Source organism: Bacillus sp. RHFS10 (assembly GCF_016757475.1).
GTDB lineage: Bacteria > Bacillota > Bacilli > Bacillales > Bacillaceae > Bacillus > Bacillus subtilis_G.
In genome coordinates this window covers 1-57,671 of record NZ_JAESPO010000002.1, presented here as the reverse complement: position 1 = coordinate 57,671, position 57,671 = coordinate 1, and the positions used below count along the sequence as shown (strand labels likewise).

The following is a 57,671-nucleotide window of genomic DNA, read 5'->3' as shown; positions in this document are numbered from 1 at the left end:
TCCTATATAAGGTGAATTTCCCGTTTTAAAAACTTCAAAACATCATGAACAACATTGAGCGTTAGGCATATGCTGATATGGAATCTCATTGATAAAGGAGAATTGTTACATGGATGAACGCAGAACATTGGCTTGGCATGAGACATTAGAGTTGCATGAGCTGGTCGCTTTTCAGGCAATCGGACTCATTAAACTGAAGAAAATGATAAAAGAAGTAAAAGACCCTCAGCTTAAACAGCTTTATGCCGTATCCATACAAGCCATTGAGCAAAATTTAAGAGAGCTTCTCCAGTTCTTCCCTCAGGCACCGATGCCTCGTGAAGACGAAGAGGAACGTGCGGATAACCCATTCTACAGCGGCGACTTGCTTGTTCTTGCCAAAACATCTGTCCGCAACTACGCCATTGCCATCACTGAAACAGCGACACCTCAATTAAGAAACGTGCTTGTCAAACAGCTGAATGCAGCCATTAAATGGCATGCGCAAATATTCCAATACATGTATCAGCGCGGATACTATCCAGCTTACAACCTTTCTGAACTATTGAAAAATGATGTCAGAAACGCCAACAAAGCCCTTTCAATGAAATAAAACAAGCAGCAAAGGAGTTCCCTTTGCTGCTATTTCTGCTGATCCTTCAGCAAGCCGTTCGAACGATAAGATTCCAGCACATCTCTGTTGGATTCTCCCCATTCCTTCATTTGCAAAACAATCGGTTCCAGCGTTCGCCCAAATTCCGTCAGAGAATATTCAACCTTGGGCGGCACCTGATGGTAAACCTCACGATGCACGATACCATCCGCTTCCAGCTCCCGCAGCTGTAGGGTGAGCATTCTCTGGGTAATACTCGGGCAGATTCGGCGAAACTCATTAAACCGTTTCTTGCCATCTATCATGTGATAAAAAAGAATTCCTTTCCACTTTCCGCCAATGACATCTAGCGTAAATTCAACTGGACAGCCTTCTTTGTTCGGGTATTTATTCTTTTTTTCACTCATACTTGACCTCCCATAGTACCTTTTTTGATACTACATCACATTTCGCAACTTAGCTACCCAGTATTTTACACGCCCTTTCTCTTCAGCTCAAAGAAAATGCTTCTTATTCACATCAATTTTTAAGGGTTTGTATGATTACACTCGCAACAAGACGTGTTAAACTATATAAAGATTACACTATTTAAAAAGGATAAGGAGCTATCATGGAAAAGATACTTATTTTCGGACACCAAAACCCAGACACAGATACGATTTGTTCTGCGATTGCTTATGCTGATTTGAAAAACAAACTCGGCTTCAATGCTGAGCCAGTCCGTCTTGGACAGGTCAACGGCGAAACACAATACGCGCTTGACTACTTCAAACAAGAAAGCCCTCGTCTTGTAGAAACAGCTGCAAACGAAGTGAACGGCGTTATCCTTGTTGACCACAACGAACGCCAGCAAAGCATCAAGGACATTGAAAACGTTCAGGTTCTCGAAGTCATCGACCACCACCGTATCGCAAACTTCGAAACAGCTGAGCCACTTTACTATCGTGCTGAGCCTGTAGGCTGTACGGCTACAATCTTAAACAAAATGTACAAAGAAAATAACGTGAAGATCGAGAAAGAAATTGCCGGCCTTATGCTGTCTGCGATCATTTCTGACTCACTGTTATTCAAATCTCCAACTTGCACAGACCAAGACGTAGCAGCAGCAAAAGAACTTGCGGAAATTGCTGGCGTAGATGCTGAAGAATACGGCTTGAACATGCTGAAAGCTGGCGCTGATTTAAGCAAAAAAACAGTGGAAGAGCTGATTTCTCTTGATGCGAAAGAATTTACACTCGGCAGCAAAAAAGTCGAAATCGCACAAGTGAACACAGTAGACATTGAAGATGTGAAAAAACGCCAAGCTGAATTAGAAGCTGCGATTTCTAAGGTTGTGGCTGAGAAGAAGCTTGACCTATTCCTTCTTGTCATCACAGACATCTTAGAAAATGATTCACTTGCCCTTGCGATCGGTAACGAAGCAGCGAACGTGGAAAAAGCGTTCAACGTTACATTAGAAAACAACACAGCCCTCTTAAAAGGCGTTGTTTCCCGTAAAAAACAAGTCGTCCCTGTCTTAACAGACGCAATGGCTGAATAATGAAAAAGCATCCCGCGCAGGGATGCTTCTTTCTTATTCGCCCAGCTTTTCAATCTGCCCCATCACATCAGTGATTTGATTTGCGTTTTGGACAATGTCCGACTGCTCCAATGTTTCAAGCGATACCTTGCCTTCTTCCACTTGTTTTAACACATCTTCAGCGCTTTTCTGCAAGGTTTCGTTATGCTCCTGAATGGTTTGATGAATCTTCGCTGCGGCATCAGGCGGTGTTAATTCATTAAAATCAACGGCAGCCTGCTGAACCGTTTCAAGCTGTGCTTCAAGTTTTCCTTTCGCCTCCGCGTCATTTACAGCTTGCTCGGCCAATTCAGGTGCCTCCTCTGCAAATGTCTTCACTTTCTCCACATAGCCTGCGGCTTCACTTGTATAATTCAATCCGTCATTCACCTGGTCCAACATGCCACATCCGCCTGCACTCAAAAGCCCCACACCGGCAAGAACAGTCAAAATGATTTTCATCGTTAGCCTCCTCATCGCTTCTTCTTCATTTTTTCCTTTAAGATCGGGATCAATTTCTCTTTTGCTAACGGCAGCCCTTTCCTCACCATTTCACGCTTCAGCCACTTTTTCAGCTTAGACATACCGACGCTCCTCTCCATTTTTGATAAAAATGAAAAAACTCCACCGATTTGGTGAAGTTCCGAAACAAAAAGACCTTCACCAAATCAGATTTGGCAAAGGTCTCGCTAACAATGAGATTGCCAGCAAAGCCGAGGACATCTTGTCCCGTAATGACGACTTTACTGTAAAAGCTACTCCCCTTTGGAGTGTTCATTTTTATTACTTTCATTCTAAAGCACCGGGCATTTTCAGTCAAATTCCTGTTGTCCGTTTACGCAAAAGCACGCTGTGGTATTTAAAATTTGAATGGTATTTTCATCAGGAGATCATGCTATGACAGAGGAGGTTTTCATCATGAGTCAAGAGCGCGTGAAACGGCCTGGGCATACCAGATGGTATATATCTTCGTTACTCAGCGGCATTATTATTCTTAATTATTTTGACCGAGTGGCCATCTCTGTAGCGGCCCCCGCCATACAAGATTCGTTTCACCTTACAGCAACAGAACTCGGCATCGTGTTTTCCATTTACACCTATTCCTATACACTGATGCAGCTGCCTGTCGGGAGTTTGCTGGACCGGTTTGGCGTGGCATGGGTTACAAGGATCGGAATGACAATATGGAGCTTTTTAACGATCCTTCTTGCTTTTTTGCAAGGAAAATTGCTGTTATATTTGTTCCGTTTTCTCATTGGGCTGACGAGCGCCTCTGCGTTCCCTGCCGCTTCCAAGGCAACCGCTCTATGGTTTCCTCCAAGCGAGCGGGGCTTGGCCAACTCACTGTTCGACTCGGCCGCCAAGTTTTCAAACGTAATCGGCGCGCCATTGGTCGCCTTTCTTGTCACCGCGTTTGACTGGCGTGTCGCTTTTTTAACGATTGGGTGCATCAATGTGCTATTTACGATCTTTTTCTGGCATTATTATGAGCAGCCTGAACGGCACAAACGCATTTCCAAAAGTGAGCTAAACTATATTCAAAGACACAATTCAATGACAACAGAGCAAATCCCTTACAAAACGGGTCCGCTTTTAAAAAAGCTTTTCTCCAACCGTAAAGTATGGGGCTTGATGATTGGATTTACTGGGTACGGCTATACATTCAACCTGCTGCTCACCTGGCTTCCGACTTTCTTTAAACATACATACGGAATGGATATCATGTCGTCCGGTTTATTTACAGCCGTGCCCTGGCTGATCTCAACCATTTCCGGAATTGTCGTCGGCGGCTGGCTCGTCGATTACTTCATTAAGAAAGGTTATCCTAACACCAAGGTGTACCGAACGGTAATCATTGTCGGAATGAGCTTTGGCTTTTTCTTTTTAGGCTCGATTCTGACGAACAATATCACCGTCGCGATTATCTGTATTTCAATCGGACTCGCCGGTATTTCCGCAACCGCTCCAGTCGGCTGGTCCATTTCAGCAGAACTGGCACCGATCGGTTCCGTGTCCATGCTGAGCTCCATGGTGAATCTGGCAAACAACTTGTTCGGAGGCATTATCGCTGCTTCACTGACGGGATATTTGGTTGATGTGACAGGATCCTTTACGCTCAGCTTTCTGGTAGCCGGTTTTGTACTGCTGCTCGGGCTGGTTTTTTATGTGTTTGTATTAGGGGATGTAAAACGAATTAAGCTGGAATAAAGAGTGCGTGTTGAAAGCACTCTTTTTCTTTGGCCAAAAATCTCTCATGAGACAACTTCCCCTATTTGTCATGAAATGAAAATTTGGGTGCAGGAATCTCCTTTTTTTCAATACCTAAAGCCATTTCCAAATCAATGGCATGCTCTTGTTCAGTTACTGCAATATTTCTGATTTTTTGGGCAGAGTCATACATGCCGAGTGCTTCGAATTGGCGAATTCGCTGCAAATAGCGGCGAATCGCATCATATTCACCTTGGAGATCCTGCCGGAGCATTTCATCATTATCCATTGACGTATATACCGGGGCCACTTGTGTTGTCGGGATTCCCCCTAAATACTGAATTAATTCATTTAACACGACCGCATGGCCAAACTCATCCTGAGAATGCTCTTGCAATTCTTCGGCAACCGCAAAATAGGCGGCTCCCTTCAGGAGACTGGCATGCTGCGCATATTGTATCCCCGCAGCATACTCCCAAGCTAAATCCAAATTCAGGCCGTACACAATTTGCTCAATCGCCTCTTGATTACTCAAACAGAATCTCTCCTCATTTGCAATGTGCTATATCCTATTCCGTCTGGGCGATAGTGATACAAATAAATCATAGGCCGACCGTTTTATACTTACGATAAGTGACCCCCAACAATCAATACATTCTGGCGGTCAAGCATAAATCTCCGCCCGTTCCATTTCAACACGGTTTGGACATATCCCAGTGAGTCAGCATTATACCTCCCGGCGATCCGCTGGTACGCCAGCAATTCGTACGTGCCGTCTCTGTCAAAATCAACCGGGTACAAGCCAGACAAGGGATTCACCCAGCCTTCTATCGGCATTTTCAACACACCCTGCTGGGTATAAATCTCATTCAAATATTCCCTGCCCTTGTAAGTAAGATCGAGAATATACATTTCTTTCTGATGGTGGCTGGTGACGCTCACTTTATATTGATTTTGGTACTTCACACTGTACTTCCATTCAGCATTAAACACATCCGAATGAAAAATCCGTCGGAACTGCCGGTTTAGATATGCAAAAACATACGCATATATCGTGCCGCCGCTTCCCCCAGTGTCTATTACCACTGCCACATCATCCATCTTGTCGCCTGTCATATCCCCAAGAAAAAGAGACGGATTATATCCCATATTGTTTTGGAGCTGGATTCGCTGTTCCTGATGGGTTCTGCCGTCACGGATCACCAATGTGATATTTCTCCATAAAGGGCTGCCAGGCATTTGGATGCCAGTGAGAAAGACCTCATCAATAACGCCGTCTCCCGTTACATCTCCGCGGGCTGATGTAATGATGGCGCTGGAGGATGCAATGGGCTGCCGAAATACGTATGGATATTGAACAAACCCTCTGTGCCTGTCTGCATAAAACCAATAAGGATTCATTCTGATGTCATACAGATTCAATGAAGTCACCTTCCCTCATCAGCTGAATGAATCATTATATGCGCAAATAGCATGTCAAAGACATATCTGGACGCTAAACACCAATTAAATCCGTTCCATATGAATTATCGATGGCACAAAGCCACTCGCCTTGCGCATTCTTCTTAAACACACAGGTCGCCCTTCTTTCCATCGCATACTCGGAATCTATTTTATCCGAATCAAGCAGTGTCTGAGAAAGGACCAGTGCAGTGTCTCCTGCTTCCAAAATGGTCATTTCCCCTTGTGTCGGGACAATATGATGATTGAAATAGTTTGCGATCGCCATAAACGCTTTTTTGATTTCTTCTTTGCCTCGCGCGATCATGCCGGCTTCACAACTAAAATGGCATCTTCCGTGTAGTAATTCATCAGTGTATCAAAATCTTCATTTTGAATTGCCAAATCACACGCAGAGATGATGTCTTTTATTTGCTGTTCCAAAGGATGCCCTCCTAATCATCATGATTGGATATATTATACATCGTCTGGCCATCTGAAACCCTAAAAACAAAATGACAAGTACCCCTGCTTCCTATATAATCAAATAGATATATTTAACAAAGTTCCCAAGTGGAGGGGTGAACGATATTGTCTGCTGAAGTAACGTTACATGATAATATACATCATGATTTAAGTGCGGATTGCCAGCACTGTTTTGGCCTGTGCTGTGTCGCTTTGCCTTATGCGAAATCAGCGGATTTTGCTTTTGATAAAGACGGGGGTACGCCTTGCCGCAACTTACAATCAAACTATCAATGTTCTATCCATAAAGACCTCCGAGAAAAGGGGTTTCGAGGCTGTTCTGCTTATGAATGCTTTGGCGCCGGCCAGAAAGTATCCCAAATCACTTGTGAGGGAAAGGATTGGCGAAACCACCCGAAAACAGCCAACGAAATGTTTGACGTTTTCCCAATCATGCAGCAGCTGCACGAAATGCTCTGGTATTTACACGAAGCGCTTTCTATAGAGACGGCCAAACCGATTCATCGCGAGCTGCGGGCCTGTTTCGAAAAAATAGACAAGCTCACCAGACTCAGCAAGGAAAATTTGCTGACACTGCAAGTACACGAGCACCGGGCTGAGATCAATGAATGGCTGTTAAAAACGAGTGAGCTGGTGCGCGCCCAAGCACGCAATCCAAAACGCCCGAAAAAAATCAGCCGGGGAAGTGTCCTGATCGGCGCGAAACTGAAAGGGCTTGATCTGCGCGGAGCAAACCTAAGAGGAGCACTGCTCATTGCTGCCGATCTGAGAGATGCAGACCTGAGAATGTCAGACTTTATCGGTGCAGATGTAAGAGACGCTGATCTCAGCGGCGCCGACCTGACCGGGAGCATTTTTCTGACGCAGGCACAGGTGAATGCCGCAAACGGCGATGCAAACACAAAACTGCCGCCGTCACTACAAATCCCCGCCCATTGGGTCACAAACCGATAAAAAAGAGAGGCTCACATCATGAATGTGAAAAGAATAACGTCAGAACATGATTTGAATACAGCGTTTGAAATCAGAAAGACAGTATTTGTAGAGGAACAAGGCTGTCCCGTTTCAGATGAATTTGATGAGTTCGATACACTCCGCGAAGATTGCCGGCACATTCTCGTTTATCATCAGAATGAACCCGTTGGCACTGCACGTGTCCGTATTGTTGATCAGGTGGGAAAACTGGAAAGAATCTGCATTCTGAAACCCTATCGCAAATTCGGGCTGGGCAAAAAGATCGTCGATGCGTTAGAACGCATTGTGAAAGAACAAGGCATTTCCTCATTCAAACTGTACGGCCAGACACAGGCGGCAAACTTTTATGAAAAACTCGGCTATCAGACAGCATCAGAAGAATTTATGCTGGACGGCATTCCGCATGTGCTGATGACAAAAGAAGAAGATTCTGGCCAATAAATTGTTCACAAATTTGTCACTTATGAGCATGAGCGGTTCATTGGTATACTAATCACCCATTATTAAGAGAAGGAATGATTGTATGCCAACAAATAAAAAAGAAGGTCTTATCTTTGGCGTGATGATGTGTTTTGGGATGGTCTGCGTCATGTCGATTTACAATGCCATCATCAACGGAGCTATACACGATTTTTCATTTGTAACAGTTTTTGAAATGATCATCGGTTTTATTGTAGCGCTGCTGTTAGATTTACTGTTAGTGGGCCCCCTTGCCAAAAAGATTGCCTTCAGCATGCCGTTTGACAAGTCTAAGACATTATATGTCGTTCTTGCCGTGTCGACGTGTATGGTGATCGGCATGGTGCTTTGTATGTCTGTGTTCGGTTTAGTGACAGCTGCTTTATCAAATGGACTGAACGGGGACAGCCTCTTCAGCGCTTACCTAATGATTGTATTGAAAAATTTCATCTTAGCTTATCCATTGCAATTACTGATTATGGGACCATTAGTCAGAGGGATTTTTATGAAATTTGTAAAACCAAAGCTCACAGCTGCTGTTTAAATAGAAAAGGAGTAAGCCTTGACACACACTCCTTTTTCTCACGAATCGAATGTAAAACAAGCTCCGCAAACGCCTCCGCGGCAGGCAGCTGCCATTTTTTCTTTTTGATTAACATATGAGAGTAAAGCGGATCAAAGCTTTCAGCATGATGAAGGATTTTCAGCTTATCCTCCTCCACTTCTTCTTTCAGTGTGATGTAAGGCTCCAAGCTCGCTCATGACCGTTTGTTTAATCGCCCTCTCCCAGGATCACTAATGCATCTATCAATAAAATACTGAAGCATCTCAAGAAAACAAACATCAATACCGAGGAAGGCTCAATCAAAAAAACCGATGCACTTGGCCCGGTTCTATCTGTTTGTATAAGAGACCCCGATCAGAATCTCATTGAGATATCGGAGTATCTCTAAATGTCTCTTTAAACATATCAATATTGCTAGATATGTTTTTTCTCACTTCCTTTAGCCCCTATACCTTAACACATAGTTTTTATACAATTCTTCGTTATAAACAATTTCTTCGCCATGTGAAGAGCAGATGAGGGTTGGTTTGATTTCATCTATGATTGCGCCGCTGTCGATGTTTTCATTCATGTCAACACTGAATCTTCTGATAGGCGGGTGTAAATTTTTCTTACTTGTGATAAAAAGATCACCTGATAATAGAACATGATCGACTTCATGATGGTACACAACATGCCCCGGGGAATGTCCGGGTGTAAGATAGAATTGCAGCGGCAAGTGGGCAAGCGTCTGTTCCATCAGCGGCTGGACAATATGGGCTACCCCTGTGTTCTCCACCTCATTTTTGTTCGGATAAGGCGCTTCCCCATTGATATAGATTAGTTCTTTCTGATGGGCATAAATTGGAATATCAAATCTCTCTAACCATTTTGATGCACCTTGAATATGATCGCTGTGGCCATGGGTAAGCAAAATGGCTTTTGGACTGCCGATCGCTAACGCTGCCCTGATCTGAGCATCCGCAAAACGTTCTATTCCCGTATCAATGATATAAACATCATCACCATCTTTAACAAACCAAATATGAACCGGAATCCGAATAGGCACATCAAGCTCAAATTCACATTGAAAGACATGTTCTGACAATTGTCTCAAATTCATGCCAACCACTCCCTTTGGAAATTTTTTGATATATTTACTGTAATACATCTTAGTTAATTATGTAATGACGCACATTTTTGTAACTTACATTGTGAGGTGACAAATATGGAATCCGGTTAAATGGATTTGGCGCTTGCAGTACAGAAGTAAAAATGGTTTGTCCCGTGGAATTGACGCTGCATATTATCGGCGGGAAATGGAGTAGCCGTTTTAAAAATACATACTGTTTGAATAGCACCAATCCCAGCAGGCACACTTGACGAACTTAAACCTTGTTTCTTGAAAAATAATCAGTTAAACTGATTATATGTTAAGCTGATATTATTTGAGGTGAAATAATTGGAAAAATGGAATCAATCCTATGGTTTTTTGCTCGGAAAAGTTCTCCAGCGAATGGAAAATACATTTGCTGAAGGGCTTAGACCGTATGAGATTAACGCAAGACAATACGGAGTGCTTTTATTTATCAAAGGAAACCCTTACTCATCACAAAAAGATATTTCTGAAAACCTGCAAATCGATCGGACTACGATGGTGAGTCATATCGATCATCTCGAGACATTAGGATTTGTTGAGAGAACAAAAAATCCTAATGACAGAAGATCCTATAGCCTTAAGACTACTGAAAAAGGTAACGATATATTGGATTCACGTTGGGAGTTTTTAGTTAATACGGAATTAGAGGTATTAGCTCCGTTAAATCAACAAGAAAGACAATTACTTAAAGATTTCCTTATTAAAATTTGGAGATCACTTTAAAAAACAGGAGGTTTTACAATATGCAAGCTCTCGATTATTTTAATGCACGTCTCGAAGCAACGATAAGCCCTATGGATTTTTTGAAAGCTAAGCAAATGAATCCCGAGAAATACGTCTTAATCGATGTTCGAAACGGTCCAATTCATGTAAGGAATGTAACAATTAAAGATGCTCACATTATTCCTGAACAAGAACTGCAATCTCGTTTAAAAGAAATACCAAAAGAAAAAGAAATCATTGTTTATTGCTGGGATGTCTGGTGCAATACCGCTGCAAAAGTTGCAAAGTTTTTATTAGAACATGGATATAAAGTGAAAGAGCTGACTGGAGGGATTGCAGCATGGAAAGAAATGAACTTCCCTGTCACAAATACAAATCAAGACAATCACATACCTGATGATTGTGGATGCTGACTCTGTGCCTGTGCAACATAAAAGATACTGGGTGGGAGTGGCTTCCCGAGATCACGTAATGAAAGCAATTCAAGGCGGATTTGCACAACTTTGTCATGGCAAAGAGGCACCCTTAAAAAAGATGAATAAAGGTGATTGGATCATTTATTATTCTCCAAAGGTCAATATTAAGGAAGGTACGCCATATCAAAAATTTACTGCTTTAGGCAAAGTAGTAGATCGTCATATTTTTCAATTTAATATGGCAAATGATTTTCAGCCTTTTCGAAGACATATACATTTCATTCATTGCACAGAAATACCCATTCGCCCATTAATCCCATATCTTTCTTTCATAAAAGACGAGAAGCGTTGGGGCTACTCATTTCGGTTTGGGCATTTTGAGATCAGTGAAAAGGATTTTAAGCTAATTGCACAAAAAATGGTTGATGTTAAAGGAGATTAGTTGACTTTGATCTCCTTTAAGCTTTCTTTATATTCACAATATCACCTAACCATTCATTACATTGTGATATCATGACGATGAATCATTGGTTATTTCTAAAAATAGAGGTAGAGAGTTATGAATCACGAGGAAATGATCAATTACTACTATCCTTGGTGAAGGGCGGACGGTGATGCGTCACAACGGGAATAAAAAATGGTTTGCGCTTATCTTTCATCTTGATGGCCATTTATGCGTTAACCTTAAGTGCGAACCTGAGCGAGCCAATTTCCTGCGTAGTATTTTTAAAGAGGTAAAGCCCGGGTATCATATGAATAAAGACCATTGGAATACAGTGATCTTAGATGGCAACCTCTCACAAGAGGCTCTTGATGATATGGTGCAACATAGTTTCGAATTGACAAAGCCAAAGAAGCCTTAATGTTTATTCACCATGATGATCAGCAGGAACCTATAATAAGTTCCTGTTTGTAATTTATCAAAATCTTTTACCGTTTCATTAATACGGATAACTCACCTTCAAACACTTTTTCCTCTTTTTGATTATAGGTAGATAACAATACAGTAAGTATTCCCGTTTGACTTTTATTTGGTTTTTTATCAATAACCTTAACGATAGTGTTCAGCTTATCATTCGGGTATACGGGTGCTAGGAATTTTATATGATTCATTCCTGTTCCAGCAATAATATCGTCCTCATGACACCCTTCTTCAATCCAGAGCTTAAAAGTGATGGCTAACGTTTGTATTCCAGATGCAATGATTCCGTTAAACCTGCCCATTTTTGCTTTCTCTTCATTTACATGCATGTATTGCGGGTCATATTCTTCTGCAAAATTCATTACATTCTCTTTTGTTAATTCAAATGGTTTAGTTTGAAAAACCTGTCCAATAGAAAATTCATCTAACTTCATAGGGGCACCTCCTTGTATCTAATCTTCATAAAATAACCTACGTAGCATTTTAACATAATCAGTAACCTTGCCGAGAAGAATACTCTTTGGAGTTAATCGCCGAGAAGTCATTGTGCCTGTTTCACCACGCCCACAATCGTGCGAACTGCCTACTTAAAAGGGAAATGTGAAAACCAGCCGGTTCTGGTTATCCGGCTTGTCTTTTATTTCATATAAAAAGCCTGGATGAATTGCTAAGTCATCACAGGCTGTAAGTGCCTCACTTACAAAAAAATCATCGTCATTTCGGTTTTACCTCTACATAATGAATATGCCGGCCGTCTATTTTGTGCACTTTAAACACATATCCTTCGGCTTCTATTTCAGAGCCAAGTTTGGCATCAATATTTTGAGTCATAAACCAGCCGCCTATTGTATCGACATCTACACTCTCTAACGCGGTTTCCAATAGTTTATTTACATCCTCAATAAGCACTTTTGAATCTAAAATGTAATGATCATCATTTATTTTTCGAATGTCAGGCACTTCATGTTCATCAAATTCATCTCTGATGTCGCCTACTATTTCTTCAAGAATATCTTCAACAGTGACCAAGCCTGAAGTACCGCCATATTCATCCACAAGAATAGCGATATGAGTTCGCTCTCTTTGCATTTTCACTAATAAGTCATGAATAGGAACCGATTCAATCACATGGATAACAGGGTTGATATGATTTTCTAACTTGAAATGATCCTTTGTTTTCTGATCTGTATCAATATAAACTGACAAGAACGCCTTGGCATTGATAAAACCAATAATCGTATCTTTATCTCCATTTAAAATCGGATACCTTGTATAGCTCTCTGTCTTAATAGTCTTAACAACAGATTCATAAGAATCATCGATAGAAATCGCTAGTATTTCTCTTCTTGGAATCATGATTTCTTTAGCGATTCTTTCATCAAATTCAAAAATGTTATTGACATACTTTAACTCGTTCTTATTGATTTCACCGCTCTTATAGCTTTCAGACAATAAAATGCGCAGTTCCTCTTCAGAGTGGGCAAGCTCATGTTCTGACGCAGGTTTTAACCCGAAGAGTCCGACGATAAACCGGGCTGAACCATTTAAAAACCAGATAAAAGGATACAAAATGCGATAAAACCAGATAATAGGCTTTGCTGTTAAAAGAGTGATCGCTTCAGCTTTTTGAATCGCGAGTGTTTTAGGAGCAAGCTCACCAACCACTACATGCAAAAAAGTCGCCATGACAAAAGCAATGATTAAAATCAACACATGTGAGACGGGTTCACTTACATGAAAATAAGTAAATAAGGGGTGCAGAATCACTTCAAAAGTCGACTCTCCAACCCAGCCAATTCCTAATGCTGTCACAGTGATTCCCAGCTGACAAGCCGACAAATATTCGTCCAAATGAGTCACAACTTTCTTTGCTGACACAGCACCTTTTTTGCCCTCTAATATGAGTTGATCGATTTTCGATGTTCTAATTTTCACAATCGCAAATTCAGTCGCAACAAAAAATGCAGTTAACACAATTAAAATGGCAAAGATAATAAGATTAAGTGTTGTCAATCGTTTGCCTTACCAAGTAAGGCGAACACCTCCTGTATAAAGATCTCCCTTACATATTCCTTAGTATTGATAATTTAAACATATACTAACCAAACAAAATGTTTTACCAAATAATGTGAGAGTATATGATAAGAAGGTATATACCAAATGTGAATATATGGCCATCTCATACGGTGTAGCCCATGCTAAAGTTTAATTTTAATGAACGCGGGCATGGTAAAACTATGAACTTTGGTTAAGGGGGGATTTACAATAGGACACAATCACACGCACGGTTCAAATAAAAAGGTATTAGCGATCTCGTTTGCTCTTATTACAGGTTATATGATGTTTGAAGCTATCGGCGGCTTTTTAACAAATAGTTTAGCGCTTTTATCAGATGCAGGCCATATGCTAAGTGATTCAATCTCATTGTTGGTTGCTCTGATTGCTTTTACATTAGCCGAAAAGAATGCAACACATCATAAAACGTTTGGCTATAAACGATTTGAGATTTTAGCTGCCATGATCAACGGCGTTGCCCTCATTCTTATTGCCCTTTATATCATTTATGAAGCAATTGAACGTTTCTCTAACCCGCCAAAGGTAGCAACTACTGGCATGCTGATTATTAGCATCATTGGATTAGTGGTAAATCTATTGGTCGCATGGATTATGCTAAGTGGCGGAGATACAAAGAATAACCTAAACATTAAAGGAGCTTTTTTACATGTAATTAGTGATATGCTCGGCTCTGTAGGCGCCATTTTAGCTGCCATCCTGATCATCTTTTTTGGATGGGGCTGGGCAGATCCACTGGCAAGCGTCATTGTAGCGATTCTTGTTCTAAGAAGCGGCTACAAAGTGTCTAAAGACTCCATTCATATATTAATGGAAGGCACTCCACAAAATATCGACGTGACCGATATCATTCTTACAATTGAAGAGACAGAAGGAATCCAAGGCATTCATGATTTGCACATTTGGTCTATTACAAGCGGTTTAAACGCGCTTTCTTGCCACGCTGTTGTTGACGATCAATTGACCATTACAGAAAGTGAAGCTATTTTACGCAGGCTTGAACAAAAACTTGACCAAAAAGGCATTACCCACGTAACCATTCAAATGGAAACAGCAACGCATGATCATGAAAAAACGATCCTTTGCCAGGTCAAAAATAAACAAACACATGAACACCATCATCACTAATATTTCCAGTTTATAATGTAATTATTTATTAGTTATTCGGGCTGTGTTAGTTATATTGGGTGTTTTCATGGCGTCGGTGGTAATATATATTCCTAAGTACAATCCTAAAGAACAGTCAGCTGTATAAAGATAACGAATAAAGTTAGCCCATTAGAACTCGAAGAAACAGAAAATATAACTCAAGAAGATGAAATAAGGGCAAAAGAATCCCTCGTTGAGCGCCTGGATCACTTTATTAAGCATTGGAAACAGCTCGATGATACGAAACTAAATGAAGGATTAACATCATTTATAAGTAAAGTAATATGGCATTATCCTAAAGGTAGCAATAAACCACCATCATTAAATATAGAATGGATAGATTAACGTTGCAAAGATTACTCCTAAATTATATACACAAAAAAAGAGGAGAAAACATATATGTCTAATATGCTTTCTCCTTTATTTTAAGGGTTTTTATAATTTAGGTCTTGATAATTTAAACCTGTTTGCATCCCGTTTTTAAAACAATTAGAAACAATTATCAACAACATCACCTAAACTAAAGAATTCTAGTACGGCTTTTTGAGTTTCACCTGGTAGTGCCTTAGTAGATACTTTTACGGCTTTTTTTATAGCATTTGTTCTAGAAAGTCCTAGGTTTCTTTGATGTTTATAAGCTGTGATAATTGTTTTTGTCATTGAATTTAGTCCGCCCATTAATTTTGCTGCTTTTTTAACTTTTAAGATCTTTGCCCATGGGATAGCATTTACTGCTATAGCTTTAGCAGCACTAGAAATGCAACTCCATGTACTCAATACTATAAATGGCCCTATACTTTCTTGGACGGTTTTAACAGCAGTCAGGTTTTCTCCATCAGCAACAAATTCATAACCTTCAAATTCATTCCCTTTATGTACGTTTAACCATTCAACACCGGAGTTTATTCCTTGTTCAGCAACATCCTCTGGCATTTGATCAATTAATTCTAATAGAGGTTCGAGAGTTCTTTTCATGTTTTGAGACTCTACATTAACTTGCTCAGAAGAAACATCATTAGCACTTTCTTTTGCGTTAGCTATTGGTATTGTTATAGTGGTGAAAATTAGAGAGAAACAGATTACAATGACCAATTGTTTAATGCTTTTCTTCACAATAAAACTCCTTTACAATATTATTATAGAATTATTTATCAATGAAAATAATAACATATTTTAAAAAAAATAGGAGTGTGTTTATGAAAAAAAGTTTATATTTTTTGATACTATTGATCGTTGCAGGCTCATTTATTGTTAATATTTTTGTAGATAATGAATCTATTTCAACAGTAGTTAATATTATTGGACTAATTGCAATTATTATTATGGGTATTGTTTTAAGAATTCCTTTTGGTAACTCTTCTGAAAAATAATTCTTTTTAAGATCAAAAGAAAAAAGCATCCTCAATTTTACAAAGATGAATTGCAAAAAGATGCATCGTATCCACTCAGTAGCTGTTATACCAATACTTTGTGACTTGACGCCAACATCACGGCAATTCTTTTATAAACAGAAAAAAGAGGAGTAAACACAGGGTTTACTCCTCTAACTTTGTTTCTTTACCTTTGGTTTCTTTATGTTTATTGAACATGAAGGTGAGTTTTTCAGGGATATCCTTTGGGAGTTATCTAAAGGTATAAGTTTATTTATAAATTAGTTTTTATCCGAAATCACTAAGGATATTAGTTCAAACCCTTCAGATAATGATTTCTTCCCACCTTTTATGAATTTATATGCACACTTTCATGATTGGTCTGTCGGGAAGACTGAAGAATTCAAAGAACACTTGTGTTTTCAACATTATAAAATTTTAGAACTTTTCGATTCTAGTGAGAATACAGATGAAGTCCTTTCAACTCTAATTTTTCTAGGTAAAGATCTTACTTGCAGAGTGATTATAGAGAGTATTAAAGAGATTTATATCAATCAAAACGGCAAACCTAAAGTGAAATTGCACTTCCTTGAAGAAATTAAAAATAAACAATACAATCGAAGAGAATACCGAAACTTAAAATTAGAAATGTCAGAGTAGATTCACCATCATAAGTTAAGATTTCATTACTAATATTTCCTCTATAATATGTATAAACTAATTATGAATTAATATAAATCTAATCGAAAGAAGGTGATGGCTTAAGAAATGAGGAAAATATCTTAACCGGATATCATATGGATAAGGAACAGGATTTCAGTTGTTTTAGAACGGACAGATCCAGAAGCCGAAATCTATAACTTAATCGCGCAGAGCTTGCATTTAACCAAGTGAAGATAAAGAGTGTTCCTGCTAATCGAGCTGCGGAGAGTAGTGGGCACTTTCATTTTAGGATATTGTTCTTCACTTTGTCCACAAACGCAACTTAGTCCATCTGGTGTGTGAGTGGGAGAAGAATTTCTACCAATTTCTTATGTAAAAGGATGAATAGTTATGACAAATAACTTAAAACAGAGAAGAATAGTGTTAGATTTAGCAGTTACTTTAGATGGTTTTATTGAAGGGAAAAATGGAGAAGTTGATTGGTGCATTATGGACCCTGATATGGGGTTTACTGATTTCTTAAATCAAATTGATACTATTTTATATGGTAGAAAAAGCTACGATTTATGGGGACAATATATTCCAAAAAATGAAGACCCTGATACAGAAAAGGAAATTTGGAAATTGGTTCATAGTAAAAAGAAATATGTTTTTTCCAAAACACAAAATGAGATTGATAATCAAGCCATATTTATAAATGATAATATTCTTGAAGAAGTAAATAAATTGAAGAAAAATCCTGACAAAGACATCTGGCTATATGGTGGAGCGAGTCTCATTACAACTTTTATAAATTTGGGGCTTGTTGATGAATTTAGATTATCTATTCACCCTGTTGTTTTGGGAGAAGGAAAACCGTTGTTTATTGATGTAAAACAGAGGATAAATTTAAAAATGGTGAATACAAGAACATTTTCCTCTGGCGTTGTGCAAATCGTTTATCATTGGAATGGCTAAAAAAATCTTCCCCTCCAAAATATACATTGTGAGGTAACACTCGACAGTTATTTTTCTATTGAACTAAAGGGGAATCTTCCTCAGATGTTTTCATTTGAATCAATGACAAAAGATGGCCGTGCTCTTTGTAGTGGTGAAACTGTGATTCTCCAGAAACTAGGCGTTGCAACAACTTGTTCTATTACGATATCATTGGGAGTTGTAACACCTTTTTCCAGCGCTTTAACTGCAGACAAACTAGAGCTAAATAATCAAAGTTTTGAAGTTAAAGGGACTGTTTTTTCTCAAATGAAAAATGACGCAGGTACAGGCTTAGAGGAAAACTCTGATGCTCAAAACACTCAAGATAATAGTGATGCTTCTGATGCAAGTATGTCAAAAGCAGAAATGGATAAGATCATTCAAGAAGTTGCTAACGAATTTGTTGGTGATGCATTGAAAAATGATGATGAATATCTTAATCCAGTTGATAATACTTCTAATTCATATACTAAATCAAAAAACGATATACATACTTCAACAGTAGGCTTTAGTGATATATCATCACCAATTTCTAATACTATTCAGCTGAGTACTACAAGTACTAATTCAATTGTATTGAATCCAAATGCTAAAGTAAGTTCAGGTGATATAAAGGTTGAAAAGGTAGGTTATATTTCTTTAGGGCGGAAATTAATAACGGTATTCGGAAAATCATATGTAAAGAAAAAATTACCTGATGCAATCTATAAAAAGTTTCCTAGTGCATTAAAACGCAAATTTTCACGTGCCCAATGGCTTTCTTTTTGGAACGGAATCGTACTTATGGGTCCATTAGATGAAGTACATGATACAGTAACAGACTATCTTGATAAGTATGTTTGGCATGCAGTAGCTAGTTCTTGTGGATATATTGCACAAGGTGTTGTATATGCAATTCTCTAAAGAAAGTATTGATTAATTTGAACAAAGAGTCATTTAAATTCATACTAATTTTATTTGCAGTTTTTGCCGTCATTCAGGTGACAAATGAAATTAACTTTACTAACTATTGGTTTATAGACAGACTTATTCAATTTATAATTTGTATTATGGTTTTTTTAGTTTTGACTTATATATTCCCAGTTAAAAAAAACAAGTGAACTTAGGATAGAGCTCTATTGAGCTCTATTTTTCATTTTGTAAGATTTGTATTTAAAGTGAGATTATGGGCTATTCAACTCGGCATTGGTGGCCTGGGATAATCAAATCGTGTGGAACTCCATTAAAAGATAACAGAAGCCATTTTAAACGATAATACCATTTGTTCAAATAATACAGTTTACCTTTTATGTTATTCATTTTCTAAAACCTGTAATCCGTAACCATGCGGTAGCAGGTTTTTTTATTTGCTTGACTTAGAGTTAACTCTAAGTTGTAAACTAACTTTAATCAAAAGAGAGGAATGATGTTTGTTGTATTCCATTAGTAAAGCTGCTGAGAAGACTAGTATTAGCTCGTATACATTAAGATATTACGAAAAGATTGGGTTACTTCCACCACCAAAACGAAAAAACAGTGGAAGGCGTTTTTATACAGAGACTGATATTCAGTTCATGACATTCCTTAAAAGTTTAAAGGAAACAGGTATGTCTTTAGAGGATATTAATGAGTTTGTCAAAGACGGCTGCATTTTGGAAAAAATCAATTCGGATGTTAAATCAGCACAGCTCTCCCCATCTATAAATAAACGTATTGAGATTTTAACCAAGCACTTAGAGAAAATGGAAATTAAAAAAAAGGAGCTGGAAGAAGTAATTTCTACTACAAAAGGAAAACTGGATACATATTATTCAATTTTGAAAGAGGAAGTGGAAAACAAATGAAACATTTAAATATATACCTGATGTTAATTGGCTTCTCTATTTTTACAGGAGCTACTTTTAATCTTGCAAAATATACGGTTGGATATTTTTCTCCATCGTTCTCTGCGGCATGGCGTTTCGGTTTAGCTGCTGCAGTGATGCTCATCATTTTGATTTTTACTGAAGGTATAAACAAGAGTCAATTACGGAAAAACGCCGTTTCATACATTGTTCTTGGAATTATAGGAATATTTGGATTTAATGCCTTGTTTTTTATTGGTTTGAAATATACATCTCCCGTTAACGGAGCATTAATAATGGGGCTGAATCCTTTATTAACAGCAATTTTCGCTCGAATGATCTTAAAGGACAAAATGACAAAAAAACAAGTGCTCGGCATATTCTTTGCATTCATCGGTGTATTGTTAGTCATTACACAAGGTTCTATCGAAATCATTAAAACCTTATCAATTTCAGGGGGAGATTTAATAATCTTTACAGGTAACGTTTGTTGGGCACTTTATGGTGTACTTGGACGGCGGTTTGTAAAAGATGGTACTCCGCTATCTACAACCACTTATACGATGGTTATCGGTGCTGTTAGTTTAATAGTAGTTTCCCTATTTACATCCAAACCTGTTTCTTTATCGAACATCCCGATTGGAGTTTGGGGGGCAATTGCCTTTATGGCTTTCTTTACAAGCGTTTTGGGTTACCTATGGTGGAATCAGGGGATTAAGGAGATTGGGGCAGGTAAAACTTCTTTATTTTTCAACCTTGTTCCCGTTGTAACGATGATTATTTCATTTGCCGTTGGCACACCGATAAAGGTATTTCAAGTTATTGGAGCCGTGTTAGTTATATTAGGCGTTTTAACTGCTTCAGGGGTAATACGTTTTCCTAAGTACAATACTAGAGAACAGTCAGCTGTATAAAGAAGCAGGGATTATTTTTGAGAAAATGTGTTAAGTGATCCCATGCCAAATAAAAGTAAACCCAATAGATGAATCGCTGAGAAGTCTCCATATTTACTCCAACACGCACACAACCCTGTAGACTGGTTCCCATGGGGGAAGAGGCCTTCGAAAAAGCAAAACGCGAAAACAAGCCGGTTCTGGTCAGCATCGGTTATTCGACTTACCATTGGTGGCAAGTCCGTATAGCTACACACCTATAATTACGATATTCTAGAAGTATATTACATTCAGGAAACCATAAAGGGTGATGAGCTGTTGGAGTTATAATACAAAATCAAGCGTAACTAAGAAAGTCACGAAATAAAGAGGGCGAAGAAACAGAAGAAGCATTGGTAAAACATCGAAAAAGACTTCTTGATATTGCTCATAAAAATAATTGGCAGTATGAAATATTCCAAGAAGCTGAGAGTTCAATGGATGAAATGCGACCTGAATACCAAAGGATGATTAACAAACTCACAGATGGCATATTTGACGCTGTTTTGTCAGTTAACTTAGCACGGGTTACAAGGGATGATGCAGAGACACCTAAATTCATGAACCTTTTACGACAAGATGATGCTTGTAACGAAAATAAAGCCGGAAGGCAAAAACATCTATTAGCCGATTCATTATAAGGATTTTTTTCTTAGGCTAGCAAAAAACCGTTTAAAATACTCTTCTAATGCTACTTCACCCAACTTAGGCTTAAAATTCAAATCCTGTCTTGATGTAGTAAGGTCATAGTGTCTATTTATTCCACCATAATATAATTCTACCTGACTTCTAAGTAGTGATGGCTGAGTATTCTTTTCCTTTGCTTCAAATTCAAGTTTATCAGCTAAATGTAACAACTGTTCTTTAGTATATTTTTGTGGTATCTCAAGATTAGGAATAAATTTTTTTGCAATTTTAATGATATCATCTGAAGTTACAGGCTCTTCATTAGCCAAGATATATCTTGTACCTCTTACACCTTTTTCCGCTGCAGCAATCATACCTTTCACAACATCAGTTACATCTATTGGCGTCATTTCACTTATATAGTTAACTTTCATCTTTCCTAAAAGAATACTTTCGAAGGCCAGTATGGTTGGAGTTTTCTTTAAAAACTCTCCACCAATCATTGCACCAGGAAGAACGCTAACCATATCCAAATCATATTTTTCTGCCAGCTCCCAAGCTGTTCTTTCAGCTCGTGCTTTTGAATCAAAGTATGCATTTCCATGACTGTTTTCAAGCCATGTAGTTTCATCAATTTTACCCTTTAAGTTTGTCTTGTCCAATGACAATGCTGCTACGGAGCTTACATATACTATTTTTCTTACATTTGCTTCTTTAGCAGCCTCCATTATATTTTGAGTTGCCTCAACATTAGGAATAATGATCTCTTTTTCAGGATCTTGTGCCCAATGTTTAAATACAGCAGCTACTTGATATAAGGTATTCACTCCATCAAGTGCTTTATGAAGTGAGTCTTTATCCCTCAAATCGGCGTAGACGATCTCACAATCAAGGTCTACAAATGGTTCTTTGTCATTTAAATCTCGTACACCTGCTCTAACAGTTTCTCCTCTTTTTAATAATTCCCTTACCAAGTTGTTACCCAAATGACCATTTGCACCTGTTACCAAGGAAATTTTTTTCATAAATAAATCCTCCTAAATCAGTGATTACACCAGTCATCATAATGCGATAATAGCCTGTTGTAATTGACATATGTAAATTGCAATAAAAAAACACCAAATACTTTTATTTGATGTTTCCTAAAAACGTTTATTCTATTTTCATACTTCTCTTAATTCTACTAAGTGAGCTTGCTCTAATTCCAATATAAGAAGCAATATATGATTGATTTATCCTATTTTCTAAAGAAGAATACTCTCTTTTAAACTCCATGTACCTTTCCAGTGCATCTTTCATAAGTAACGCCTGTTCTCGATTTAGCGTATCAACAAGAATCTTCTGAATATAATTAGTGAATATAACCTTCATTTGATTAGTTTTCTTCATACCTAGGTATATGGAATTATACGGAATAACTACGCAAATGCTGTCTTGCAGGCTTTCTACACTAAATCTAGCTTCTTCAACTCTTAATAAACCCTCTGCACAGGCAAATTCCGTTTCAGCTGCAAAACATTTTGTCACATCATTCCCTGAAGCATCTATATAATATCCTCTCATAATTCCTTTATGAATATAATACAGTGAAGAAACTCTTTGCCCCTGACTTAAAACAATTGTACCCTTTGGTACCATCTTTATATCAGCTGTTGAATTGAATAAGTATTTTAAATCTTCTTCCAATTCCAGCTTCAAACCAGCTTCGATATAATCACTCGGCTTATTAAGCATAATTATCACCTCTCTAAACATATAAGGCATATCCTTTATCCACAATTTCACTATTATAGCATTTAACCATGTCAAGCAATATAATAGATTCACTTAAAATTCAATACAATCAACGATTAGCACTTATTGGGGTAGCAACACACATCCATCAACTTAAGAAATTGACTGTTACCCAAAACGAAAAAATAAATTTAATTTATATAAATCACTATCAAGAGATAAAAATTTCGTTTTGGGGGTACTTCAAAATATTAGCTTGATGGGGAGCTACCCTTTTAACTAAAGATATATTATCGGCACAAAAAAGAACTTTAATTGACGGGACTGACCCATAATATGAGACAAATAAAAAACACCTTCACGTTTGAAAGGGGAAATATTTAAAGTATTTAATTTTATACTTGTGATACAGTAAGAATGAAAAACAAGTTGAAAGAAGGTGATCCCATGCCAAACAAAAGTAAACCCAATAAATTAATCGCTGAGAAGTCTCCATATTTACTCCAACACGCCCACAACCCTGTGGACTGGTTCCCTTGGGGAGAAGAAGCCTTCGAAAAAGCAAAACACGAAAACAAGCCGGTACTTGTCAGCATCGGTTATTCGACTTGTCATTGGTGCCATGTGATGGCTCACGAAAGCTTCGAGGACGAGGAAATTGCGCGTCTCCTCAATGAACGGTTTGTGGCGATTAAAGTGGACCGGGAAGAGCGTCCGGATGTGGATTCTGTTTATATGAGAATCTGTCAGCTGATGACCGGGCAGGGCGGCTGGCCGTTGAATGTGTTTATCACGCCTGACCAGAAGCCGTTTTACGCGGGTACATATTTTCCAAAGACGAGCAAATTCAATCGTCCCGGTTTTGTTGATGTGCTTGAGCATCTGTCTGAGACATTTGCGAACGATCGCGAACATGTCGAGGATATTGCGGAGAACGCCGCTAAACATTTGCAGAACAAAACAGCTGCAAAATCAGGTGAAGCCCTTAGCGAGTCAGCGATTCACCGGACATTCCAGCAGCTTGCCAACGGGTTTGATACGATCTACGGGGGTTTCGGGCAGGCGCCGAAATTTCCGATGCCCCATATGCTGATGTATTTGCTTCGTTATCATCACAATACGGGGCAGGAAAATGCTTTATACAACGTGACGAAAACGCTGGACAGCATGGCGAATGGCGGCATTTACGATCATATCGGCTATGGATTTGCCCGCTACTCGACCGATGACGAATGGCTCGTTCCCCATTTTGAAAAAATGCTATATGATAATGCGTTGCTGCTGACGGCTTATACAGAAGCTTATCAAGTTACGCAAAACAGCCGGTATCAAGAGATTTGCGAACAAATCATCACCTTCATTCAGCGGGAAATGACTCATGAAGACGGAAGCTTTTTCTCCGCTTTAGACGCGGACACAGAAGGAGAAGAAGGAAAGTACTACGTGTGGTCAAAGGAAGAGATTCTGAAAACGCTCGGAGACGATCTCGGAACGCTGTATGGCCGAGTGTATGATATCACTGAAAAAGGGAATTTTGAAAGCAAAAATATTCCGAACCTCATTCACACAAAGCGGGAACAAATCAAGGTTGAATTCGGTTTAACCGAGGAAGAGCTCAGCCTCAAGCTTGAGGACGCAAGACGACAGCTCTTGAAGACACGCGAAGATAGAACATATCCGCATGTCGATGATAAGGTGCTGACCTCTTGGAACGCGCTGATGATCGCGGGCCTTGCCAAAGCGGCAAAGGTATTCCAAGAACCAAAATATCTCAGATTAGCGGAAGACGCCATCACATTTATTGAAAACCAATTAATCATTGACGGCCGTGTAATGGTTCGGTATCGAGACGGCGAAGTGAAAAACAAAGGCTTCATCGACGATTACGCTTTTCTCCTATGGGCTTATCTGGATCTCTATGAAGCCTCGTTTGATCTTTCTTATTTAGAAAAAGCGAAGAAACTGACAGACGATATGATCGGCTTATTTTGGGATGAGGAGCATGGCGGGTTCTACTTCACCGGACACGATGCAGAAGCCTTAATCGTCCGAGAAAAAGAAGTATATGACGGCGCCGTGCCTTCCGGAAACAGCGTGGCAGCCGTTCAGCTGCTGCGCCTCGGACAGGCCACAGGCGACTTATCATTGATTGAAAAAGCGGAAACGATGTTTTCTGTGTTCAAGCCGGATATCGACGCGTATCCGAGCGGCCATGCTTTCTTTATGCAAAGTGTGTTAAAGCATGTGACGCCTAAAAAAGAAATCGTTATTTTTGGCAGCGCAGACGATCCAGACAGAAAACAATTGATAACCGCGCTTCAAAAAGCCTTTAAGCCAAACGACTCCATTCTGGTGGCAGAACATCCTGATCAATGCAAAGACATAGCACCATTCGCAGCAGACTACCGCATCATAGACAGCAAAACAACCGTGTATATTTGCGAAAACTTCGCCTGCCAGCAGCCGACAACAAATATCGAAGAAGCCATCCAAACATTAATAAGCAGCAGGGATTAAGACCCTTGCTGCTTACTTTGTGATTTCTTATGGTACCATAACGCGATTCCCGCAAAAACAAGATTGACCGCTATCGTAAATAAAGCCTCCCACATCGGGTTTCCCCGCGTAACCGTAAATAACGAAGGAATTCCCCCATACACACTGTTTTTTTCTGTGATAAACATACACAAAAACATATTATTCGCGGCATGGGCGCCAAGTGATATTTCAATACTGCCTGTTTTAATCGTGTAATAGGTCCACACAAAACCAAAAGTTAAATACTCAATTCCTGCCCAGACAGCGCCATTGTTCATTTCTGGATTCGCAAAATGCAGTACGCCAAACAAGCCTCCGACAATCAATGTCAAGATAAGAGGATTTCTCGTCACTCTCCCGAAAGCTTGAAGCAAAAATCCTCTGAAAAACAGTTCCTCAGCTGACGTTTGAAACGGAACCAAAATGAGAGCCGCCGCCACCAGCCAGATAAACCGTGAAGGATCAACATCTTGCATTGAATAGCTGTCAGGATGAATCGCAAAGTCAATCAATTGTACGGCGATCATCAGCAAGAAATAAGCAATAAAGCCAAAGGAAATTCTCCGCCAATTGATCTTAGCGTTTGGCGTAATGACCGATCGAAACGGCCGTTTCAGAATAAAGCGCACAGCCAGCCATACTCCCGGAATCGCAAATAAATAAATGACATGAGCCAAATAAAGATCGACCAGTGGATCACTCAGCACAGCTTCATCCAAATCAAACGTGATATCTGGATTCACAATAACCGTAAACAGTATAGCGAAAAGGTAAGCAATATTCCCGAATACATATAAACCTACGATCACCAAAAAGGCGAAAAAATATCTCCATAATGTATTGTTTCCTTCTAATGGACGGATAAATGAATTCATTCCTTCTATGTCTCTTCCTTTCAATGAGAATATTCCTATATATTTGCATAAATTGGTCTTCAAATCTACTGTTTTGGAAATCTTTTAAGCAAAATGAAAATAAAGAGTGCAAATTTAGTTCTTTCATCTAGTGATTTGAACTCTGTCGCCAATGAATCAAGATACTTATAATAATTCCAAGAGGGGAATTTTCAGTTTTTTCTTACTAATCAAAAGGGGGTTTTTTATGAATACGATCTTCAAACAGAAGAACACACATCCTTTCTCCAACGCAGCGAATCGTTTAGACCGCCTTCCGATTTCTCGCGTTCACTTCCAAGTATTAACCGCTCTCGGCATTGTTTATTTTTTTGACCTTGCAGATTTATTTACCCTCAGCAATGTAGCACCGGCACTGATCGAGCATTGGGGCATCCCGCTTTCAACCATTGCCAATATAACGGCAGCTTCATTTTTAGGCATGTTTTTAGGCGCATCGCTGGGGGGAAGGCTGTCAGATCGAATCGGCCGCAAAAAAGCCTTACATCTATTTGTGTTTGTTTTCTCAATCGCATCGCTATGCAATGCCTTGGCATGGGATATCCCGTCTTTAATGACATTCCGTTTTCTCACCGGATTTGGTGTCGCAGCCGCCATGGTGATTACCAATAGCTATTTGGCGGAATTTTTTCCTTCCAGTGTCCGCGGGAAATATATTTCTTTCTGCGCCATGATTGGATTGGTCGGCGTTCCGATCACCAATATTGTGTCTGCCTTTGTCATTCCGCTCGGCTCATGGGGATGGAGGCTTGTATTTGTATGGGGTGCCGTCGGCCTTATTTATTTTTTCTTTATCCGCCGTCTGGAAGAGTCACCTCGCTGGCACGAAAATCGCGGTGAGTATGCGAAAGCCGATGCGATCCTCAACAGAATTGAGGCGCAGGTTGAACAAGAGAAAGGCCCGCTTCAGGAACCAGCTCAGCCTAAAGCAAACAGTGCCGTTCAGCAGCATGCCGGTTACATAGGTTTATTGAAAGGAAGAAACCTCAAAATCACCATCGTTTTATCTGCTGTATGGATTTTTGAAACGTTTGGATTTTACGGATTTGCCTCATGGGTCCCAAGCCTCTTAAAAAGCAACGGCATCTCTATGGAAAATACATTGTGGTATAACGTACTGCACTCCGTCGGCGCTCCGCTTGGCGCATTGCTTGGTTCGATGATTTCTGAAACATTTCAGAGAAAATGGATTTTAGCCGCCAGCGCGTTTCTGACAGCCATCGCCGGTCTCTTATATGGCATGACTTTTATTCCGATCATGATTATTGTGTTTGGTTTTATTGTGAATATCACGGAACGGGTTTTCACCTCGAACTTATACGCTTATACGTCAGAACCTTATCCGACTGAATACCGCTCATCTGGCAGCGGTTTAGCCTATGGCCTCGGCCGCTTTTCAAACATTTTCGGCTCATTGCTCGTCGGATTTATCGCCGTTCAGCTCGGCTATGTCAGCGTCTTTTTATTTATCGGCGGCTGCTGGCTCGCATGCTCCTTACTGTTAATCTGCTTCGGTCCTAAAACGAATGCGAAACAGATTTGAAAAAAGTCAGTGCGGACCTGCCGCACTGATCTCATTACAATTCCTTCAACATCCTTGCGGGGTTTCCGCCTACAACAGTATTAGCAGGTACATCCTTAGTCACAACAGCCCCCGATGCGATCACCGCGTTATCACCAATCGTCACTCCCGGGTTAATTACCGTCCGGCCTCCGATCCAAACATGATCTCCAATGGTCACAGGCTTACCGAACTCCTGGCCGGACTTTCTTTCAATCGGATCAAGCGGATGACCAGCCGTATAGATATGTACCCCTGGCGCAATCAAACAGTGACGTCCGATACGCACCTCACACACATCTAAAATAACACAATCAAAATTAACAAATGTATGATCTCCAATATGAATGTGATAGCCATAATCACAGCGAAATGTCGGCAAAATCGTGACTTGATCACCAAGCGAGCCGAGCAGCTCCTTCAAAAGCTCCGTCCGCACTGCATCATCTTCTGGTGTTTCGTTATATTGTCTACTCAGCTGTCTCGCACGTTTGCGTTCAAGTAGTAGTTGTTGATCTTCCGGATTATATAGTTCTCCGGCTGCCATTTTTTCTTTTTCTGTCCTCAGCATTCAAGTCACTCCATGTCAGATTGTAATCTCAATCAAATTTCCTTCATCATCTTCAATCACACTTTCATAGTAGCCGTCTCCTGTTGTCCTCGGGCCGTTTACTACGGCAAAACCATCCTTCTTCAATTGATCGGTCAGTTCATCAACCTTCTTCCGGCTTCCAACGGAAAAAGCAATGTGCGCCCAGCCTGTCATTGTTTGTGAAGGCGGATCAGTCACATTTCCTTTTTTCATGATTTCCAGCCTTGCTCCGGAATCAAATGTCATAAAATAAGACTTAAAATCCTTTTTCTCATTATGATACAAATCATTCGCTTTGCCATTAAAATACGTTTCATAAAAGGATTTCATTCGCTCTAAATCATTGACCCAGATCGCTGTATGTTCAATCCGCATTTCTTCCTCCTCCTTCATCTTCACCTTCAATGAAGTTATAAAGTATGAAATGCATTTCAGTTCAAGCTTTTTTCTCGAATTGATGCTGAATTTTGATATCAATCGGTTCATCCCGCAAGAATAGAGAGAATGCTGCGATGCCGAGCTGCTCAAGATTCAAATCTAGCGACGGAAAGCCAAGAACTCGGCTGATAGAAGAATTCCCCTCGCCAATGATTTCAACATCCCATTTATTCTTTTGGGCAAATACATGGATTCCAGCTGCCACTTCATCACTATTTGCGTAAATAGCAGTCGGTACCTGCCCGCTCGTATAAAAGTGCTGTGCAGCCCGCTCACCGTCATTCATATCGTTGCATCCTGACAGTATATGACGGTCTTCCAGCCTCCCGCAGACAGCTTTATAGGCCGCAGCTTTATCAGCCGTGCTCGGGCTCCTGCCGGCATCTCTGACGCACGTAAAAGCGATATTCTCATGTCCCCGGCTCTTTAGATAGCGAAAGCTCTCTGCATACGCAGCTTTTCTGTCATTGTAAGCACATGGGACATCAATCTCTCCGGTATCCTCACATGCAATGATCGGCCCATACTCCTGATAAGCGATAATGCTGTCCCAGTCATTGGCGCGGGATGTTATGATGAGACCATCTATTTTCTTCGTTCTTAACAGTTCTAGATATTTGATTTCAATAGCGGGGTTATAATTGGTGGGGAGAAGGGTCGTTGCATACTCATGCTGAAATGCCGCCTTGGTGATCCCGTTTACGATTTTATCAAAGCAGGGATGATCGCTATAAGGCAGAATCACACCGATAGTATGGGTTTTCCCGCGAATCAAATCGATTGCGGTTCGATTTGGTATGTAATCTAATTCCTTTATGACTTGATGAACAAGTTTCCTCTTTTCTTCAGACACATACGGATAATGATTCAATACACGTGAAACGGTCGAAACAGATACATTTGCCAATCTTGCAATCTCTTTTATGTTTGCCATCTCTTTCTCCTTTTTCATATAAAAAAGCAGTAAGTGTAAATTCCTTACTGCCATCTCATCATATATTGATCATAAGTTCAACAGGACAATGGTCGGAACCCATGACGTCCGCTGATATGCAGGCATCCCCAATCTGTCCCTTCAGCCTTTCGGAAACAACAAAATAATCGAGACGCCATCCGATATTTCTTTCCCGGGCGCCGGCGCGATACGACCACCAGGAATAAGCGCCTTCAAGATCAGGATAGACATGACGGAATGAGTCAATAAATCCAGCTTCTAAGAAACGAGTGAATGCCCCTCTTTCTTGATCAGAAAATCCAGCGTTATTCCGATTCGCTTTTGGATTTTTCAAATCGATCTCCTGATGAGCTACATTCAAATCGCCGCATAAAATGACCGGTTTTTTCTTATCCAATTCAAGAATATAAGATAATAAAGCCTCTTCCCATTGCATTCGATAATCGATCCGCTCCAAACCCCTTTTAGAATTGGGCGTGTAAACGGTCATCACAAACATGTTTTCAAATTCCAGCGTAATCACTCTGCCTTCTTGATCATGCTCTTCCTTTCCGATACCGTACATAACCCGCAGCGGCTCTTTTTTTGAAAAAACAGCCGTGCCGGAATATCCTTTTTTCACTGCGTAATTCCAATACACATGATAGCCTTCAGGCTGAAGATCGACCTGGCCGTCCTGTATCTTTGTTTCCTGAAGACATATAATATCTGCATCCTCTTCTTTCAGGTAAGAGAGGAAATCCATCTTTCTCATAACAGCCCGCAGGCCGTTTACATTCCAAGAAATCAGCTTCATGTTTCATCCCCCCTATAAAAAAGAGCAAGAACCCGAAGGTCCTTGCTCTTTACATATCAGCTTACTCACCAGTTACGTATGGAAGTAAAGCCATTTGACGAGCGCGTTTGATCGCTGCAGTCAATTTACGTTGGTATTTAGCGTTTGTTCCAGTTACACGACGTGGTAAAATTTTACCGCGCTCAGAAACAAACTTTCTAAGAAGATCTACATCTTTGTAGTCGATGTGCGTGATACCGTTAGAAGTGAAATAACACACTTTACGGCGTTTCGCACGACCGCCTCTGCGTCCTCCTGCCATTGTCATTTCCCTCCTTTCTGTTTTAGATTAAGCGATATTCTCATTAGAATGGAAGATCATCATCCGAGATGTCAATCGGTTTGCCGTCGTTGGCAAACGGGTCATCATTAAAGCTGTTTCCCTGATTGCGTCTCTGGTTGTTGTTCTGATTTCCCCCGAATGGATTATCATTTTGGCCTCCGCCAAAGTACTGGCCTCCGCCGCTGTTTCCTTCGTTGTATCCACCTGAACCAGAACCGCCGCCGCTTTTAGGCTCAAGAAACTGAACACTTTCAGCTTGAACTTCGGTCACGAAGACACGCTGTCCTTGCTGGTTTTCATAGTTTCTTGTTTGTAAACGGCCATCTACGCCTGCAAGGCTTCCTTTTTTCAGGAAGTTTGCAACGTTTTCAGCTTGTCTTCTCCAAGTGACACAATTAATGAAATCGGCTTCACGTTCTCCGGACTGGTTCGTAAACGTACGATTCACAGCAAGAGTAAACGTGGCAACAGCCGCACCGTTTGGCGTATAACGAAGCTCTGGGTCTTTTGTCAGTCTTCCGACTAATACAACTCGGTTAAGCATAAGAAAGACCACCTTTTACCATTATATATTTCAAAATTGCTTATTCTTCTTCTTTAACAACAATGTGGCGAATGATATCGTCACTGATCTTAGCTAGACGGTCAAATTCTTGAACTGCCGCAGCATCAGCTTGAACGTTTAAGATTTGGTAGAAACCGTCGCGGAAATCGTTGATTTCGTAAGCAAGACGACGTTTACCCCAATCCTTTGTTCCAGTGATCTCCGCACCGTTAGAAGTCAGAACGTTGTTGAAACGCTCGATAACTGCTTTTTTAGACTCATCGTCAATGTTTGGGCGGATAATGTACATAACTTCGTACTTTCTCATCTGTTTGCACCTCCTTTTGGACTAAGCGGCCCATAATGGGCAAGGAGCAATAATTCTATTACTCACAATTTTATATTATACCAAAGCTCTTGTCCCTTTACAACTGCATCCTATACATTAAATCGGAAATGAATAACATCCCCGTCTTGGACCACATATTCTTTCCCTTCGAGACGGACTTTTCCTGCTTCTTTGGCTCCTGCCATGCCGCCGCCCGCAAGAAGATCCTCATAAGCAACAGTTTCAGCACGAATGAAGCCTCGCTCAAAGTCACTATGAATAACGCCTGCACACTCAGGGGCTTTCATGCCTCTTTTGAATGTCCAAGCTCTGACTTCCTGTTCCCCGGCTGTGAAATATGTTGCAAGGCCAAGCAGAGAGTATGACGCCTTAATCAGCTGATCAAGACCTGATTCTTCAATGCCAAGCTCTTCAAGGAACATTTGCTTTTCTTCGCCTTCAAGCTCAGCGATTTCAGATTCAATTTTCGCACAGACAACGATAACTTCCGCGTTTTCGCCGGCAGCGTACTCACGAATCTTCGCTACATTTTCATTGCCAGACGGGTCAGCCACTTCTTCTTCACTCACGTTCGCCACATACAAGATAGGCTTCGAAGTCAATAAATGAAGCTGCTTTGCAAGCTTTTGCTGCTCTTCAGTAAACTCAACAGAACGAGCGGGTTTTTCATTCTCAAACGCTTCTTTCAGTTTAGACAGAATCTCAAACTCGAATACAGCGTCTTTATCTTTTTGCTTTGCAAGTTTGCTGACGCGTGTAATCCGCTTTTCAACCGTTTCCATGTCAGCAAGGATCAGCTCAAGGTTGATTGTTTCAATATCATCAATCGGATCAACTTTTCCGGAAACGTGTGTAATGTTGTCATCAGAAAAAGCACGGACAACGTGGCAAATCGCGTCAACCTGCCGAATATGAGAAAGAAATTTGTTACCGAGTCCTTCTCCTTTAGACGCGCCTTTTACGATCCCTGCAATATCAGTGAATTCAAAAGCAGTCGGCACAGTCTTCTTCGGTTTGACCAGCTCAGTCAGCTTTTGCAGACGATCATCCGGTACTTCTACAATTCCCACATTCGGATCAATCGTACAGAACGGGTAGTTGGCTGATTCGGCACCGGCCTGTGTAATTGCGTTAAATAATGTTGATTTCCCAACGTTCGGCAAACCGACAATTCCAGCTGTTAAAGCCATTCTTTCATCTCCTCTATATAAAACCGTCATTGTATAAACGTATTTTGAACCTAGAGCAATTATAAGGAGGTTCACTGGAAAAGACAAGCTGACAAAAAAGCATTTTCAGCCTGTTAATCCCTTTGATTATGCTTTTTTCAAACCTACTAAACAGTCAAAAAGCGTACTTCCCATTCCATTATCGGAATTTGTATCGTTTGTCAGTGTATTGACTGAGCCTCCAAAAGCCGCCCACATGCCCTCATCTATATTAACCGTCTTTGGATGAGCCTGCTTCATCACCTTCACCTTGCCCTTCAAGCGCCCGCGGTCATTAAAGATACTGACCTCGTCTCCGTCCTGAAGATTCTGCTCCACCGCTATATCTGGAGAAATATCAACTTGAATATGCTGAAGCTTTTCAATAAACGGCACATGCTGAGAGTGATTAGAGCGTTGCGGATGAATAGACAAAAGCGTGTAGGGATACTTTTCGGCTAACTCTTCATTATGGAAAACAGATTCTTCGGGTACGTTTAATTGAAGCAAACCGCTAAATCCTTTTTCCTCAGCTAACGACGAAGTAAATTCAAATTTTCCGCTCGGCGTCAAAAACTGATAATCCTCCCACGGAACCTGCTTGACCGGAAGAGGGAGGTGGCCTTTTTCTTTCAATCGCTTAAGCGTCACATTCTCTGCTTCCAATGAAGAAAGCCCCATCTCTAAAAATTCTTCAGTGCTGTAGTCAAACAGCTCGCCAAATCCAAGGCGTTTTGCAAGCTCTGACCAAATCCAGCTGTCCGACTTTGCTTCTCCCTGCGGTTCCACAAGCTTCTTCCCGTACTGAACGTAATGATGATACATGCTGGAGTAGTAGATATCCTCTTCTTCAAAAACAGTGGCAGTCGGCAGCACATAGTCACACAGCTTTGCCGTATCCGTCATGATCGAATCAATCGCCACCGTCATCGGCACGTTTTCAAATGCTTGTCTTACTTTATTGGTATTTGGCACCTGAGTCAGCGGATTTCCGCACGTCACAATGATCATCTCAATAGCTGGATCAGCAGACGTCAACACCTCTTCAGCCTGCGTCATCATGGAAAACGAACGTGATGCTGTTTTTAATTCCGGCAGGGTCAGCTTCGTTTTTGCAAAGCTCTCACCGATCTGGACGTTCCCGAAATTCGCGCCGCCGCCTTTAATTCCGACATTTCCGCTTGCCGCAACGAGTGCATCAATCCAGCGAATCGTTTCGCCGCCGTTTTTATATCGCTGCATGCCGAGCCCCATAAAGGTAGACACCGGGCCATCAGCATACAAACCAGCCAAATACTCCAGCTCCTCCATAGAAGTTTCTGTTTTGATAATAAACTCCTCTAAAGAAACAGTGTCCAAAAGCTCTTTCACATCATTAAAACCGACAGAGTGCTCAAAAATAAACGTCTCGTCCGTTCTTCCTGTCTCAATCAGAACCTTCAAAATGCCTGCCGCAAGCCAGCCGTCCATTCCCGGTTTGACAGAGATATACCGGTCTGCAAGCTTGGCAGTCGGGTTGAAGATCGGGTCAATCACCGTAATCGTGGCGCCCTTTTTCTTCACCTGCTGCAAGTGATGGTATAAGTGCATATTTGTTCTGGATACATTTCTCCCCCACACAACAACATGTTTGCTGTTGTAAATATCAAGCGGGCCGTGCCCATACGAACGGCCGAAATCCCAGCTTTGCGCCTCGATACCTGAGCCCCAACATATGCTGCCGACGATTTCAGTCACGCCGCCATATCCATTAAAAAAACGCTGATCTAGCGCTTTTAACAAACCGTTATTCGCATAATCATGGCTGTGCAAAACAGCAGTTGTCTCCGACGTTTCCTTGATCTCCCGGAGTTTATCGGCAATTTCATCAAGCGCCTGCTCCCAAGAAATCCGCACAAACTCGCCATTTTGTTTTTTCATCGGATAGCGAAGCCGATCAGGCGAATTTGTTTTTGTCTCAAGCATTCTGCCGCGGCCGCAGATTTTGCCTTCCGTAATCGGATGATTCGAATCTCCGTCCACTTTTGTTACCTTTCCCTCATCAACAGTCACCAAAAAGCCGCAGCTGTCCCAGCAATTCAGCGGACAAGCTGACTGATGCACTTTGCTCATCGCCGTCTTCTCCTTACCTTCTATATGAAAAAGCATGAGTGCAGGCCTTTTTATGAAGTAGGCTCCTCATGCTTGACTAGTACTTTTTTTAGTTTTCTTTCAAATTCTCTTCTAGGAATCATTACACTGTGAGAGCATCCCTCACACTTAATTCGAATATCCATTCCCATGCGTATAATTTTCCAGCTGTTCACTCCGCATGGATGCGGTTTTTTCATTTCTACGACATCATTCAGGCCAAAGTCTTTATCCGCCAAGACCCTTCACCTCTTTTCATAAACTGCTGTATCTATTGTACAAAAAAATTGATCATAAGAGCAATCAAGATATCCGAAAAGAAATACATCCTTTTATTTCCATTTACTCAAAATAGGATATAACAGCAGACAAACTAACAAGTACAAATTCAGCAACCCGTATATCGGATACAAGAACGCGATCAAATCAGAAAATCCGAAAGAAGTAAAAGGCACCATCAACGCTAACAGAATCAACACAATCATCCATCTCGGCATATGAACAAACGCCTTCAGCCGGCTGGACAGCCCCAGCAAACCAGCTACCGTCGTCGTATAAATCGCCAGACACAGAACCGCCGTCATACATAAAAAAAGGAGATAAGGCGCACCCTCCAAAACGGCAAACAACGGTATTTCAAACTGAGAAAGGGAGCCCGCCAGCTCCACTAACGTTTCATTATAAATAAATGAGATCACACCAAAAATAAGACCGCTTGCCACACTGGCGATTTTCGCTTCTCCGAGTCCTTTCATTTCTTTCCCGACGGAAGATAAAATCGCAACCACTGAAAGGATGTTCAAAGAGGTAAACGTAATGCTCGCAGGCCAGTTATACTGCCGGGTCAAATCAATCGTCCACGTGTGGTGGTGAGTGTTCTGAAAGGAGATCAACGCGTACAGCAGACCCGCAACTAAAACAGGTATTAAAACACCATTTACTGATAATATCCCTTTCACATCCCAGAAAAACAAACACACAGTCACGATACAAATCAGCGCAATTCCCCACCAGAAAGGAAGCTTGTACATTTGCAGGGTCACACCGCCTCCGGCAATCATCACCATAGTCGTCGAAAACAAATAAAAAACAATGAGGACATCATAAATTTTCGCCAGCCATGGTCCCATCAGATGCTCCAGAACCGGCAGAAAATGAGTGGATTGAACCTTAAAACTAATTTTCATCACAATATAAGACGAGAACATGAACATGATTGTAAACAGCACAATAGCAAGTCCGCTTTCCGCCCCAAAAAACTGCCAAATCTCCTGACCGCTCGCATATCCGGCCCCGATCAGGCTCCCTAATATGAGCAGCATCCACTTCATCCCGGCTCTCCACAACCTCATCACCTCATAGCACAGAGTTCAGCTTGTTCCCGCTATTGTTACTATATAAATAACAGACAGCAAACATGCCATATTTTCATAGACATTGGCCGCAAGGTGAAATTATCATACGAAATACACATAAAAACTGCCAATGCAGACAGTCCGAGATCCTCATTCTTCACTTTTTCTAACTATGCCGCCGATTGAAGAACGGATGAAAATCACTTCTGATACCGAAATCTTTGACTTCGCCGTCATTAAAACACAATCAGTATAGACATCTATTCTCAATTGTTTTGTAAGCAGACCCTAGCTTGATCATGATCGAGGCATTGGAGCACAACACTTGTAATCAACCTACTAACCACTCATATTACGCCCTCTATTGATAAAAAATATCCGGCTCCATACACGAAGCATAAAAGACCCTGCTGCTGGATATACTGTAAACAACCTTACATATCTAAACACACACCACAGCTATTTTGCTACCTACTATAACAAGGAAGTGAAACCTATGAATCGAAAAGGCGGGCTTTTTTCCTCTCAGGAACGAGTAAAGCATTATGTTTCACATACGGATGCAGCTGCAGCAAAACAAATCCAAACCATCCTTTCTTCATCCTTACGTAAAGCTGCCGGCAGACCGATTATCGTGGTTTGTATCGGAACAGACCGTTCAACCGGTGATTCATTAGGCCCGCTCGTAGGAATGAAACTCAAACAGATGCATCTCACTAGATTTCATGTCTATGGCACTTTATCTGATCCCGTTCATGCTGTAAATATGAAGGATAAAATCAATGACATTCAAAAAATACATAAAAACCCGTTTATTATAGCGGTCGATGCATGCTTAGGACGCGTTAAAAGTGTGGGATCGTTTCAAATCGGAGACGGACCATTAAAGCCGGGAGCTGGTGTGCAAAAAGACCTTCCTGAAGTGGGAGATCTTCATATTAACGGAATTGTGAATGTGAGTGGTTTTATGGAATACTTTGTTTTACAAAATACAAGGCTGCACTTGGTCATGAATATGGCAAGTGTTCTTGCTGAAGGATTGAGTTTAACAGATCGGACAGAGTGGAGGCAGGAACGCCTTAGCCCGCTTCAAAGGATCACTGGGCGAATATAAAACAAAAAACCATCTTCGTTTGAAAGATGGTTTCTGTAATATTTATGAATCTCGTTCAGACAAAAGCTCTAAAATCCGGTCAAGATCTTCATTAGAGAAAAATTCAATTTCGATTTTGCCTTTTTTCTTTTGTCGTTTAATATTAACCGTTGTTCCAAAATAATTTTGGAGGTAAGATTCTCGTTCTTTTATAACCGCGTCTTTCACAGGTTCTTTTTTCTTTGTTTCACGTGAAACATTCTGATTTAACTGCTGAATCAGCTGTTCAAGCTGGCGAACATTGAGGTGTTCCGCAATCACTTTTTGTACAAGCGGTTCAAGCTTATTTTTATTTTTCAGGCCAAGAAGCGTGCGTCCATGTCCCATTGAAAGCGTACCTTCGGCAATAAGCTGCTGAATGTTTTCTGGCAGGGTCAGCAATCTTAAATGATTCGCAATATGCGGTCTGCTTTTCCCAAGACGTTTGGCAAGCTGTTCTTGCGTGAGGTCTAAGTGTTTCAGCAAAGAGTCATAGGCCTGAGCCTCTTCAAGCGGCGATAAATCTTCACGCTGAAGGTTTTCCAATAAAGCAATTTCTCTCATTAATGCCTCTGATAATTCACGGACAATCGCCGGAACCGTGTCTAAACCCGCCAGCTTTGCCGCTCGAAAACGCCGTTCGCCCGCAACAATATCATAGCCTTTTAAAGATTTTCTGACGATAAGCGGCTGTAGAATGCCATGCTGCAGCACAGATTCTTTTAGTTCAGCTAATGCCTCGTCATCAAAGTGTTTTCTTGGCTGATAAGGATTAGGGCGTAAATCAGCAACTTTAATTTCTTCAACTGTCTCATCAGACAAATCGACCTGATTAAACAACGCATTAATCCCTTTTCCAAGGCCTTTAGCCATTCGCAGCCACTTCCTTTGCTAAATCTAAATATACTTCTGCGCCTCTTGACCGCGGATCGTATAAAATGATGGGTTTTCCGTGACTCGGTGCCTCACTCAGACGGACATTACGCGGAATAACCGTCTTATATACTTTATCTCTAAAATATTTTTTAACTTCTTCAATCACTTGAATGCCGAGATTTGTCCGGGCATCAAGCATTGTCAGCAATACACCTTCAATCATTAAATCGGTATTCAAATGCTTTTGCACAAGACGTACAGTATTTAATAACTGGCTGAGCCCCTCCAAAGCGTAATATTCGCACTGTACAGGAATCACAACGGAATCTGAGGCAGTAAGCGCGTTAATCGTCAGCAGCCCCAATGACGGCGGACAATCAATAATAATATAATCATAATTCTGCTTTACTGCTTCAAGCGCCCTCTTCAGTCTCACTTCTCTTGAAATCGTCGGAACCAGCTCTATTTCAGCTCCTGCAAGCTGAATCGTCGCAGGAATCACGTCCAAGTTCTCTACTGTCGTTGCTTTAATTATATCTATTACATCTGCATCATCTACTAAAATATCGTACACACACTGCTCTACATCGGCTTTTTCAATCCCTAATCCGCTTGTCGCATTTCCCTGCGGATCAATATCTACCAGCAGAACCCTTTTCCCTATGTAAGCTAAGCATGCCCCAAGGTTGACAGACGTCGTTGTTTTGCCGACTCCGCCTTTTTGGTTCGTAATTGCTATGATTTTTCCCACGATGTCACCTACTTTCACATGAACATGTACTATCTTATTTCTATTCTATCAAAAAAAGATTAAAGCGTTTCATTTTTTTCATCATTTTGTTCCGATTCAGAAGGGAAATAATTGAAAATTTAAAGAACAGCTAATACTATCTCTTATAAATTCTGCGATTTCTATGTTTTTTTGACTTAAAAAAGGGATTTCTCAAAGAAAAAAAGAAGAAGTTACCGTGCAGAATGTACAGGACGGTGAGAATATGGTTTACAAAACAAAGAGAGATGTACCCGTTACGCTGATGATTGTTTTTCTCATATTACTGATACAAGCAGATGCCATTGTTCCTTTTGTGCTGGGAAATATGAGGGTTTCAGGCTGGATCATTTTTACTCTGCTGACGCTTTTAAATGTGCTCATCATTTGGAGCTTTATTGATCTGAAATATGTATTAAGGGAGCATCATTTGATCATTAAAGCCGGACTGATTAAACATCAAATTCCTTACGAAAAAATCGACAAAGTGGTTGAGAAAAAGAAGCTGTGGTCAGGTTTTCGTCTAATCGGGTCTCGTCATACCATCACGATATATTATCTGGGCGGCTGGGGGCACGCAGTGATTTCTCCGCAAGATACTGAAGAATTTATCCACATGCTCAAAGAAAAGAATTCTAATATAACAACGTTAACTAAAAGTAATTAATTCCCTTTTACAATAAAAATAAAAGCTCTCCTGCTTTTCAGGAGAGCTTTTATTTTGGTATGCGAATCGTTAATTGAATATATTCTTCAAATTCTTCTTCTTCTGTATTCAATTTTACACCGCTGTCTTCAACCATTGATAGTGACTGTCGAATCGTGTTCATTGCAATTCTTGTATCTCTGCTGAACGCTTTGCGTCTCGGCTTCGGTTTTCTCTGGCCTTGCTCCAGCATTTTCACCACTCGGTCTTCCGTCTGCTTTACATTTAAACTTTTCTCAATAATCTCTGTGAGCAGTGTGACTTGGAGCTCAGGCTGTTTCAGCGGAATCAGTGCTCTGGCATGCCGCTCAGTGATTTTCTTCTCCATAATCGCGTCTTGGACCGGCTGAGGCAGCTTTAATAACCGCAGCTTGTTCGCAATTGTTGACTGCCCTTTTCCTAAACGCTGCGCGAGAGCTTCCTGTGTTAAATCATGAAGCTCAAGAAGCCTAGCATAGGCATGCGCTTCCTCAATAGAAGACAGTTCTTCCCGCTGCAAGTTTTCAATTAACGCTACAGAAGCGGTTTCCGTATCCGAAAAATCCTTAATAATAGCCGGAATCTTTTCCCACTCGAGCGATTGAACCGCTCTCCAGCGTCTTTCACCTGCAATGAGTTCGTATTGGCCTTCTTCTTCTGTATGCCTGACAACAATCGGCTGAATAATGCCGTGTGTATGAATGGTCATTGCTAACTCTTTGATTTTTTCATCTGAGAAAATGGTGCGTGGCTGAAAACGGTTGGGAACGATAGCATTTACCGGTATTTCCAGAATCTCTTCTTTGTTTGTCTCTTGTTCAGCAATCTCCGGTTCCTGTTCCTTCTCACCAAGCCCGAAGAAACGAGAGAATGAATGCTTCATGTACCTACACCACCTTTAAAAACTGCCATTTTTATAATTCTATTTTCTCATGGTTTTTCCTGCTGTACATCCACCAATTTTGATGAAAATATGATGGTATTGTCACATCAGGCTGTCTAAATTACCCTTAAATTGGCGATCTATTAGGAGTTCCCGGTTTTCTTGGATACTTCTTAGGTGTATTTTTTGTCTTTCGTATCACCATAATATTACGATCGCTTTCTTCAATAGGCAGCTTAAAGGAATGGATATTCTCAAGTTCTCCTCCAAGCGTCGTGATCGCTTTTTTGCCAGCATTCAGTTCTTCTTCAGCTGATGCGGCTTTTAAAGCAACAAATAAACCGTTTTTCTTCACCAGAGGCAGGCAAAGTTCGCTCAAAACAGATAGTCTTGCAACTGCTCGCGCCGTCACAATATCATAGCTTTCCCGTACGTCTTTCCGCTGTCCGAATGTTTCAGCTCTGTCATGGCAGAATGTCGTATTCTCCAATTGCAAAGCTTCAGACAACTTTTCTAAAAACGTAATCCGTTTGTTTAGTGAATCCACGATTGTAACATGGAGGTGCGGAAAGCATATTTTAATCGGAAGACTCGGAAAACCCGCTCCCGCTCCGACATCACAAATCGTGTTCATCTGATTGAAGTCGACATAAAAAGCGGCTGTAATGGAATCATAAAAATGCTTAAGATACACTTCTTTTTTCTCTGTAATTGAAGTCAGATTGATTTTTTCGTTCCATTCAACCAGCATGTCATAATACAGCTCAAATTGCTCCAGCTGACGGGGAGAAAGGGAGATCCCTTTTTCCGCCAAACCAGAAGTGAATTCTTCAATATTCATGCCGTCATCCTTTCTATTCGGCTATCTTCGCAATGCGTCCCTGCTCTAAATACACCAATAGAATTGAAATGTCCGCCGGGTTTACACCGGAAATGCGGGAAGCTTGGGCAACAGACAAAGGACGCACATTTTTTAGTTTTTGACGCGCCTCAGTTGCGATCCCTTTGATTGCGTCATAATCAATTCGATCCGGAATTTTTTTGTTTTCCATCTTCTTCAGTTTTTCCACTTGCTGAAGGGATTTTTCAATATATCCTTCATATTTCACTTGGATTTCTACTTGTTCTGCCACGTCTTGCGGAACCGGCACTTCTGGCGGCGCCAGTTTAGTGACTGTTTCATAGTTCATTTCAGGACGTTTCATCAAGTCTGTGCCGCGAACGCCATCTTTCAATTCGCTTCCGCCAAGAGAACGGATATATTCTTGATTTTCCGGAGATGGCTTGATAATCACAGAGTGAAGACGTTTTTTCTCCGCTTCGATCGCCGCTTTTTTCTTCCCAAAAGCTGCATATCGCTCATCAGAAATCAATCCAATGCGGTGTCCGATTTCTGTCAGACGCAAATCAGCATTGTCATGGCGAAGAAGCAATCTGTATTCTGCACGTGATGTCAAAAGACGGTATGGTTCATTGGTTCCTTTTGTCACAAGGTCATCAATCAGAACCCCAATGTAGGCATCAGAACGGCTTAAAATCACTTCTTCTTCTCCAAGCGCTTTTCGTCCTGCATTGATTCCCGCCATAATTCCTTGTCCCGCAGCTTCTTCATAACCGGATGTTCCGTTAATTTGGCCTGCCGTGTAAAGGTTTGTGATTTTTTTCGTTTCAAGTGTCGGCCACAGCTGTGTTGGTACGATCGCATCGTACTCGATCGCATAGCCGGCTCTCATCATTTGCACGTTTTCAAGACCCGGAATCGTTGCAAGCATTCTTTGCTGTACATCTTCTGGAAGACTTGTAGATAAACCTTGGACATAGACTTCCTGCGTATTTCTGCCTTCCGGCTCAAGGAAGATTTGGTGACGCGGTTTATCATTAAAACGGACAACTTTATCTTCAATGGACGGGCAGTATCTAGGACCCGTCCCTTTGATCATACCCGAATACATCGGTGAACGGTGCAGGTTGCCGTCAATAATCTCATGTGTCTCAGGGCTTGTATATGTCAGCCAGCAAGGAAGCTGATCTGTAATATATTCCACTGTTTCATATGAGAAAGCGCGAGGCACATCGTCACCAGGCTGAATTTCCGTTTTGCTGTAATCAATCGTATCGCTTTTGACGCGAGGCGGCGTACCTGTTTTAAAACGAACAAGGTCAAAGCCCAGTTCCTCCAAATGCTCAGAAAGCTTGATAGAAGGCTGCTGGTTATTCGGACCGCTTGAGTAAGACAGATCTCCAAGAATGATTCGTCCTCTTAAATATGTCCCTGTCGTCATGACAACTGCTTTCGCACGATAATGCGCGCCTGTTTGTGTAATGACACCGCGGCATTCGCCGTCTTCAACGATCAGCCGCTCCACAATTCCTTGCAGCATTGTTAAGTTTGGTTCTTTTTCAAGTGTATTTTTCATTTCGTGCTGATATTGGAATTTGTCTGCTTGTGCACGCAATGCGCGGACGGCAGGACCTTTTCCAGTATTCAGCATTCTCATTTGAATATGCGTTTTATCGATGTTTTTGCCCATTTCTCCGCCGAGCGCGTCAATTTCGCGGACGACAATCCCTTTTGCGGGGCCGCCGACAGACGGATTACATGGCATAAATGCAACCATATCTAGGTTGATGGTCAAGACAAGTGTTTTGGCGCCTTGGCGTGCTGATGCGAGGGCAGCCTCAACACCGGCATGCCCGGCGCCAATCACAATCACATCGTATTGGCCTGCTTCATACCCCATGATTCGGTTCCTCCTTTTATTATTTTCCTAAACAGAATTGTGAAAAGAGCTGATCAATCAAGCTTTCGTGGACAGCATCTCCGATGATTTCGCCCAACAGCTCCCAGCATCTTGTAAGGTCAATTTGCACCATGTCGATCGGGACATCCTGTTCGATGCCGCTAAGCGCATCTTCAATGGCACTTTTTGCTTGCTGTAAAATAGAGATATGGCGTGTATTGCTGACATACGTCAGATCTCCGCTTTCAATGGCACCCGTGTAGAAAAGCGATTGAATCGCTTCTTCTAAATCATTGATGCCTTCCTCTTTTAATAGGGATGTCGTAACAACAGGACGTCCTTTGGCAAGCTCACGGACACGCTCAATGTCAATCTTAGCCTCAAGGTCAGTCTTATTCATAATCACGATAACGTCCATGCCCTCAACCGCTTCAAAAAGCTTTACGTCTTCTTCAGAAAGCTCTTCACTATAATTAAGCACAAGTAAAATCAGGTCCGCTTCCTTTAGAACCTGGCGAGAACGTTCAACACCGATTCGTTCAACAATATCCTCTGTTTCACGAATACCTGCAGTATCAACCAGACGAAGCGGAACGCCCCTTACATTAACGTATTCCTCTATCACATCCCGAGTCGTTCCGGGAATATCGGTTACAATGGCTTTCGCCTCATGAACGAGGCTGTTCAGAAGAGATGATTTCCCTACATTCGGCCGTCCGATAATGACAGTAGAAAGACCTTCACGCAAGATTTTTCCCTGCTCAGAAGTCCTCAGCAGCGCCTCAATTTCTTTTTTCACGGCGGTTGCCTTTTCAACCAAAAGCTGATGTGTCATTTCCTCAACATCATCATACTCCGGATAATCGATATTCACCTCAACATGAGCCAGTGTTTCTAAAATCTCACTGCGCAAACGGCGCACCAAAGCAGAAAGACGCCCTTCCATTTGATTCATAGCGACATTCATTGCCCGATCCGTTTTTGCTCTGATTAAGTCCATAACCGCTTCAGCCTGTGAAAGATCGATTCGGCCGTTTAAAAACGCGCGTTTCGTAAATTCACCCGGCTCTGCCAGTCTCGCTCCCTCTCTCAATGCGAGCTGAAGCACTTGGTTTACAGTCACAATTCCCCCGTGACAGTTAATTTCGATGACGTCTTCACGTGTAAAAGTTCTCGGCGCTTTTAACACTGATACCATTACTTCCTCAACGACACGATCCGAAGGTCTGTCTACGATATGACCATAATGAATCGTATGTGATTCAACCGAGCTGAGTGTTTTCTCCTTCGGCCCTTTATACATTTTATCAGCGATTTGAATTGCTTCTGGTCCGCTCAACCGTACAATCGCAATCGCGCCTTCTCCCATCGGAGTGGAAATTGCCGCAATTGTATCCATGCTGTTCACCTCTCTTTACTTATACTTTCATCTATATAAAAAAATTTTATTATGCCAAAACTAAAAGATAACATAGTTTGGTTCGAAGTGGAAGATGTGTTATCCACAGAATTAGGGATTCACCCTCTATTACTTTAACTTATCCACATGTGAATAACAATTAATTTTATTTCCTGAACTTCCTTTTTATCAACAGGATACACCTAAAAAGAAAAAACTTAAACGGCAAAAGCTTGATATTACTAGGAAAAATAGCTTTTTACCATACAAAAAAAAACCGAAATCCGCTTTTTACCGGACTTCGGTTTTATGCTATTTTTTATGGGAAATAACGAGATGGCGATTTTCGCCTTCACCCATTGAATACGTTTTGATCTGGTGATTTGCATATCCAGAAAGAGTATCATGGATGACTTTTCTTTCACTGGACGGCATAGGTTCAAGATGAACTGCTTTTTTCGTTTTCAACACCTGATCTGCAAGCCTGGTGGCCAGCTGACTCAGAGTTTCTTTTCTTTTCAAGCGATAGTTTTCAGCATCCACCGTCACATGTTTAAATGGGCCTGAATAACGATTAATAACAAGCTGTGTCAAAGTTTCAAGGGCATTTAAGGTTTGTCCTCTTTTCCCAATCAACAGTGCCGCTTTTTCACCTGTTATATGGAAACTCACTGTCTTTTTGTTTTCTTGAACAGTCACATCAGACTTCCCGGCAATGGCTTCGGCAATTGTTTTTAGATAAGACTTCGCTTGCTGAATCGGGTCAATCTTTTCAACAAGCTTTACGACCGCCGGCTTTTTACCGAAAATACCAAGAAACCCTTTGTTTCCCTCATCAATAACGGTCATTTCCACCTTATCCATTGTTAATTCCAGCTCTTGCAACCCAGACTGTACTGCTTCATCGACATTTCGCCCTGCAGCAGTCACATTCCTCACTTTTTCTTTCCTCCGGCTTTTTGCGGTTCAGGATCTTTTTTAATATCAGGTCCTTTGATAAGGAAAGTTTGCGCAATCATAAACAAGTTACCGACTACCCAATAAAGAGAAAGAGCCGCCGGGAAATTGATTGCAAATACGATAATCATGATCGGCATAATCCAAAGCATCATCGCCATTTGCGGATTTTGCTGCGCATTCCCCGCCATCATCAACTTTTGCTGAACAAATGTAGCGACCCCGGCAACGATAGGAAGAATATAGTAAGGATCTTTTTCTCCTAAGTCAAACCATAGGAAACTATGCTCTGATATCGCCTGTGTTCTCATGATCGCATGATAGAATCCAATTAAAATCGGCATCTGGATTAAAATCGGGAAACATCCCGCCAACGGATTGACACCGTTCTTTTGGAATAAAGCCATTGTTTCCTGCTGAAGCTTTTGCTGCGTTTTTTGATCCTTTGAACTGTATTTTTCTTTAAGCTTTTGCATTTCCGGCTGTAAAGCCTGCATCGCTTTCGAACTTCTCAGCTGCTTAATCATCAGCGGCAAAATTAATAAACGAATCAAAATGGTAACAAGAATAATTGAAAGCCCATAGTTATCTCCCGTCACTTTCGCTACATACGTAATGAGCTCAGACAATGGATATACTACGTACTTGTCCCAAAAATGCGGACTATCTGCAGTGATCGGCTCTTGCACACTCGAGCATCCAGCCAAAAGCATGAATACGCCAACCATACTTAATAGCAACCCTATTCTCCTTTTCAAGAACATTTCCTCCTATAATCAATCTTTACGCTCTTTTATTGCAAAGCATACTTGTATGTATTTTAGCATCTTTCAGTTTTAAATGGTGTCTTTTTCTGATAACCAGAAAGGAAGCGCTTTTAAAAGTTGTAAGAAAGCAGTGGCAATGCCTACTTTGACGAAGATTTCTTATATAAAGAAGACTTCCTGAATAGATGCTGCAGACTTTTTTTTGTTTCCTCATATGTCAGCTGGCTCGCCGGTTTTCTGGCAATAATGATGTAATCCTTTTCCTTCAGTCTCTCTTTCTCTTCAAGAAAGGCCTGCCGAATCAAACGTTTGATCCGATTTCGCATCACAGCGTTGCCAATTTTTTTGCTGACGGAAAGCCCGACACGCAGCTCATCGTTTTCAGGCTGATCAAGCGTATATAAGACAAATTGGCGGTTCGCTACTGATGTCCCATGCTTAAACACTTTTTGAAAATCTTCATTTTTCTTTAAACGATTTCGCTTCTTCAAATGACTCACTCCGATACTGGCTGGCAGAAACTTTTAAAATTTATGATGAAAAATGAGATGCGTCAGAACCAGGAAGCAACCCCCGGTTCATTCCGCATCACATCTATCTTTTCCCATAACGTGAAAAAAGACCACTGACATTATTCAGTGGCCTAAGCTGATAATACTTTTCTGCCTTTACGGCGACGGCGTGCTAAAACTAGACGACCGTTTTTTGAACTCATACGGCTTCTGAAGCCATGAACTTTACTGCGTTTACGGTTATTCGGTTGGAATGTTCTTTTCATTTATGACACCTCCCTCGAGGAATAGCTGTTAAAGACAGTCTTACTTATTATATTTGCGTTACCTGTTCATTGTCAACTTCACTAGTGCTTTTGTTTCTCGCAACCATAATAGGATAACATACCTTTTCAACTTTCGAAACCTTATTTTTAAGATTCCTTAAATTAACGAAAAAAGACAACCTAACAATTTGCCCTAAAATCACGAATGTGGATATCTTTTACGCCTTTTTTAATATCCACAGAGGTTATCGACAACATTTTCACATTACCAACGTCTGTGGACAAATTTTTTTCAACAGGCTGTCCGCTTTGTGGATAAGATTGTGAGACCCATTGCAAGCTCTCGTTTATTTTGGTATTATATTTGTGTTTTAACTCTTAATTACTAATCTCACCTTCCCTTTTTATCCACAAAGTGTGGATAAGTTGTGGATTGATTTCACACAGCTTGTGTAGAACCTTGTCCACAAGTTGTGAAATTTGTCGAAAAGCTATTTATCTACTATATTATATGTTTTCAACATTTAATGTGTACGAATGGCAAGCGCCATTTGCTCTTTTTTTGTGTTCTATAACAGAGAAAGACGCTATTTTCTATGAAAAGGAGGGACGTGCCGGAAGATGGAAAATATATTAGATCTGTGGAATCAAGCCCTTGCTCAAATCGAAAAAAAGTTGAGCAAACCGAGCTTTGAAACTTGGATGAAATCAACCAAAGCCCACTCACTGCAGGGAGATACATTGACAATCACCGCTCCTAATGAATTTGCCAGAGACTGGCTCGAGTCCAGATACTTGCATCTTATTGCAGATACTATATATGAATTAACCGGGGAAGAATTGAGCATTAAGTTTGTCATTCCTCAAAATCAAGATGTTGAAGACTTTATGCCGAAACCGCAAGTCAAAAAAGCGGTCAAAGAAGAAACATCTGATTTTCCCCAAAATATGCTCAATCCAAAATATACTTTTGATACTTTTGTCATCGGATCTGGAAACCGATTTGCACACGCTGCTTCTCTCGCAGTAGCGGAAGCACCCGCGAAAGCATACAACCCTTTATTTATCTATGGGGGCGTTGGCTTAGGGAAAACACACTTAATGCATGCGATCGGCCATTATGTAATAGATCATAATCCTTCTGCCAAAGTGGTTTATCTGTCTTCTGAGAAATTTACAAACGAATTCATCAACTCTATCCGAGATAATAAAGCCGTCGATTTCCGCAATCGCTATCGAAATGTCGATGTGCTTTTGATAGATGATATTCAATTTTTAGCGGGAAAAGAACAGACCCAGGAAGAATTTTTCCATACATTTAACACATTGCACGAAGAAAGCAAACAAATCGTCATTTCAAGTGACAGACCGCCAAAAGAAATTCCGACACTTGAAGACAGATTACGTTCTCGTTTTGAATGGGGCCTGATTACGGATATCACGCCGCCTGATTTGGAGACGAGAATTGCGATTTTAAGAAAAAAAGCCAAAGCAGAAGGCCTCGATATTCCGAATGAGGTTATGCTTTACATCGCAAATCAAATCGACAGCAATATTCGGGAACTTGAAGGAGCATTAATCAGAGTTGTTGCTTACTCATCTTTAATTAATAAAGATATTAATGCTGATCTGGCCGCTGAGGCGCTGAAAGATATTATTCCTTCTTCAAAACCGAAAGTCATTACGATAAAAGAAATTCAGAGGGTAGTAGGCCAGCAATTTAATATTAAACTCGAGGATTTCAAAGCAAAAAAACGGACAAAATCAGTTGCTTTCCCGCGCCAAATTGCCATGTACTTATCAAGGGAAATGACTGATTCCTCTCTTCCTAAAATCGGGGAAGAATTTGGAGGCCGTGACCATACGACCGTTATTCATGCGCATGAAAAAATTTCAAAACTGCTGACAGATGATGAACAGCTTCAGCAGCATGTAAAAGAAATTAAAGAACAGCTTAAATAGCAGGACCGGGGATTAATCGGGGAAAGTGTGAATAACTTTTCATTAGTCATGCACAGTCTGTCCACATGTGGATAGGCTGTGTTTCCTGTCTTTTTCACAACTTATCCACAAATCCACAAGCCCTACTATTACTGCTACTATTTTTTTAAAAAAATATATATATAAATACATTATCCGTTAGGAGGATAAAAATGAAATTCACGATTCAAAAAGATCGTCTTGTTGAAAGTGTCCAAGATGTATTAAAAGCCGTTTCATCCAGAACTACAATTCCCATCTTGACTGGTATTAAAATCGTTGCATCAGATGATGGAGTATCCTTTACGGGAAGCGATTCAGATATTTCTATCGAATCCTTTATTCCAAAAGAAGAAGGAGATAAAGAAATTGTCACGATAGAACAGCCTGGAAGCATCGTCTTACAAGCCCGCTTCTTTAGTGAAATTGTCAAAAAACTGCCGATGGCAATGGTGGAAATCGAAGTGCAAAATCAGTATTTGACAATTATCCGTTCTGGCAAAGCAGAATTTAATCTAAACGGGCTTGACGCTGATGAATATCCGCACTTGCCGCAGATCGAAGAGCATCATGCGATTCAGATCCCAACTGATTTGTTGAAAAATCTGATCAGACAAACAGTGTTCGCGGTGTCCACCTCAGAAACACGCCCTATCTTGACAGGTGTAAACTGGAACGTGGAAAAAAGTGAATTATTATGCACTGCGACGGATAGCCACCGTCTGGCATTAAGAAAAGCGAAACTTGATATTCCAGAAGACAGATCTTACAACGTCGTTATCCCGGGAAAAAGCTTAACCGAACTCAGTAAGATTTTGGATGATAATCAGGAACTTGTAGATATCGTGATCACAGAAACTCAAGTTCTGTTTAAAGCGAAAAACGTCTTGTTCTTCTCGCGGCTTCTGGACGGAAATTATCCGGACACAACCAGCCTGATTCCGCAGGAAAGCAAAACAGAAATCATTGTGAACACGAAAGAATTCCTTCAGGCGATTGATCGTGCATCCCTTCTAGCCAGAGAGGGGCGCAACAACGTAGTGAAACTTTCTGCAAAACCTGCTGAATCCATTGAGATTTCTTCTAACTCACCTGAAATCGGTAAAGTTGTGGAAGCGATTCTTGCAGATCAAATTGATGGTGAGGAATTAAATATCTCATTTAGTCCAAAATATATGTTGGATGCACTAAAGGTGCTTGAAGGAGCAGAGATACGCGTAAGCTTTACAGGTGCAATGAGGCCTTTCTTAATTCGCACGCCGAATGATGAAACGATTGTACAGCTTATCCTTCCTGTCAGAACCTATTAATCCGATACAAGCTGCCGACCCGTTCGGCAGCTTTTCTATTCGGTATCTGCTCCGACAAGTTTTCCCTTTCCCTAATTCGTTTTTTTTTAGTACAATTAGATATTAGTGATATTTGAAAGAGGTCGATATAATGGCAAATCCGATTTCAATTGATACAGAGATGATTACACTTGGACAATTCTTGAAATTAGCCGATGTCATTCAGTCAGGCGGTATGGCGAAGTGGTTTTTGAGCGAGCATGAAGTGCTGGTGAACAACGAACCGGACAACCGCCGAGGCAGAAAGCTGTATGTTGGAGATGTGGTAGAGATTGAAGGATTTGGTTCTTTTCAAGTCGTCAATTAAAGCGGGTGATACTGATTGTATATCCAGAACTTAGAACTGACATCTTACCGCAACTACGACCATGCTGAACTCCAATTTGAAAACAAAGTAAATGTCATCATCGGAGAAAACGCCCAGGGGAAAACAAACCTCATGGAGGCGATCTATGTCTTGTCCATGGCGAAATCGCACCGGACATCAAATGACAAAGAACTTATACGGTGGGACAAAGACTATGCTAAAATAGAGGGAAGAGTGATGAAGCAAAACGGAGCGATCCCGATGCAGCTCGTCATCTCCAAAAAGGGTAAAAAGGGCAAGGTCAACCATATTGAACAGCAAAAGCTCAGCCAGTATGTCGGGGCCCTCAACACCATCATGTTCGCGCCGGAAGATTTAAATCTGGTAAAGGGGAGCCCTCAAGTGAGAAGGCGGTTTCTTGACATGGAAATTGGACAGGTTTCTCCTGTCTACCTGCATGATCTTTCTCTTTACCAGAAAATCCTTTCCCAGCGAAATCATTTTTTGAAGCAGCTGCAAACAAGAAAACAAACTGACAGAACGATGCTCGATGTTTTGACCGATCAGCTTGTAGAAGTTGCGTCAAAAGTCGTTGTAAAACGCCTGCAGTTTACAGCGCAGCTTGAAAAATGGGCGCAGCCTATTCATACGGGCATATCAAGAGGGCTTGAGGAGCTGACCCTGAAGTACAGTACGGCTCTTGAGGTATCAGATCCTAAAGACTTGTCGAAAATAGGAGATAGCTATCAAGAAGCGTTTTCTAAATTAAGAGAAAAAGAAATTGAGCGCGGTGTTACGCTGTCAGGTCCTCATCGTGACGATGTTCTTTTCTATGTGAACGGACGCGATGTGCAGACGTATGGTTCACAAGGACAGCAGCGAACGACGGCATTGTCCCTTAAACTTGCGGAGATTGACCTGATCCATGAGGAAATCGGAGAATATCCCATTTTACTATTGGATGATGTATTGAGTGAGCTGGATGATTATCGCCAGTCACACTTGCTTCATACGATCCAAGGCCGTGTACAAACGTTTGTCACAACGACAAGCGTTGATGGCATTGATCACGAAACCTTACGTCAAGCAGGAATGTTCCGTGTGCAAAACGGTGCGTTAGTGAAGTGAAGAAATGAGGTGGGCAATTGTATATTCATTTAGGTGATGACTTTGTGGTTTCAACACGAGATATTGTCGGCATTTTTGATTTTAAAGCCAACATGTCGCCTATTGTTGAAGAATTTCTGAAAAAACAGAAACACAAGGTGGTGCCTTCCGTAAACGGCACGCCAAAATCTATCGTAGTCACGGTTCAGAATATATATTACTCTCCCTTATCTTCCAGCACATTAAAAAAACGTGCGCAATTTATGTTTGAAATAGATTCTTAGAAGTTTTTTATCACGAATATATCGTTTAGAAAAGTGTAGGTGAATGACGTGGCTATGGAACAGCAGCAAAACAGTTATGATGAAAATCAGATACAGGTTCTGGAGGGATTGGAAGCTGTTCGTAAAAGACCGGGAATGTACATCGGTTCAACCAACAGCAAAGGCCTTCACCATCTGGTATGGGAAATTGTCGACAATAGTATTGACGAAGCCCTCGCCGGTTATTGTACGGATATCAATATCCAAATCGAAAAAGACAACAGCATCACGGTGGTAGATAACGGCCGCGGTATTCCAGTCGGTATTCATGAAAAAATGGGCCGGCCTGCGGTAGAGGTCATTATGACGGTGCTTCATGCCGGAGGGAAATTTGACGGAAGCGGCTATAAAGTATCCGGAGGATTGCACGGTGTAGGTGCGTCAGTTGTAAACGCGCTTTCAACCGAGCTTGTTGTGACGGTACACCGTGACGGAAAAATCCATCGTCAAACCTATAAACGCGGAGTTCCGGTTTCAGACCTTGAAATCATTGGCGAAACAGATCATTCAGGAACGACGACACATTTTGTCCCGGACCCTGAGATTTTCACAGAAACAACTGTGTATGATTATGATCTGCTTGCTAACCGTGTGCGCGAATTAGCCTTTTTGACAAAAGGCGTAAACATCACGATTGAAGATAAACGTGAAGGACAAGAGCGCAAAAATGAGTACCATTACGAAGGCGGAATTAAAAGTTATGTAGAGTATTTAAACCGTTCTAAAGAAGTTGTCCATGAAGAGCCGATTTACATTGAAGGCGAAAAGGACGGCATTACGGTTGAAGTGGCTTTGCAATATAATGACAGCTACACAAGCAACATTTACTCGTTTACAAATAACATTAACACGTATGAAGGCGGGACCCACGAAGCCGGCTTCAAAACGGGCCTGACTCGTGTAATCAATGATTACGCCAGAAAAAAAGGGCTCATTAAAGAAAATGATCCGAACTTAAGCGGTGACGACGTAAGAGAAGGGCTAACCGCGATTATTTCCATTAAACACCCTGATCCGCAGTTTGAAGGCCAAACGAAAACAAAACTAGGCAACTCAGAAGCGCGGACGATCACCGATACGTTATTTTCTGCGGCATTGGAAACATTTATGCTGGAAAATCCAGATGCGGCCAAAAAAATTGTCGACAAAGGTTTGATGGCAGCAAGAGCAAGAATGGCTGCGAAAAAAGCGCGTGAATTAACACGCCGCAAGAGTGCTTTGGAAATTTCAAACCTTCCCGGTAAGCTAGCGGATTGCTCATCAAAAGATCCGAGCATTTCCGAGTTATATATCGTAGAGGGTGACTCTGCCGGAGGATCAGCTAAACAAGGCCGCGATAGACATTTCCAAGCCATTTTGCCGCTTAGAGGTAAAATCTTAAACGTTGAAAAAGCAAGATTGGACAAAATCCTTTCCAACAACGAAGTTCGTTCTATGATCACAGCACTCGGAACAGGTATAGGGGAAGATTTCAACTTGGGGAAAGCCCGTTACCACAAAGTTGTCATTATGACTGATGCTGACGTTGATGGCGCGCACATCAGAACACTGCTGTTAACGTTCTTTTACAGATATATGCGCCAAATTATTGAAAATGGCTACGTGTATATTGCGCAGCCGCCGCTCTACAAGGTTCAACAGGGAAAACGTGTTGAATATGCATATAATGACAAAGAACTTGATGATCTGTTGAAAACTCTTCCTCAAACGCCTAAGCCTGGATTGCAGCGTTATAAAGGTCTCGGAGAAATGAATGCGACCCAGTTATGGGAGACAACCATGGATCCGAGCTCCAGAACACTTCTTCAGGTAACTCTTGAAGATGCAATGGATGCCGATGAGACATTTGAAATGCTAATGGGAGACAAAGTAGAACCGCGCCGAAACTTCATAGAAGCGAATGCGAGATACGTTAAAAATCTTGACATCTAATCATAAAAAGCCTTATTTCCAATAAGAAATAAGGCTTTTTTCTGAACGAGATCAGATGCAGTAATGCTTGCAATACCTATATATTCTAGCAATTTAATGTGTATAATCATAAGTTTATTGATATAATGGAGAATAGTGAAATCGTATTGAAGATCATAATGGACAATCTACTCCCACATATTTCATGTGATACTTCAGGGAGGTTTTTTAATGAGTGAACAAAACACACCACAAGTTCGTGAAATAAATATCAGTCAGGAAATGCGTACGTCCTTCTTGGATTATGCAATGAGCGTTATCGTGTCCCGTGCTCTTCCAGATGTCCGTGACGGTTTAAAACCGGTTCACAGACGGATTTTGTATGCAATGAACGATCTGGGCATGACAAGTGACAAGGCTTATAAAAAATCCGCGCGTATCGTCGGAGAAGTTATCGGGAAATACCACCCGCATGGTGATTCAGCGGTATATGAATCCATGGTCAGAATGGCGCAGGATTTCAACTATCGTTATATGCTCGTTGACGGTCACGGAAACTTCGGTTCTGTTGACGGGGACTCTGCGGCTGCCATGCGTTATACGGAAGCAAGAATGTCTAAAATCTCGATGGAAATTCTTCGAGACATCACAAAAGACACAATCGATTATCAGGACAACTATGACGGATCAGAAAGAGAACCTGTCGTTATGCCTTCAAGGTTCCCGAATCTGCTTGTAAACGGCGCTGCCGGAATTGCGGTAGGTATGGCAACAAACATTCCTCCGCACCAGTTGGGAGAAATCATTGACGGTGTGCTTGCTGTCAGTGAAAATCCTGAAATCGCAGTACAGGAGCTTATGGAGATTATTCCTGGTCCTGACTTCCCGACTGCGGGGCAAATTTTGGGCCGAAGCGGTATTCGTAAAGCATACGAATCAGGACGAGGCTCGATTACGATCCGGGCAAAAGCGGAGATCGAACAAACATCGTCAGGAAAAGAAAGAATTGTCGTAACAGAACTTCCATACCAAGTAAATAAAGCAAAACTAATCGAAAAAATCGCTGATCTTGTCAGAGATAAGAAGATAGAAGGTATTACCGATCTACGTGATGAATCTGACCGCACAGGTATGAGAATCGTCATTGAAATCAGAAGAGATGCCAACGCGCATGTCATTCTAAATAATCTATATAAGCAAACAGCTTTGCAAACTTCTTTTGGTATCAATCTGCTTGCGCTTGTTGACGGACAGCCAAAAGTTTTAAATTTAAAGCAATGCTTGGAGTATTACCTAGATCACCAAAAAGTCGTAATCAGACGCCGTACTGCTTATGAATTGCGTAAAGCGGAGGCAAGAGCACATATCTTGGAAGGATTGAGAATTGCTCTTGATCATCTTGATGCAGTTATTTCCCTTATCCGTAATTCTCAAACGGCTGAAATTGCGAGAACAGGATTAATTGAACAATTCTCGCTGACTGAAAAACAAGCCCAAGCTATTCTTGATATGAGACTGCAGCGTTTAACAGGATTGGAACGTGAAAAGATTGAAGAGGAGTACCGATCCCTTGTTAAATTAATTGCAGAGCTTAAAGAAATCTTGGCCAATGAAGAAAAAGTGCTTGAGATCATTCGTGAAGAACTCATAGAAATTAAAGAGCGTTTTAACGATGAAAGACGCACTGAGATCGTCACTGCCGGTCTTGAAACAATTGAAGATGAAGATCTCATCGAAAGAGAAAACATCGTTGTCACCCTGACACACAACGGATATATCAAACGTCTGCCTGCCTCAACCTACCGCAGTCAAAAGCGTGGCGGAAAAGGCGTTCAGGGCATGGGGACAAACGAAGATGATTTCGTTGAACATCTGATCTCTACATCAACGCATGACACGATTCTTTTCTTCTCGAACAAGGGGAAAGTGTATCGTGCAAAAGGATATGAAATCCCTGAATACGGCAGAACAGCAAAAGGAATCCCGATTATCAACCTGTTGGAAGTAGAAAAAGGTGAATGGATTAACGCGATTATTCCAGTCTCTGAATTCAACGCGGAACTTTACCTTTTCTTCACAACAAAGCACGGGGTTTCAAAACGAACTTCGCTTTCTCAGTTCGCTAATATCCGTAACAATGGCTTAATCGCTCTGAGTCTTCGTGAGGATGATGAATTGATGGGTGTACGTCTAACTGACGGCACAAAACAAATGGTCATCGGAACGAAAAATGGATTGCTGATTCGTTTCCCTGAAACGGATGTTCGGGAAATGGGGAGAACTGCGGCAGGCGTAAAAGGTATCACCCTGACTGATGATGACGTTGTTGTCGGAATGGAGATATTAGAGGAAGAATCACATGTCCTTATCGTAACTGAAAAAGGTTACGGAAAACGAACTCCGGCTGAAGAGTACAGAACCCAAAGCCGTGGCGGAAAAGGACTCAAAACAGCGAAAATCACCGAGAACAACGGCCAATTAGTAACAGTAAAAGCTACTAAAGGTGAAGAGGATCTAATGATTATTACAGCCAGCGGCGTACTCATTAGAATGGACATTGATGACATCTCAACCACCGGACGTGTCACTCAAGGTGTGCGCCTTATCAGAATGGCGGAAGAAGAGCATGTTGCTACAGTAGCATTAGTGGAGAAAAATGAAGAAGATGATCAAGAAGAAACACAAGAAGAAGTGTGAGAAAAAGCGCAGCTGAAAAAGCTGCGCTTTTTTTGTGCCATAACCCTTTACAGTCATAAGATTTATGGTATAATCATTTCTGTTGTCTTTTAAAAGACATAAACATGACTAGCAAAAACTTTTCTCGAAAAAGTATTGACCTAGTTAACTAAAAATGTTACTATTAAATAGTCGCTTCGAGAGAAGCGCGCAAAGTTCTTTGAAAACTAAACAAGACAAAACGTACCTGTTAATTCATTTTTTTATAAATCGCACAGTGATGTGCGTAGTCAGTCAAACTAGGCCTGCACGATGCAGGTCACACAGGTGTTGCCGCAGGATGCGGTGAACTTAACCTGTGATCCATTATCGGAGAGTTTGATCCTGGCTCAGGACGAACGCTGGCGGCGTGCCTAATACATGCAAGTCGAGCGGACAGATGGGAGCTTGCTCCCTGATGTTAGCGGCGGACGGGTGAGTAACACGTGGGTAACCTGC

General features: G+C 41.1%; 58 protein-coding genes, 1 rRNA gene and 8 pseudogenes. 33 read left to right on the top strand and 34 right to left on the bottom strand.

The window, feature by feature from the left end:
- The first annotated feature begins 109 nt into the window (after positions 1-109).
- Positions 110-592, top strand: a complete 483-nt coding sequence (locus JMN17_RS06980; protein ID WP_202327761.1) for a spore coat protein — start codon at positions 110-112, stop codon at positions 590-592.
- Between the two features lie 29 nt (positions 593-621).
- Here the strand turns inward: JMN17_RS06980 and hypR are convergent, their stop codons facing one another.
- Positions 622-999 carry a transcriptional regulator HypR gene (gene hypR / locus JMN17_RS06975; protein WP_202327760.1) on the bottom strand — a complete coding sequence of 126 codons (378 nt, stop codon included), beginning with the start codon at positions 997-999 and terminating at the stop codon, positions 622-624.
- 203 nt (positions 1,000-1,202) lie between these two features.
- On the opposite strand from hypR, the gene JMN17_RS06970 reads away from it, so the two are divergent.
- The gene (locus JMN17_RS06970; protein WP_202327759.1) at positions 1,203-2,132 is read left to right on the top strand and encodes a manganese-dependent inorganic pyrophosphatase; all 930 of its coding nucleotides are present in this window, start codon (positions 1,203-1,205) and stop codon (positions 2,130-2,132) included.
- A 33-nt stretch (positions 2,133-2,165) separates the two neighbouring features.
- Here the strand turns inward: JMN17_RS06970 and JMN17_RS06965 are convergent, their stop codons facing one another.
- On the bottom strand, positions 2,166-2,612 hold the full coding sequence (locus JMN17_RS06965; protein ID WP_202327758.1) for a DUF6376 family protein: 447 nt from the start codon (positions 2,610-2,612) through the stop codon (positions 2,166-2,168).
- 435 nt (positions 2,613-3,047) lie between these two features.
- Here JMN17_RS06965 and JMN17_RS06960 point away from each other — a divergent pair, with 435 nt between their 5' ends.
- The gene (locus JMN17_RS06960; protein WP_087993662.1) at positions 3,048-4,358 is read left to right on the top strand and encodes an MFS transporter; all 1,311 of its coding nucleotides are present in this window, start codon (positions 3,048-3,050) and stop codon (positions 4,356-4,358) included.
- 61 nt (positions 4,359-4,419) lie between these two features.
- Here JMN17_RS06960 and JMN17_RS06955 read toward each other — a convergent pair whose 3' ends face one another.
- The 3 genes and pseudogenes from JMN17_RS06955 to JMN17_RS06945 all read right to left on the bottom strand — a co-directional run bounded on the left by JMN17_RS06955 (position 4,420) and on the right by JMN17_RS06945 (position 6,242).
- Positions 4,420-4,893 (bottom strand): ferritin-like domain-containing protein, encoded by a 474-nt coding sequence (locus JMN17_RS06955; protein WP_087993661.1) that lies wholly within the window; start codon positions 4,891-4,893, stop codon positions 4,420-4,422.
- Positions 4,894-4,982: 89 nt separating this feature from the next.
- A complete protein-coding gene (locus JMN17_RS06950) occupies positions 4,983-5,780 on the bottom strand; it encodes a hypothetical protein (RefSeq protein ID WP_202327757.1) in 798 nt (265 codons plus the stop codon).
- A gap of 73 nt (positions 5,781-5,853) precedes the next feature.
- A pseudogene (locus JMN17_RS06945) lies at positions 5,854-6,242 on the bottom strand (YybH family protein).
- Between the two features lie 147 nt (positions 6,243-6,389).
- On the opposite strand from JMN17_RS06945, the gene JMN17_RS06940 reads away from it, so the two are divergent.
- The 3 genes from JMN17_RS06940 (at position 6,390) to JMN17_RS06930 (ending at position 8,262) form a co-directional block, all read left to right on the top strand.
- Positions 6,390-7,238 carry a pentapeptide repeat-containing protein gene (locus tag JMN17_RS06940; RefSeq protein ID WP_087993658.1) on the top strand — a complete coding sequence of 283 codons (849 nt, stop codon included), beginning with the start codon at positions 6,390-6,392 and terminating at the stop codon, positions 7,236-7,238.
- 18 nt (positions 7,239-7,256) lie between these two features.
- Positions 7,257-7,700 (top strand): GNAT family N-acetyltransferase, encoded by a 444-nt coding sequence (locus tag JMN17_RS06935; RefSeq protein ID WP_202327756.1) that lies wholly within the window; start codon positions 7,257-7,259, stop codon positions 7,698-7,700.
- Positions 7,701-7,782: 82 nt separating this feature from the next.
- A complete protein-coding gene (locus tag JMN17_RS06930) occupies positions 7,783-8,262 on the top strand; it encodes a DUF2798 domain-containing protein (protein ID WP_087993656.1) in 480 nt (159 codons plus the stop codon).
- Here JMN17_RS06930 and JMN17_RS06925 read toward each other — a convergent pair.
- Together JMN17_RS06925 and JMN17_RS06920 are read right to left on the bottom strand one after the other, a co-directional pair.
- Positions 8,246-8,498, bottom strand: a pseudogene (locus JMN17_RS06925) (hypothetical protein); the annotation flags it as partial. The gene JMN17_RS06930 and the pseudogene JMN17_RS06925 overlap by 17 nt on opposite strands.
- Positions 8,499-8,722: 224 nt before the next feature.
- Positions 8,723-9,385: an MBL fold metallo-hydrolase gene (locus JMN17_RS06920; protein ID WP_087993655.1), complete on the bottom strand. Its 663-nt coding sequence runs from the start codon at positions 9,383-9,385 to the stop codon at positions 8,723-8,725.
- Between the two features lie 339 nt (positions 9,386-9,724).
- Between JMN17_RS06920 and JMN17_RS06915 the strand changes: the two genes are divergently transcribed.
- From JMN17_RS06915 to JMN17_RS06900, 4 genes and pseudogenes are all read left to right on the top strand, one after another.
- Positions 9,725-10,144: a MarR family winged helix-turn-helix transcriptional regulator gene (locus JMN17_RS06915; RefSeq protein ID WP_202327755.1), complete on the top strand. Its 420-nt coding sequence runs from the start codon at positions 9,725-9,727 to the stop codon at positions 10,142-10,144.
- 20 nt (positions 10,145-10,164) lie between these two features.
- Positions 10,165-10,557: a rhodanese-like domain-containing protein gene (locus JMN17_RS06910; protein ID WP_202327754.1), complete on the top strand. Its 393-nt coding sequence runs from the start codon at positions 10,165-10,167 to the stop codon at positions 10,555-10,557.
- Between the two features lie 10 nt (positions 10,558-10,567).
- Positions 10,568-11,002, top strand: coding sequence for an EVE domain-containing protein (locus tag JMN17_RS06905; RefSeq protein WP_087993894.1), 435 nt, complete (start codon positions 10,568-10,570; stop codon positions 11,000-11,002).
- Between the two features lie 154 nt (positions 11,003-11,156).
- Positions 11,157-11,423: pseudogene (locus tag JMN17_RS06900) on the top strand (MmcQ/YjbR family DNA-binding protein); the annotation flags it as partial.
- 67 nt (positions 11,424-11,490) lie between these two features.
- Here JMN17_RS06900 and JMN17_RS06895 read toward each other — a convergent pair.
- Together JMN17_RS06895 and JMN17_RS06890 are read right to left on the bottom strand one after the other, a co-directional pair.
- Positions 11,491-11,916: a MaoC family dehydratase gene (locus JMN17_RS06895; protein WP_087993889.1), complete on the bottom strand. Its 426-nt coding sequence runs from the start codon at positions 11,914-11,916 to the stop codon at positions 11,491-11,493.
- Between the two features lie 280 nt (positions 11,917-12,196).
- On the bottom strand, positions 12,197-13,495 hold the full coding sequence (locus tag JMN17_RS06890) for a hemolysin family protein (protein WP_202327753.1): 1,299 nt from the start codon (positions 13,493-13,495) through the stop codon (positions 12,197-12,199).
- 252 nt (positions 13,496-13,747) lie between these two features.
- On the opposite strand from JMN17_RS06890, the gene JMN17_RS06885 reads away from it, so the two are divergent.
- Both JMN17_RS06885 and JMN17_RS06880 read left to right on the top strand, forming a co-directional pair.
- On the top strand, positions 13,748-14,683 hold the full coding sequence (locus JMN17_RS06885; RefSeq protein ID WP_202328223.1) for a cation diffusion facilitator family transporter: 936 nt from the start codon (positions 13,748-13,750) through the stop codon (positions 14,681-14,683).
- Positions 14,684-14,714: 31 nt separating this feature from the next.
- Positions 14,715-14,810 (top strand): annotated as a pseudogene (locus JMN17_RS06880) (EamA/RhaT family transporter); the annotation flags it as partial.
- 383 nt (positions 14,811-15,193) lie between these two features.
- On the opposite strand, the gene JMN17_RS06875 reads toward JMN17_RS06880, so the two are convergent.
- Positions 15,194-15,817, bottom strand: a complete 624-nt coding sequence (locus tag JMN17_RS06875; RefSeq protein ID WP_121641643.1) for a hypothetical protein — start codon at positions 15,815-15,817, stop codon at positions 15,194-15,196.
- Positions 15,818-15,900: 83 nt separating this feature from the next.
- On the opposite strand from JMN17_RS06875, the gene JMN17_RS06870 reads away from it, so the two are divergent.
- From JMN17_RS06870 to JMN17_RS06830, 9 genes and pseudogenes are all read left to right on the top strand, one after another.
- The gene (locus JMN17_RS06870) at positions 15,901-16,074 is read left to right on the top strand and encodes a hypothetical protein (RefSeq protein ID WP_202327752.1); all 174 of its coding nucleotides are present in this window, start codon (positions 15,901-15,903) and stop codon (positions 16,072-16,074) included.
- 755 nt (positions 16,075-16,829) lie between these two features.
- Positions 16,830-16,968: pseudogene (locus tag JMN17_RS06865) on the top strand (MmcQ/YjbR family DNA-binding protein); the annotation flags it as partial.
- 159 nt (positions 16,969-17,127) lie between these two features.
- The gene (locus JMN17_RS06860) at positions 17,128-17,694 is read left to right on the top strand and encodes a dihydrofolate reductase family protein (protein WP_202327751.1); all 567 of its coding nucleotides are present in this window, start codon (positions 17,128-17,130) and stop codon (positions 17,692-17,694) included.
- 75 nt (positions 17,695-17,769) lie between these two features.
- Positions 17,770-17,850, top strand: a pseudogene (locus JMN17_RS22110) (DUF1259 domain-containing protein); the annotation flags it as partial.
- 1,030 nt (positions 17,851-18,880) lie between these two features.
- Positions 18,881-18,970 (top strand): annotated as a pseudogene (locus tag JMN17_RS06850) (DUF255 domain-containing protein); the annotation flags it as partial.
- A gap of 154 nt (positions 18,971-19,124) precedes the next feature.
- On the top strand, positions 19,125-19,538 hold the full coding sequence (locus JMN17_RS06845) for a MerR family transcriptional regulator (RefSeq protein WP_087993766.1): 414 nt from the start codon (positions 19,125-19,127) through the stop codon (positions 19,536-19,538).
- Positions 19,535-20,452, top strand: coding sequence for a DMT family transporter (locus JMN17_RS06840; RefSeq protein WP_202327749.1), 918 nt, complete (start codon positions 19,535-19,537; stop codon positions 20,450-20,452). Before JMN17_RS06845 ends, JMN17_RS06840 begins: the two co-directional genes overlap by 4 nt.
- 72 nt (positions 20,453-20,524) lie before the next feature.
- Positions 20,525-20,694, top strand: a pseudogene (locus tag JMN17_RS06835) (DUF255 domain-containing protein).
- Positions 20,695-20,823: 129 nt separating this feature from the next.
- A complete protein-coding gene (locus JMN17_RS06830; protein WP_087993764.1) occupies positions 20,824-21,111 on the top strand; it encodes a recombinase family protein in 288 nt (95 codons plus the stop codon).
- On the opposite strand, the gene JMN17_RS06825 is transcribed toward JMN17_RS06830, so the two are convergent.
- Together JMN17_RS06825 and JMN17_RS06820 are read right to left on the bottom strand one after the other, a co-directional pair.
- The gene (locus tag JMN17_RS06825; RefSeq protein WP_202327748.1) at positions 21,106-22,122 is read right to left on the bottom strand and encodes an NAD-dependent epimerase/dehydratase family protein; all 1,017 of its coding nucleotides are present in this window, start codon (positions 22,120-22,122) and stop codon (positions 21,106-21,108) included. The genes JMN17_RS06830 and JMN17_RS06825 overlap by 6 nt on opposite strands.
- A 127-nt stretch (positions 22,123-22,249) precedes the next feature.
- Complete coding sequence (locus tag JMN17_RS06820) at positions 22,250-22,831, bottom strand: Crp/Fnr family transcriptional regulator (RefSeq protein ID WP_242519869.1); 582 nt, start codon at positions 22,829-22,831, stop codon at positions 22,250-22,252.
- A gap of 447 nt (positions 22,832-23,278) precedes the next feature.
- On the opposite strand from JMN17_RS06820, the gene JMN17_RS06815 reads away from it, so the two are divergent.
- The gene (locus JMN17_RS06815) at positions 23,279-25,348 is read left to right on the top strand and encodes a thioredoxin domain-containing protein (RefSeq protein WP_202327747.1); all 2,070 of its coding nucleotides are present in this window, start codon (positions 23,279-23,281) and stop codon (positions 25,346-25,348) included.
- On the opposite strand, the gene JMN17_RS06810 is transcribed toward JMN17_RS06815, so the two are convergent.
- Complete coding sequence (locus JMN17_RS06810; RefSeq protein ID WP_087993768.1) at positions 25,345-26,244, bottom strand: CPBP family intramembrane glutamic endopeptidase; 900 nt, start codon at positions 26,242-26,244, stop codon at positions 25,345-25,347. The genes JMN17_RS06815 and JMN17_RS06810 overlap by 4 nt on opposite strands.
- 226 nt (positions 26,245-26,470) lie before the next feature.
- On the opposite strand from JMN17_RS06810, the gene JMN17_RS06805 reads away from it, so the two are divergent.
- Positions 26,471-27,826, top strand: coding sequence for an MFS transporter (locus tag JMN17_RS06805; protein ID WP_202327746.1), 1,356 nt, complete (start codon positions 26,471-26,473; stop codon positions 27,824-27,826).
- A 34-nt stretch (positions 27,827-27,860) separates the two neighbouring features.
- Here the strand turns inward: JMN17_RS06805 and JMN17_RS06800 are convergent, their stop codons facing one another.
- The 11 genes from JMN17_RS06800 to JMN17_RS06750 all read right to left on the bottom strand — a co-directional run bounded on the left by JMN17_RS06800 (position 27,861) and on the right by JMN17_RS06750 (position 36,530).
- The gene (locus JMN17_RS06800; protein WP_087993759.1) at positions 27,861-28,415 is read right to left on the bottom strand and encodes a sugar O-acetyltransferase; all 555 of its coding nucleotides are present in this window, start codon (positions 28,413-28,415) and stop codon (positions 27,861-27,863) included.
- Positions 28,416-28,430: 15 nt separating this feature from the next.
- Positions 28,431-28,811: a VOC family protein gene (locus tag JMN17_RS06795; protein ID WP_202327745.1), complete on the bottom strand. Its 381-nt coding sequence runs from the start codon at positions 28,809-28,811 to the stop codon at positions 28,431-28,433.
- A gap of 61 nt (positions 28,812-28,872) precedes the next feature.
- Positions 28,873-29,808, bottom strand: a complete 936-nt coding sequence (locus tag JMN17_RS06790; RefSeq protein WP_202327744.1) for a LacI family DNA-binding transcriptional regulator — start codon at positions 29,806-29,808, stop codon at positions 28,873-28,875.
- Between the two features lie 58 nt (positions 29,809-29,866).
- Positions 29,867-30,625, bottom strand: coding sequence for an exodeoxyribonuclease III (gene xth, locus JMN17_RS06785; RefSeq protein ID WP_202327743.1), 759 nt, complete (start codon positions 30,623-30,625; stop codon positions 29,867-29,869).
- Between the two features lie 61 nt (positions 30,626-30,686).
- Complete coding sequence (rpsR, locus tag JMN17_RS06780) at positions 30,687-30,926, bottom strand: 30S ribosomal protein S18 (RefSeq protein ID WP_010332656.1); 240 nt, start codon at positions 30,924-30,926, stop codon at positions 30,687-30,689.
- A 43-nt stretch (positions 30,927-30,969) separates the two neighbouring features.
- Complete coding sequence (gene ssbA, locus JMN17_RS06775) at positions 30,970-31,491, bottom strand: single-stranded DNA-binding protein SsbA (protein ID WP_039074877.1); 522 nt, start codon at positions 31,489-31,491, stop codon at positions 30,970-30,972.
- A gap of 40 nt (positions 31,492-31,531) precedes the next feature.
- Positions 31,532-31,819 carry a 30S ribosomal protein S6 gene (gene rpsF / locus JMN17_RS06770; protein ID WP_014115888.1) on the bottom strand — a complete coding sequence of 96 codons (288 nt, stop codon included), beginning with the start codon at positions 31,817-31,819 and terminating at the stop codon, positions 31,532-31,534.
- Positions 31,820-31,929: 110 nt separating this feature from the next.
- A complete protein-coding gene (gene ychF / locus JMN17_RS06765; RefSeq protein ID WP_087993755.1) occupies positions 31,930-33,030 on the bottom strand; it encodes a redox-regulated ATPase YchF in 1,101 nt (366 codons plus the stop codon).
- Positions 33,031-33,156: 126 nt separating this feature from the next.
- Positions 33,157-35,160 (bottom strand): molybdopterin-dependent oxidoreductase, encoded by a 2,004-nt coding sequence (locus JMN17_RS06760; protein WP_202327742.1) that lies wholly within the window; start codon positions 35,158-35,160, stop codon positions 33,157-33,159.
- Positions 35,161-35,210: 50 nt separating this feature from the next.
- On the bottom strand, positions 35,211-35,417 hold the full coding sequence (locus tag JMN17_RS06755) for a DUF951 domain-containing protein (protein ID WP_087993753.1): 207 nt from the start codon (positions 35,415-35,417) through the stop codon (positions 35,211-35,213).
- A gap of 93 nt (positions 35,418-35,510) precedes the next feature.
- Positions 35,511-36,530 (bottom strand): YkvI family membrane protein, encoded by a 1,020-nt coding sequence (locus JMN17_RS06750; protein ID WP_202327741.1) that lies wholly within the window; start codon positions 36,528-36,530, stop codon positions 35,511-35,513.
- A 499-nt stretch (positions 36,531-37,029) separates the two neighbouring features.
- On the opposite strand from JMN17_RS06750, the gene yyaC reads away from it, so the two are divergent.
- Complete coding sequence (gene yyaC, locus JMN17_RS06745) at positions 37,030-37,647, top strand: spore protease YyaC (RefSeq protein ID WP_087993751.1); 618 nt, start codon at positions 37,030-37,032, stop codon at positions 37,645-37,647.
- Positions 37,648-37,689: 42 nt separating this feature from the next.
- Here yyaC and spo0J read toward each other — a convergent pair whose 3' ends face one another.
- Positions 37,690-38,538 (bottom strand): stage 0 sporulation protein Spo0J, encoded by an 849-nt coding sequence (gene spo0J, locus JMN17_RS06740; protein WP_087993750.1) that lies wholly within the window; start codon positions 38,536-38,538, stop codon positions 37,690-37,692.
- Positions 38,531-39,292 carry a sporulation initiation inhibitor protein Soj gene (soj, locus tag JMN17_RS06735; protein WP_003219244.1) on the bottom strand — a complete coding sequence of 254 codons (762 nt, stop codon included), beginning with the start codon at positions 39,290-39,292 and terminating at the stop codon, positions 38,531-38,533. The genes spo0J and soj overlap by 8 nt, the downstream gene beginning before the upstream one ends.
- A gap of 244 nt (positions 39,293-39,536) precedes the next feature.
- On the opposite strand from soj, the gene JMN17_RS06730 reads away from it, so the two are divergent.
- Complete coding sequence (locus JMN17_RS06730; protein WP_087993767.1) at positions 39,537-39,977, top strand: PH domain-containing protein; 441 nt, start codon at positions 39,537-39,539, stop codon at positions 39,975-39,977.
- Between the two features lie 49 nt (positions 39,978-40,026).
- On the opposite strand, the gene noc is transcribed toward JMN17_RS06730, so the two are convergent.
- The 8 genes from noc to rpmH all read right to left on the bottom strand — a co-directional run bounded on the left by noc (position 40,027) and on the right by rpmH (position 47,520).
- A complete protein-coding gene (noc, locus tag JMN17_RS06725) occupies positions 40,027-40,878 on the bottom strand; it encodes a nucleoid occlusion protein (RefSeq protein ID WP_003236638.1) in 852 nt (283 codons plus the stop codon).
- Positions 40,879-41,005: 127 nt separating this feature from the next.
- Positions 41,006-41,719, bottom strand: a complete 714-nt coding sequence (gene rsmG, locus JMN17_RS06720) for a 16S rRNA (guanine(527)-N(7))-methyltransferase RsmG (protein ID WP_202327740.1) — start codon at positions 41,717-41,719, stop codon at positions 41,006-41,008.
- Between the two features lie 13 nt (positions 41,720-41,732).
- Positions 41,733-43,619, bottom strand: a complete 1,887-nt coding sequence (gene mnmG / locus JMN17_RS06715; RefSeq protein ID WP_087993747.1) for a tRNA uridine-5-carboxymethylaminomethyl(34) synthesis enzyme MnmG — start codon at positions 43,617-43,619, stop codon at positions 41,733-41,735.
- A gap of 19 nt (positions 43,620-43,638) precedes the next feature.
- Entirely contained in the window at positions 43,639-45,018 is a 1,380-nt protein-coding gene (gene mnmE / locus JMN17_RS06710; protein WP_087993746.1) for a tRNA uridine-5-carboxymethylaminomethyl(34) synthesis GTPase MnmE, read from the bottom strand.
- Between the two features lie 312 nt (positions 45,019-45,330).
- Positions 45,331-45,957, bottom strand: a complete 627-nt coding sequence (gene jag / locus JMN17_RS06705) for an RNA-binding cell elongation regulator Jag/EloR (protein ID WP_202327739.1) — start codon at positions 45,955-45,957, stop codon at positions 45,331-45,333.
- Positions 45,954-46,739 (bottom strand): YidC family membrane integrase SpoIIIJ, encoded by a 786-nt coding sequence (gene spoIIIJ / locus JMN17_RS06700; RefSeq protein ID WP_087993744.1) that lies wholly within the window; start codon positions 46,737-46,739, stop codon positions 45,954-45,956. The genes jag and spoIIIJ overlap by 4 nt, the downstream gene beginning before the upstream one ends.
- 143 nt (positions 46,740-46,882) lie before the next feature.
- Positions 46,883-47,233 carry a ribonuclease P protein component gene (rnpA, locus tag JMN17_RS06695; protein WP_003242628.1) on the bottom strand — a complete coding sequence of 117 codons (351 nt, stop codon included), beginning with the start codon at positions 47,231-47,233 and terminating at the stop codon, positions 46,883-46,885.
- Positions 47,234-47,385: 152 nt separating this feature from the next.
- Positions 47,386-47,520, bottom strand: coding sequence for a 50S ribosomal protein L34 (gene rpmH / locus JMN17_RS06690; RefSeq protein ID WP_003178075.1), 135 nt, complete (start codon positions 47,518-47,520; stop codon positions 47,386-47,388).
- A 621-nt stretch (positions 47,521-48,141) separates the two neighbouring features.
- On the opposite strand from rpmH, the gene dnaA reads away from it, so the two are divergent.
- The 8 genes from dnaA to JMN17_RS06650 all read left to right on the top strand — a co-directional run.
- Positions 48,142-49,482 (top strand): chromosomal replication initiator protein DnaA, encoded by a 1,341-nt coding sequence (gene dnaA / locus JMN17_RS06685; protein ID WP_039074864.1) that lies wholly within the window; start codon positions 48,142-48,144, stop codon positions 49,480-49,482.
- A gap of 191 nt (positions 49,483-49,673) precedes the next feature.
- A complete protein-coding gene (dnaN, locus tag JMN17_RS06680) occupies positions 49,674-50,810 on the top strand; it encodes a DNA polymerase III subunit beta (RefSeq protein ID WP_202327738.1) in 1,137 nt (378 codons plus the stop codon).
- Between the two features lie 130 nt (positions 50,811-50,940).
- Positions 50,941-51,156 (top strand): ribosome maturation protein RlbA, encoded by a 216-nt coding sequence (gene rlbA / locus JMN17_RS06675; protein ID WP_003219264.1) that lies wholly within the window; start codon positions 50,941-50,943, stop codon positions 51,154-51,156.
- A 15-nt stretch (positions 51,157-51,171) separates the two neighbouring features.
- The gene (gene recF, locus JMN17_RS06670; protein WP_202327737.1) at positions 51,172-52,284 is read left to right on the top strand and encodes a DNA replication/repair protein RecF; all 1,113 of its coding nucleotides are present in this window, start codon (positions 51,172-51,174) and stop codon (positions 52,282-52,284) included.
- Between the two features lie 17 nt (positions 52,285-52,301).
- Positions 52,302-52,547, top strand: a complete 246-nt coding sequence (gene remB / locus JMN17_RS06665; protein WP_003219266.1) for an extracellular matrix regulator RemB — start codon at positions 52,302-52,304, stop codon at positions 52,545-52,547.
- A gap of 54 nt (positions 52,548-52,601) precedes the next feature.
- Complete coding sequence (gene gyrB / locus JMN17_RS06660) at positions 52,602-54,518, top strand: DNA topoisomerase (ATP-hydrolyzing) subunit B (protein ID WP_148963437.1); 1,917 nt, start codon at positions 52,602-52,604, stop codon at positions 54,516-54,518.
- A 210-nt stretch (positions 54,519-54,728) separates the two neighbouring features.
- The gene (gene gyrA, locus JMN17_RS06655) at positions 54,729-57,194 is read left to right on the top strand and encodes a DNA topoisomerase (ATP-hydrolyzing) subunit A (protein ID WP_087993740.1); all 2,466 of its coding nucleotides are present in this window, start codon (positions 54,729-54,731) and stop codon (positions 57,192-57,194) included.
- 345 nt (positions 57,195-57,539) lie between these two features.
- Positions 57,540-57,671: ribosomal RNA gene (locus JMN17_RS06650) — 16S ribosomal RNA — on the top strand; the annotation flags it as partial.

Excerpts from the sequence above, each read along its gene's own strand:
- JMN17_RS06935 (WP_202327756.1), top strand. The coding sequence starts at position 7,257 with ATGAATGTGAAAAGAATAACGTCAGAACATGATTTGAATACAGCGTTT.
- mnmG (WP_087993747.1), bottom strand. The coding sequence starts at position 43,619 with ATGGGGTATGAAGCAGGCCAATACGATGTGATTGTGATTGGCGCCGGG.
- JMN17_RS06970 (WP_202327759.1), top strand. The coding sequence starts at position 1,203 with ATGGAAAAGATACTTATTTTCGGACACCAAAACCCAGACACAGATACG.
- spo0J (WP_087993750.1), bottom strand. The coding sequence starts at position 38,538 with ATGGCTAAAGGCCTTGGAAAAGGGATTAATGCGTTGTTTAATCAGGTC.
- gyrA (WP_087993740.1), top strand. The coding sequence starts at position 54,729 with ATGAGTGAACAAAACACACCACAAGTTCGTGAAATAAATATCAGTCAG.
- ssbA (WP_039074877.1), bottom strand. The coding sequence starts at position 31,491 with ATGCTTAACCGAGTTGTATTAGTCGGAAGACTGACAAAAGACCCAGAG.
- spoIIIJ (WP_087993744.1), bottom strand. The coding sequence starts at position 46,739 with ATGTTCTTGAAAAGGAGAATAGGGTTGCTATTAAGTATGGTTGGCGTA.
- yyaC (WP_087993751.1), top strand. The coding sequence starts at position 37,030 with ATGAATCGAAAAGGCGGGCTTTTTTCCTCTCAGGAACGAGTAAAGCAT.
- JMN17_RS06800 (WP_087993759.1), bottom strand. The coding sequence starts at position 28,415 with ATGCTGAGGACAGAAAAAGAAAAAATGGCAGCCGGAGAACTATATAAT.
- rpsR (WP_010332656.1), bottom strand. The coding sequence starts at position 30,926 with ATGGCAGGAGGACGCAGAGGCGGTCGTGCGAAACGCCGTAAAGTGTGT.
- JMN17_RS06860 (WP_202327751.1), top strand. The coding sequence starts at position 17,128 with ATGACAAATAACTTAAAACAGAGAAGAATAGTGTTAGATTTAGCAGTT.
- dnaN (WP_202327738.1), top strand. The coding sequence starts at position 49,674 with ATGAAATTCACGATTCAAAAAGATCGTCTTGTTGAAAGTGTCCAAGAT.
- ychF (WP_087993755.1), bottom strand. The coding sequence starts at position 33,030 with ATGGCTTTAACAGCTGGAATTGTCGGTTTGCCGAACGTTGGGAAATCA.
- rsmG (WP_202327740.1), bottom strand. The coding sequence starts at position 41,719 with ATGAATATTGAAGAATTCACTTCTGGTTTGGCGGAAAAAGGGATCTCC.
- JMN17_RS06895 (WP_087993889.1), bottom strand. The coding sequence starts at position 11,916 with ATGAAGTTAGATGAATTTTCTATTGGACAGGTTTTTCAAACTAAACCA.
- JMN17_RS06820 (WP_242519869.1), bottom strand. The coding sequence starts at position 22,831 with ATGCTTAATAAGCCGAGTGATTATATCGAAGCTGGTTTGAAGCTGGAA.
- rlbA (WP_003219264.1), top strand. The coding sequence starts at position 50,941 with ATGGCAAATCCGATTTCAATTGATACAGAGATGATTACACTTGGACAA.
- JMN17_RS06790 (WP_202327744.1), bottom strand. The coding sequence starts at position 29,808 with ATGGCAAACATAAAAGAGATTGCAAGATTGGCAAATGTATCTGTTTCG.
- mnmE (WP_087993746.1), bottom strand. The coding sequence starts at position 45,018 with ATGGATACAATTGCGGCAATTTCCACTCCGATGGGAGAAGGCGCGATT.
- JMN17_RS06730 (WP_087993767.1), top strand. The coding sequence starts at position 39,537 with ATGGTTTACAAAACAAAGAGAGATGTACCCGTTACGCTGATGATTGTT.
- JMN17_RS06805 (WP_202327746.1), top strand. The coding sequence starts at position 26,471 with ATGAATACGATCTTCAAACAGAAGAACACACATCCTTTCTCCAACGCA.
- hypR (WP_202327760.1), bottom strand. The coding sequence starts at position 999 with ATGAGTGAAAAAAAGAATAAATACCCGAACAAAGAAGGCTGTCCAGTT.
- JMN17_RS06840 (WP_202327749.1), top strand. The coding sequence starts at position 19,535 with ATGAAACATTTAAATATATACCTGATGTTAATTGGCTTCTCTATTTTT.
- JMN17_RS06795 (WP_202327745.1), bottom strand. The coding sequence starts at position 28,811 with ATGCGGATTGAACATACAGCGATCTGGGTCAATGATTTAGAGCGAATG.
- JMN17_RS06760 (WP_202327742.1), bottom strand. The coding sequence starts at position 35,160 with ATGAGCAAAGTGCATCAGTCAGCTTGTCCGCTGAATTGCTGGGACAGC.
- JMN17_RS06815 (WP_202327747.1), top strand. The coding sequence starts at position 23,279 with ATGCCAAACAAAAGTAAACCCAATAAATTAATCGCTGAGAAGTCTCCA.
- rpmH (WP_003178075.1), bottom strand. The coding sequence starts at position 47,520 with ATGAAAAGAACATTCCAACCGAATAACCGTAAACGCAGTAAAGTTCAT.
- JMN17_RS06960 (WP_087993662.1), top strand. The coding sequence starts at position 3,048 with ATGACAGAGGAGGTTTTCATCATGAGTCAAGAGCGCGTGAAACGGCCT.
- rpsF (WP_014115888.1), bottom strand. The coding sequence starts at position 31,819 with ATGAGAAAGTACGAAGTTATGTACATTATCCGCCCAAACATTGACGAT.
- JMN17_RS06825 (WP_202327748.1), bottom strand. The coding sequence starts at position 22,122 with ATGAAAAAAATTTCCTTGGTAACAGGTGCAAATGGTCATTTGGGTAAC.
- gyrB (WP_148963437.1), top strand. The coding sequence starts at position 52,602 with ATGGAACAGCAGCAAAACAGTTATGATGAAAATCAGATACAGGTTCTG.
- JMN17_RS06965 (WP_202327758.1), bottom strand. The coding sequence starts at position 2,612 with ATGAAAATCATTTTGACTGTTCTTGCCGGTGTGGGGCTTTTGAGTGCA.
- JMN17_RS06930 (WP_087993656.1), top strand. The coding sequence starts at position 7,783 with ATGCCAACAAATAAAAAAGAAGGTCTTATCTTTGGCGTGATGATGTGT.
- JMN17_RS06750 (WP_202327741.1), bottom strand. The coding sequence starts at position 36,530 with ATGAGGTTGTGGAGAGCCGGGATGAAGTGGATGCTGCTCATATTAGGG.
- JMN17_RS06870 (WP_202327752.1), top strand. The coding sequence starts at position 15,901 with ATGAAAAAAAGTTTATATTTTTTGATACTATTGATCGTTGCAGGCTCA.
- xth (WP_202327743.1), bottom strand. The coding sequence starts at position 30,625 with ATGAAGCTGATTTCTTGGAATGTAAACGGCCTGCGGGCTGTTATGAGA.
- JMN17_RS06980 (WP_202327761.1), top strand. The coding sequence starts at position 110 with ATGGATGAACGCAGAACATTGGCTTGGCATGAGACATTAGAGTTGCAT.
- JMN17_RS06920 (WP_087993655.1), bottom strand. The coding sequence starts at position 9,385 with ATGAATTTGAGACAATTGTCAGAACATGTCTTTCAATGTGAATTTGAG.
- dnaA (WP_039074864.1), top strand. The coding sequence starts at position 48,142 with ATGGAAAATATATTAGATCTGTGGAATCAAGCCCTTGCTCAAATCGAA.
- JMN17_RS06910 (WP_202327754.1), top strand. The coding sequence starts at position 10,165 with ATGCAAGCTCTCGATTATTTTAATGCACGTCTCGAAGCAACGATAAGC.
- noc (WP_003236638.1), bottom strand. The coding sequence starts at position 40,878 with ATGAAGCATTCATTCTCTCGTTTCTTCGGGCTTGGTGAGAAGGAACAG.
- JMN17_RS06810 (WP_087993768.1), bottom strand. The coding sequence starts at position 26,244 with ATGAATTCATTTATCCGTCCATTAGAAGGAAACAATACATTATGGAGA.